Genomic DNA, 57671 nt, shown 5'->3' on the forward strand with positions numbered 1-57671 from the left:
AATTACGCAGAATAATTCGGTACTATTGAACATCAGGACGAGAGTTGTGAGTTTGGTGTGGTAACTCAACTGATGGCTCTAGTCCTCTTATTTTTCAAGTCAATTTCTTATCCGCGATTCGGGTTAATTATCAATATATTCTATTAAATGGTGGCATTAGACACTCGAACAGGTCTTGCATATCCACTCACTTATCAGTTTACTGGCTGGGACGATGATAAAGACAATATCATCAAAAAGCCTAGTTACACTTACTCATTGAAAGATTCAAAAGTATGTATCATGGGTTCACAGTACGATGGTGATGTTGGCACACATGAAACTTATAGCAATATACGTAATTGCTTCCATCTGATCAAAGAAGGCAAACACACCTCTTTCCAATCAACCTATATAAATAAAGTTCAGTATAAATATGATGTCAAAACAAAAACATGGCAGCCTGATCAACTCTGACCTCATCCGTAACTAAGCAAATAAAAAAAGAGGCCTAAGCCTCTTTCTGTCAAGCTGAATTTATACTTCCGCAGGATTGGTTAATTCCGTCATTGGCCAACGTGGTGTCGTCGTCACCGCCAAGCCATCCTGTTGCCCTGCTTTCAGACGCTGATAACCTGCAAATGCAATCATCGCGCCATTATCAGTACAGAGTGCCGGTTCTGCATAATAAACAGTCGCTTTAATTTTGGCTAAATCTGCTTCTAAACGCTCACGTAAGCGTTTGTTGGCACTGACACCACCGGCAATCACTAAACGCTTCAAGCCCGTCTGTTTCAATGCTTTAACTGACTTTTTCACCAAGGTATCGACAATGGCTTCCTGAAAACTTGCTGCAATATCTGCATCACGGTTTTCATCACCCAGTTTTTTCATTTGTACAGATACAGCAGTTTTTAAACCGCTAAATGAGAATTCCAGCCCTTGATGGAGCATTGGACGTGGGAAAGCAAAAGCAGCAGGATTGCCTTGTTCAGCCAGTTTGGAAATGTTTGGCCCACCTGGATAGGGCAGACCCATCATTTTCGCCACTTTATCGAATGCTTCTCCGGCTGCATCATCAATCGATTCACCCAGCAATTCATACTGGCCAATGCCATAGGCTGCCATCAGTTGTGAATGCCCACCAGAGACCAACAGCGCCACAAATGGAAATTCTGGCGCTGTTTCAGACAACAATGGTGCGAGCATATGCCCCTCCATATGATGAACACCAATTGCCGGTTTGTTCAATGCAAAGGCCAAAGTTCGACCAAACAACGCACCTGTCATTAATGCGCCCATCAGACCTGGGCCACGGGTATATGCCACTGCATCAATTTCTGATTTGTTCACGCCGCTCTGCTCAAGCAGCTCATTGATGAGTGGAATCAGTTTACGCACATGATCACGTGACGCCAGCTCTGGAACTACACCGCCATATTCTGCATGCAGTTTAATCTGGCTATAAAGCACCTGTCCGCGCAAACCCAACTCGCTGTCATACAGCGCAAGTCCTGTTTCATCACACGACGTTTCCAAGCCTAAAACGATCATTAAACTGCCTATAACCTGTATCAATTCTATTGCAGCAACTATTATAGACTTGTGGTATGAGATGTAAATGAGTAAAATACTGACCTTCACTTGTGATTGAGGGCAATTCAGCCCGAGATCTTACCCTAACTGATATGAGGATTCTTCATGCCACAAGTTAAATTGAAAGAAGGCGAACCAGTAGACGTAGCTATCCGTCGTTTCAAACGTTCATGCGAAAAAGCGGGTGTTCTTGCTGACGTACGTAAGCGTGAATTCTACGAGAAACCAACTCAAGAACGTAAGCGCAAAAAAGCTGCTGCTGTTAAACGCTACCAAAAGAAATTGGCGCGTGAATCAGTACGTACGACTCGCCTTTACTAAGATTAATTTGTGATTGATTGCCTGGAATAAATAATGACGACTTTAAAAGACCAAATCACGGATGTTTTGAAAGCAACAATGCGTGCCAAAGAAATGTCCAAGCTGACGGTCATTCGTAGTCTACAGGCAGCAATTAAGCAAATCGAAGTCGATGAGCGCAAAGAACTTGACGACGCTCAGGTTCTTGCGGTCATTGAAAAACAAATTAAACAACGTAAAGAATCGGTTAAAGCCTTTGCAGGCGCTGGCCGAGATGATTTAGCTAGTAAGGAACAAGCCGAAATTGAGATTTTGTCTCAGTTTCTACCAGAAGCTATGACTGAGGAAGAACTTGATTCCATGATTGCGCAAGCTATTGCAGCGCAACAAGCTACTAGCATGAAAGATATGGGTAAGGTGATGAATTCTCTGCGTCCGCTCATAGCCGGGCGCGCCGATCCTGCACAAGTTTCCGCCAAAATCAAAGCGCAACTTGCTTAATCCCTACTTTCTAGTATTTCCTCTTTAACGTTGAACTGCCTTTAATCAAAGACAGTTCCTGACGTATTCTTATTGCAAATTACAATCGACCTGATAACGCTTAAGTAATTGCATCTCTTTAGACGATTTCACTTCTACAATTACATCCTGTTTACTCATATTTTGAAACTTACGATCCAGATAAGCACGATTCTGGTCAGTGGCTTGATATAAACGATCAACATAGCGTCCTACTATTCCACAAAATTTTGCATTCTGCTCAGGACTAAATCCCTGTTGCTGCGGATTTAAACCACTTAAAAATTGACGCGATTCCTTTTTATAGTCAGTATTAATACGCTCTACCGCATCTACATACTCAACAGCACTCGCAGCAAATACCGCATAATTCCACCCCAATAGACAGATGCCCAATAATATTTTCTTCATAGCATGCTTCAGATTTAATCACACTGATCATTAAAAAAGATTGTAGCCCGATTCAGTATATCCTGACCATATCATCCTGATATAAAAAGCTTAAAACCTGACTAAGGCTTAAATTTTATATTGACGTGCCTGCTGCATCTGTTTCAGGCGTTGGTTAATGGTTGCCGATAAAGATTGATTATTTTTCGCTGTACGCTGTGCATGTAATAATGACTTGATGGCGGTTTCCTCATAACCGGACCAGTATTCTACTTCTGCACGATAACGCAGCACATTGGCGGCCTTGATTGCCGATGCTGGCTCTGCATTGGTCGCCAGTTGCATCAGTCGCCAGCCGCTCACATCGCGGGAATTGGCATTCAAAAACTTTTGTACAATTTGTTTAGCTTGATCAGGTTGCTGGGCACGAATCAAGACTTCTGCATATTTATAATTGAGCGCACGATTTTCCGGCATGATCCGCGCTGCCGAAGCCACACTTTTCAGCGCTGCATTCAGCTGGTTCCGACCTAAGTAAATATCAGTCTGAAACAAGACCAATAAAGGATGCATCTGGTTATGCTTTTTCGCCTGATCTAAAGCAGCCTGTGCGGCCTGAAAATCACTTTGCTGTATCTGGTAGGCAGCCAAAGCAAGCTGACCGGCAAAATTATTCTGCCGATTCATCAAACTGAGCTGCTCCTCACTGGTCTGGCGAGACAGCACCCTGCTATACCATTTGATAATCTCAAAGTCCTGATCATTCAGCTTAGGTTTGACCGCAGGCAGCTGATTGGCACGTAAACGTGCTTCACTCATACGCTCAGTCGTCAATGGATGGGTGAACCAGAAATCCGGCAGGAAGCTTAAGCGACTGGTCGAGCGATGCATGACTTCGAAGAAGTCTGCCATACTATGCGGGTTATAGCCGGAACGATACATGTATTGCATGCCAATTCGGTCTGCTTCACGCTCCTGATTACGACTATAAGTCAGCTGTTTATCCATCAACGCGGCTTGCGAACCCATCATCACCGCAGCACCCGCATCACCATCCGCCTGAGAGGCCACCAATGCCCCGACCAGAATTCCGGCCAATGCCAGCAAACCCTGCCCCTTAAAAGCATCTTGAGAGCGACTGTAATGACGTTGTGTGACATGTGCAATTTCATGCGCCATCACCCCCGCCACTTCATCCATATTTCGGGCTGAATTGATTAAACCAGCATTAAGAGCAAACAGCCCTCCCGGCACAGCAAAAGCATTAATTTGTGGATCATTAATCACCAGCAAACCAATGGGCTGTTGTAACTGAGTCTGACTGAGAATATGAGAAAATACCGACAGCAGCTGGTCTTCCAGCCATGGATTCTGCATGACTGGCATTTGCTTATGCACTTCGCGATAGACTTTTTCACCGATCATTCTTTCTTTTTGCTGATCGAGTAAACCCACGCCTGTACCAATATCAGGCACAGAAAAGTGTGCAGTCGCTTGATTAAAATCATGGCTAGAGCTATGCCCTGTCACCATGCACATCGTTAAGCCACACGCCAACGCCAATCGTTTCAATGAAAAATCTCTAAATCTATTGTTCTAAGCTGCCTTGAATATAGCATTGAAAAATGGGCATATACGCAAGAAAATGTTATTTAATATTATTGAAACTCAGGATTAACCACATAGCGTGGCACTCGCCCTTCTAAAGCATCCACCAGATTCTGATAGGCCAATTCCGCCATTTTTTTACGGGTGGCAGCCGTCGCAGAACCCACGTGTGGCAATGTAACCACATTGTCCAACTGAAATAATTCAGATTCTTTTAAAGGCTCTTTCTGATAGACATCGAGACCGGCAGCAAAAATTTGCTTGGCTTTTAAAGCGTCAATTAAAGCCTGCTCATCAATGACTGAGCCACGTGAAATATTCACCAATACCGCATGTGGTTGCATTTTTGCCAACTCAGCCGCTGTAATCAGCGCTTTGGAATCAGCATTTAAGTCAACCGCAATAACGACAAAGTCGGAACGCTGTAATAGTTCATCTAAGTCAGAATACTGTGCATTCAGGCCTTGGGCCAATTCTGTTTTTTCACGGCGGTTATGGTACAAAATATTCATATTGAAACCATAAAAACCACGACGTGCAACTGCAGCTCCAATATGACCCAGACCGATAATACCTAAAGTTTTTCCAAAAATATCCAGACCAAATTGTGCTTCACCAACAGTACGCTGCCATTGTCCTTGTTTGGTCCAGTGATCCAGATAGGCCACTTTACGTGCCGCAGACATCAGCAATGTAAAAGCCAGATCTGCCGTGGTTTCAGTCAGTACATGCGGGGTATGGCTGAGATAGATATTTTTTTCATTTAAATAATCAAGTTCATAGTTGTCATAACCGACACTGACACTGGAAATGACTTTAAGCCGGGTGGCAGTCGCCAGATTGTTACGATTCAGCAATCGACCTGCTCCAATCATGCCATCGGCATCCTGAACCTGCTGCAAAAGCTGCTGGTTCACATCGCCTAACTTGGGTTGTATATAGGCGACATCATAAGTTTGTTCAAGTTTATTTTGAATATCAGCATCGATCTGACTAAATACAACCACTTTTTGTTTCATATTTTTTATTCCAAACTCATATTATTTCAAGCTGGCAGACCTATTTTGCATAAACTGCCATAAACGTTTTTTCAAAATTGGCTGATCCAGCATTTCCTGTAAAGAAGCCAACTGGATTATTTTACTATTTGAAATATAAGGTACAGTTCCCAAGAAAATAATATTTTTCTCGGCACTCATCCCATCGAGAAAACCCTGAATATAAGAGTCCACACCGCGCCCATCCTGAACATTGGCCCAAGGAAATGGCCAGTTCAGCTCACAAAACTCGCTGACCACTGCACGCTGGATATTCGTCCATAAATTCTGGGTTTCTTCAGTCATTGCAGTCGCATCAATCACAATACTGCAATGGGCCAGACTTAAAATCTGCAAACTAAATGGCAGAATTTGTATGATTTCACGCTGTTCCTGAACCAGTACTGGCGTGGGCACTGATACCACGGGCATGACTTCAGCTTCGGGTTGAATAACCGGCTCAGGAATTGATAGATCTGTAAATACCTCGGGCTGCTTGGACTGAGGCAAGACAATGTCACTGTGAAATTCTGGTGCGGCCTGATCACGCCAGATCGAGACCTGATGTGGCTGACATGCGCTGTCCCTAGGAATCCAGAGATCAATTCCTAATGTTGCCAGTATGTCACGCTGATGCCCTATCATCTTTTCATCATCACCAATTTCAGGCTGAACATTTTAGCCGGATTGCCTCTACTTTGCCGAACTTTTTCCGCTTTTCTTTTTTATCCTGATGGATTCTAATACAAAGTCGATCTGCCTGCTAAAAACTGTACTTTTAATACGCAATTAAATCACTGCCTCTGTTATAACAGATGCAGTTTCAAACTGTGAATTGTTATCTTCTTTTTTACATAATGGTTAAACTGTTTTTCTTCAACATTTGTTGAATAATCTGCTCTGCCTCAAAACCCAAGCGCCAATAAAGCAGTTCCATCACATCCAGTTCGTCCTGAGTCACAATACGGTCGCTCCACAAACAGGCTTCTGCGATCCCCAAAATCCCGAGACGTTCACGCAGTAAAAGCCCCGAAATATCATTCAGAATTTCCGCCAGATCAATCGGCTCATCAGAAATTTCATTGTATAAGTCCAATTCTCGAGCCGACAAAATCCGGTTTAAAATGCGTTCGCGAACCTCAAGCTGGTTTCCGCTATTAATCTGCTGCACATGCAACAAGGCATCAATCAGACGCACAATCTGAGGCTTAACTTCATCCAAAGCTGTTGGAATATGTGCGGGCAATAGATTCAGCTCATATTTGACACATTCCAGCAATAAGGCATCAAGCAAGCCAATTTCACCATCTTCCTGAATAATTCGTGCCAGTTTCATCAAAAACTGACGTGCAACTGTGGTGGGCATCCCGCCAATATTCTTGCAGGCTTGCTGGAAAATCGAAATATGCACCCGCCCATCCAGATTCAGCAGTGAATCTACAATGGCGCGGCTCACTTCAGCCTCAGTCGGAATAAATTCACGATATTGACGAATCATCAAGATGGCAACCATGACTTCACGCGAGCCGGTCGCCGTCTGCAATGCACGTTCAAGCAACTCCGGACGCGGCATACTCAGCCGCAGCTCTGGATTCAGTGGCTTGATCGCATCTTTAATTGCAAAGCTGATTGGAGATAGACGCAACAACGGCAGAGGCTGTGGCGAACTCCAGCTCATCGCAGTCTCGGGCACCACTTCTTCCAGAGAACGAAATAAACTGAATAAAGGCTGATTCTTGAGTTTCTTCAAGTTCTCGAGCTGCAAATCCTGAATCAGGGCAGGATTTAATTCATAAATTCGTTGATTAATATTTGGGTGAATGTTCAACCAGTTTTGCGGACTCAAGGAATTGGCAAAACACATATGGGAAATGGATTCGGCATATTCACTATAGATTTGCGAACCGGAATGATGCACATGAATTCTGAGTAAAGTCTGGATATTGGCATCATTTTGAATCAGGCGGCGAGTCTTCTGATCATTTTTATAGGTTCGGCCACCCAGTGAAATATATTTAATAAAGCGAGAAATCAATACACCCAAACTACCAATCAGCCAGATCACCGCGCCAACTGCCACATAGAAGGTTTCGAACTTGTTTTCACGGGAACTACCCGCTCGATAAAAACCGGACTTGGCAATCTTACTGCCACACTGACTAAAAGTGGTTAAACTGCTATACAGGATTTTCAAACGGGTATTTTCCGCAGCTTCACCAGACAGGATTTTATTGAATTCATGGCTGAGCAAGCCATACAGCTCGACTTTATCCAGTGTTTGTATTGCACCCCAGGTCAAGATAATCGCGGTATCCCGCGGACTAAAACCTGCCGTCAGCGCATTAACACCGACTTCATCGGGCAGCACATATACTGCCGGAACGTCAATCAGAAAAGTCTCTGCCAGCTGCTGGTTAATGTGCAGTGCAGCACTTTCTTCGGGAATACTGTCCATCGGACTTAACCGACGCGCACCCATCTGCTTCGCCAATGAATAACCGCCATTCCGAAAAATATAAAACTCGTAGATGACCGAGATCATCATGGCACATAACAGCAAAGCAATCAGATAAGGACTCAGCGTATGCCAGAAGATTGACTGGGTAGAATCAACATAAAAAACAAAGAGACCAACAACGGTATTAATAATAAAAATAGTTAACAGCACAGCAATCAAGCAGAAGCTTACAGGCAATACGATATTCTTGTTTTTTATAAAATCATATCCTACGTTGCGCAATGTAGAACCCTAGTTAAGATTATTTTCAATGGGTTCATCATAAAACAAAAAAGCGGGAAATTCCCGCTTTTTCATGATGATTTTAAGTGCTTAGACTTCACGTACGCCAGTTAAATCCACAGAAGCTGCATCGATATTCACATCGATGTAATTCCCTTCTTTCATGGCACTGTCACTACGTTTTTGCTGTAGATCATCCAGATACTGCGCATCAATACCACCCGCGACATAAACGCCGTCAAATACCGAACAGTCAAAATCTTTCAGATCTGGCACTTTGGTGGTTCGAACTGCATCTTTTAAATCTTCCAGATCCTGGAACACCAAACGGTCTGCACCAATAATTTCACGAATTTCTTCAACGCTACGATCTGAGGCAATTAGCTCTGATTTTGCCGGCATATCGATACCGTACACGTTTGGATATTTCACCATCGGTGCTGCGGAAGCAAAGAAGACTTTTTTCGCACCAGAATCACGTGCCATCTGGATAATTTCATTACAGGTCGTACCACGCACAATCGAGTCATCGACCAATAGTACGTTTTTACCCTTAAATTCAAGCTCAACCGGGTTCAGTTTTTGACGTACCGATTTTTTACGTAGTTGCTGACCTGGCATAATAAAAGTACGACCGATATAACGGTTTTTCATGAAACCTTCACGGAATTTCACACCCAGCATATTGGCAAGTTCCAATGCAGAAGTACGTGAAGTATCCGGAATCGGAATCACCACATCGATATCATGCTCTTCACCCCACTCGCGCAGAATTTTTTGCGCCAGCTTCTCACCCATTTTCAGACGTGCTTTATACACCGAGATTCCATCAATAATGGCATCCGGACGGGCAAAATACACATATTCAAAAATACATGGACGATATTCAGGATTGCTCGCACATTGCTTGGTAAAGAAATTACCTTGTAAATCGATAAATACCGCTTCACCTGGCTGAATATCACGCTCAACTTTGAAGCCCAGCGCAGTAATCGCAACCGATTCAGAAGCTATGATATATTCCATGCCCTGTTCAGTTTCACGTGAACCGTAAATCAGTGGACGGATACCATTCGGATCACGGAAGCCCACCAGACCTTGTCCGGTAATCATTGCTACCACACCATAAGCGCCTTTACAACGCTCATGCACACGTGTTACCGCGTGGAAAATATCTTCCGAAGTCGGCACCAATTTGCCATGTTTTTGCAATTCATGCGCTAGCACGTTTAGCAGCACTTCTGAATCAGAATCCGTGTTCATATGACGCAAGTCAGTTTTGAACAGGTCATCGTGAATTTCTTCGGCATTGGTCAAATTACCGTTATGCGCCAAGGTAATTCCATACGGCGAGTTCACATAAAATGGCTGTGCTTCTGCACTGCTCGATGAACCGGCTGTTGGATAACGCACATGACCAATCCCGTAATTTCCTTTCAAGGCACGCATATGACGGGTATGAAATACATCACGCACCATCCCATTGTCTTTACGAAGGAACAGACGCCCTTCATCACATGTCACGATCCCAGCTGCATCTTGTCCACGATGTTGTAACATCGTTAATGCATCAAACAACATTTGGTTAACGGGTGATTTACCAGCTATACCAACTACTCCACACATAGCAACCTCGCAGACAAGCTAGGATTAATAAAAAGGATTATTTGTAGACTCATCTGCAGCTCCAGATTTGGACGATGTTTCAGATGATACAGCTGAAGGTTTCGATGTCCCTTCAGGCTTGATATGTTGTAGTGCGCCATTCGCGGCGTCTTTCGACATTTGAGTCGCCCAAGGCGCATAAGGCAATAAGGCTTGAATAAACTTGGACTGTTTCCAGTGCGGTGAGCTTTCTACCCATGGGCCAATGCCTTGCATAGTAATCAGTACAATCAGCAAGCCTTTCAGGCTACCAAAGACACCACCTGCCAGACGGTTAAGCGGACCCAGTTTAAGACTCTTTAAAATACGGTTTAAAAGCGCAGTGACGATCCAGGTCAGAACCACAATTAACAGGACGATAAAGGCGAAGGCTGCTATCTTTTGTACGACTGGATCTGTACTCAGAGCAACCATAGACGGCGCAAGTAGCGTTGAATATTTTGCCGCAACAATCAGGGCAAAGATCCATCCCACTAAGTTCGCAAAGGCTTTAATAAATCCTTGACGCAAACCGTTGAGCCCTCCAATGAGCAAGATAATCAGCAGAAAGATATCAATGGCATTCATAGGATTTAAAGTGCGTCTACACAATCTTTTACAAGTTCAGGTCCAGTATAGATGAGGCCACTATAAACTTGTACAAGGCTGGCACCTGCCTGTTTCTTGGCAACAGCATCTGCGCCTGAAAGAATACCACCCACACCAATCAAGGGAATTTGTCCTTTTAACACCTGAGCAAATGCAGCCAGACATGCGGTACTTTTCTCAAAGACTGGCGCGCCAGATAGACCACCTGCCTCCTCTGCATGCGCCAGACCTTCCACCCCTTCACGTGACAGTGTGGTATTGGTCACGATCAGACCATCAATCTTGAATTGCAGTAACTGCTTGGCAATAAAGGCAATATCGGTTTCGTCCAGATCAGGCGCTACTTTAAGGACCAAAGGTACATAATGCTGGTATTCCTGCGCCAATTCAAGCTGACGGTTTTTCAATGTTTCAAGCAGTTCGGTCAGTGCATCACCACTTTGTAAACTGCGCAGATTTTTGGTATTGGGAGAAGAAATATTGACGGTAATGTAAGACGCATAATTATAGACTTTTTCTAAACAGATAAGGTAATCATCTACTGCTTTTTCTACCGGAGTATCAGCGTTTTTACCGATATTGATGCCGAGAATGCCTTTAAATTTGGCAGCTTTGACATTTTCCACCAGCTGATCTACACCCTCATTATTAAAACCCATACGGTTAATAATGGCTTTGGCCTGTGGCAAACGGAATAACCGCGGATGGGGATTGCCGGCTTGCGGTCGCGGGGTAATGGTGCCAATTTCAATAAAACCAAAACCTTGACCAGCAAGGGCGTCAATATAAGCACCATTTTTGTCTAAACCTGCCGCAAGACCTACTGGATTGGGAAATTCGATTCCCATACAAGTCACAGGTTTCGCAGCAACATTTTGACGCATCAAGCCCATTTTATGGGATGATTTTAATAGTGATAGTGTCAGCTCATGTGCACGCTCTGGTGCTAAAGAAAACAACAAAGGGCGGGCTAGAGAATACAACATATCTAGAAAAGTCTACTGCTTTTTAAGTCGGCATATTATAGGCATAGGCTGACAAAAAAACCATGCTTTGCAAATCTTTATTTTTACCGTTTATTGCACGGTCGCGGTTAATTTAATCTGTCCTGCTTCATTATTTAGTTCCATTTTCTCAACACTTAGACCCATTTGTGCCAGTTGAGTCAGGAAGTTTGCCAATACTGCATAATTTTCATGCATGACCGCCAATTGAATTTTTCCATCTATTTGCTGGGATGCAACCGAAAGACCTTGTTGCTGTGCCACCCGCTGTACTTTCTCTGCGGCATCCAGCTGCATGTCTCCAGCAGGTTTCATGGTGACTGCATTACTTTGCATCCAGACAATGGTATCTTTCAGCTGATTTAAACGTTTCTGCTGGGTGTCTGCTGCCTGATGCATATACCAGAGTGCTGAACTGACCGCAGCCACAACTACAAAAATAGTGGTAAAAATCACCAATACCCGTTCACGTGCCGAGAGACTGTCCAGATAATCACTCATTTTTTCAAAAGACTGATCCATGCGATTTTGTAGCGCTTCGATGGCTTTCATTATTGCACCCTCACCAGCCCAATGGCACCTGTTCCGCTGGCCTGAATATTCCCCAGCTCCACTTTAAAGCCTTGCTGACTCAATTGCTTGGTCAATGCATTTAGCGTATCTGATGAATTGACCTTGAGCTCCATACTCAACACAGACGCATCATAATTGATCCGTTGTGCCACAATCTGGTTCTGCATCAAGACTGGTCCAATCCGACTAATCAGCTGTAATGCCTGTGTATCGGCGATCTGGCTTTGACGCAACTGCCCTTCAAACTGGCTTTTGATATTCTGCTCAGTGACCGGATAATTTTGCCCAAACCAGTACTTGAACTGATCAACGGCCTGTGCAGCGGTCTGATTTGCCACTTTTTTATATTGATACCAGCGCACCGCATCATAACTAAACTGTAAGACTAATATGCCCAGAAATACAGCTGCACATGCTTTCCAGTAACCGGAAATGGCACCTTCAGATTTAGCTTTGGGCAATACATTAAACGCATGTTGTTTGGGTTTTTTCAATACAGGAAGGACATACTGAAAAGATTCTAACTGCTCCTGTGTGACCAGTGCTTCTAGGCTACTTAACTGATCCTGATTCAGATTACTAACTTTATAATGCAAATCTTTGGGCTGATAATCCAGATACAGACTCAGATCATCCAGCGACTGGCCGATATATTCTGCCTCTCGTACCAACAAGCGCCCACCAATTTGGGTAATCACCCGCTGATTGGCTTCAGGAACTGGCAGTACCAAAAAGTCTGGCAGCAAAGCCGCCAGCTTGACGGGAATCAGGTTGAGAGAATACTGCAAGGTCTCGAGGGTCGAATTCGCAATCCCCATAATACTGACCTGATCAGGCTGCTGAAAATGATGCAGCACTTTCATGGCATCGACGGGCAGCACCACATATTCTTCAAGCAGATACTTGATGCCCTCATTGCCCATTTTTTTATATTGGCTCTTGGGCAAAGTCTGCTGCAAAATTTGCACATGACGGCTCGGGAAAAACACTACTGCTTCTTCGCCATGATGAGCCTGAATCTCCTGAATCAACTGCTCAAGTGTGGCCGCAGTGTTCCAGAATTCCCCAGTTGACCATTGCCAAACCCCATTGGCCTCAGGCATCCATAAATACAACATCGATTGTGTACTACCGTTTTAATTGGTTTTTATAATGTAGGAATAAAACTTTTAACTGTTGTCGACAAACCCGCGGCAATGACTGGCTGCGCATAGATACGTGCTTCTGCCAATGCATAGGGATGAAAAGACTCCGCCAGCAAAATAGAAGAAATGTGCGCCACCACATTCATATGACACACCACGGCAATCGATTCATAAGGCAGTTGCGACAACCATTCAACCGCGACCTTGGCATCATCATCGGGTTTAATCGCATTACAGATCACCACCGGCACATCTTGAAAATACTGCTGCAGATGGGCCAGGGTTTCCTGCGCACGCAATAAGGGACTGACCACAAATACTTCAGGTTTAATCATATTTTTTAAGAACTGTGCAGTTTGCTCAGCCTGCTGATGACCACGCTCCGTCAATGGACGCTTGCTATCATTGCCATTGACTGGTGGAGCAGCCTCACCATGTCGCACTAAAGTCAGTTGCATTGGGTTTCCTTATTTTCTTTTGCCTGCATGATAACTGGCCAATATGACAATTCACATACAGTCCCTTTGTGTTATAGATCAGACTTGATGATGTGGCAAGACAAATTCCACATCACTGCGATGACCGTTTTTCATCAATGACAATGCAATGCTGAGTGGTGGTGCACCTTCAAAAATCACATCATACAAGGCAGAAGTAATTGGCATATAGACATCCAGTTCTTCGGAACGCGCCTTGACCTGTACGATGGTATTGATCCCTTCTGCAGTTTGACCCAGTTCAGTAGTAGCCTGCTCCAAAGTCTTGCCTTTGCCCAAGGCAAAACCAACCTGATAATTACGACTCAGCGGACTGCTACAAGTCGCAAATAAATCACCCACACCGGAAAGCCCGAGGAAAGTCAGCGGATTCGCGCCCAATTTTACCGCAAAACGGCTCATTTCGGCCAGTGCACGGGTCAGGATCATACTCTTGGTATTTTCACCCACGTTATACGCGGCTGCCATCCCCATCGCGACGGCATAAATATTTTTTAAGGCACCACCGAGTTCTACACCATGTACATCATCACTGGCAAAAACACGGAACAAGGCACTATGTAAGGCTTGCTGTACGGCATAACGTACCAGCTCAGACTCGCTGGCAATCACGGTTCCTGCCGGCTGACCTGCCACAATTTCCTTGGCGAGATTCGGTCCGGACAACACTCCATAAGGCACTTCTGGCAACACTTCCCGAATAATATCACTCATGAAGCTAAAAGTTTTGGCTTCAATCCCTTTGGTGAGTGAAATCACGGCTTGTGAGGTGATAAAAGGCTTGATTTGTTGCAGGACATCCCGAAAAGAATGACTTGGAATCGCGACTAAAATAATATCACGATCACGCACAGCCAGTTCCAGATCCGACACAGCCAGTAAGTTTTCTTCCAGCTGAAAATCTGGCAAATAACGTTTATTGATATGCGTGGCATTGATATCTGCCGCAACGGCTTCGTCACGAATCCAGATCATGGTATTACAACCATTACGCACTGCAGTATTGGCCATTGCGGTACCAAAACTGCCCCCACCCAACACCGTGACTCTTAAAGCGGTCTTATGATCGACTGCAACCGGCTCGACCAGTGCTGAAAAATTTAATTCTGACATGTTATTTTTTAATACCCTGTTATACCGTGCAAATTAACCGTTCTGATTCCAATAACTTACAAAATTACTGGTCTGAATCTCTGCGCGTGCTGGAATTGCTTTTGCTGCAGTGCCAATATAAATAATACCCGAGACCAAATCATCTTTTGAAATTCCTAATGCCTGCTTAAACAGGCCAGACTCGACTACAGCACCACTGCGCCACATGGTCGAGAAACCCTGAATCTGGAGTGATAACAGAAAATTCTGTATGGCGGCGCCTGAACTGAGAATCTGTTCAAAATGTGGAACTTTAGGATGATCTTGCAAACGCGTTAAAGCCAGCACCAATAGTGGCGCACGGAATGGATGATTCTTGACCCGTTCAATCTGTGCCGTTTCAGTTTCACCCAGATCGACCAGTGCCTGAGACAACAGCTCCCCAAATGCTTCACGCTGTGCATCAGGTATCACCACAAAGGTGGTGGGTTTCAACCGATGATGATCTGGTGCTGTCAATGCCGCCTGAAAAGCCAGCTCCAGCTGTTCTGCATTCGGTGCCGGTGCCAGCAAATGTCCTATTGATTGACGTTGGTGAATATTTTGATGAACGATGTCGACCACGGATTCCGTCATTGCTTTGTAGATCTATACTTAAAAACTGTTTTCAAGATTAGCATATTCCAGCTGTAATACTCTATAAACTTCACCGCGACTTAGCCGCAAAAATTACTCAAGAACATTACAATATTTTTATTTTAATCAATGAAATACTCAGTTGAATTACTTTTTTAGCATAGAGTCACACTAAAAATTTCCAAACTTATACAACAGCTCCAAATTCTGTGCGCTTTACTATGCTCAAATAAGCTTAATTCTGTTTTCACCCGAGATTTTATCATGAAAAAAACAATTGCGATCAGCGGATTAGCAGCTTCAGTTCTACTTTTAACTGCCTGCGCTTCCAACCCAACCTCACTGGCAATTCAGAAAGAAAATAATCAGTTTGAGGTCACCGGATTAGGTAAAAATCAACTAACTGCTAAAAATAATGCCATTAATGCTGCCAGCAAAACCTGTGGCTCGAAAGCTACTGCGATTATTATCGATGAAAAGACGGGTTATAACGGGGCATTAAAAGGTGTCGTTGATGATCAGACTGGACAAATGATTCAGGCAGCAGCTACCGTTCTCGGGAATATCGCAGGCACCAATACTGGTTTAAACCAGAATGATGACTATCAAACCATTTTGACTTTCCGTTGTCAGGCCAAATAAGTCCAGATCACATGGTCATAAAAAAAACCGCTCTTGAAGAGCGGTTTTTTTAATCTGGATTAGCAATAACCTTCCAGACGAGTTAAAGGCAATTTCTGTCCAATCGCCTTCTCAATTTCGGGTAGATAGAACGCATCATCTTCGGCAAGGAAACTAATACTCACACCACGTGTTCCCGCACGGCCAGTACGTCCAATACGATGTACATAATCATCTGACTGTTCAGGTAAAGTGAAGTTCACCACATGTGAAACACCATCCACATGAATACCACGACCCGCAACATCTGTTGCAATCATAATGTTATGCTTACCATTTTTGAACTGGTCTAGCATTTTTAGACGCTTGTCTTGAGCAATCTCACCAGACAGCATGACCACCTTATAACCATCACGTTTTAAATGATCATAAAGCTTACGCACCTGATCACGACGGTTGGCGAAAATCATCACCTTTTCAATCGGCTCATCACGCAAGATTTCTTGCAACAGTTTATATTTATCGGCCTTAGCCACCATATACACCCGTTGCTCGACATCGGCATTGGTTTTCTTTTCCGGTTCAATTTCAACTGTGACCGGTTCAAATAACCATTGCTGGGCCAAATTTAGTACATCATAGCTGAATGTTGCAGAGAACATTAAAGTCTGACGTTGCTCCTTACGCGGCGAAAAACGCACAATGCGTTTCACTGAAGGAATAAAGCCCATATCGAGTAGACGATCCGCTTCATCAATGACCAGAAATTCAATCTGATCCAGCCAGACTTCTTTTTGCTCGACAAAATCGATCAAACGACCGGGTGTCGCGACCATAATATCGACAGGTGCTTTATTTAGTTGATTCTTTTGCTTGTCAAAATCTACACCACCCAGCAAAGTCACGACATTGAGACCGGCATATTTGGCCAGATCCTGTGCATCGCTTTCAATTTGCAGTGCCAGTTCACGGGTCGGTGCCAAAATCAGGGCACGCGGTTCACCACGATAACGCTGCTCCTGAATTGGGTTATTTAATAGATCATTCATGATACTAATTAAAAAAGCTGCAGTTTTACCTGTACCTGTCTGTGCGCGGCCAATGGCATCATGTCCTGCCAGCGTGAATTTTAAAACCTTCTGCTGGATAGGCGTCATGGTGGTAAAGCCTAAAGCATCAATCGCTTTTTTTAGATTGGGATGTAAATTTAAGGTTTCAAAACCAGATGACATAAAGCGGTGCTCTACTTGGGTAATCACTAAGATGGGGATAGTATAAACAAAAAACGCCCCAAGTTATATTGGAGCGTTTTCTTTTTAGCTTAATCCGAAGATTAGTCTAATGGTTGAACTTCTTCAGCTTGAAAGCCTTTTTGGCCTTTAACAACACTGAATTCAACGCGTTGACCATCACGAAGTGAACGGTGGCCGTCACCTTGGATAGCACGGAAATGAACAAATACGTCATCACCGCCGTTACGTTGAATAAAGCCGAAGCCTTTAGTATCGTTAAACCACTTAACTACGCCTTGTTCGCGAGCAGCTGTCATAAGTTAATCCTCATTGAAACTAAAAGAAGGACCACCCGGTGTTGCAAACAGCAGAGCAAACAAGTTTGAAAATATTATTTTTAAGCTTGTAATCATTCTGTAAAACTATCAACAAAATCCCGGTTACATCCATTTATGTAATAGGGTGAAAAACAATCACTTTGTTTATTCAAAGTCCCAAATACGCAACGAGCTTAACATGGGTTTATCACAATTAATAGATTTTTTTTAGCATGTTCTGTTTGATTTAGTTATTTTTTTCATGAAAATTGTCAAAAGACTTTATATCTTCTTTTAGATCCTGATTTTTATTAAAGCAGTTTGGTTCTATACGCTTCTTTGTTACTATTTATTGTCATTTTTTTGCTATATGAATGAAACCCTAATGTCGCAAAATCCAGAGCAGTATTGTCTTATCGATGCCATGGGAAAACCCTGCCCGATGCCGCTTTTAATGTTAAAACGGGCACTAAAGGCCGGTAATCAGAAAACTTTCTTGCTCAAATCCTCTGATCCACATAGTCAGACGGATGTCAGCCGTTATTGCCAGATTCATCAACTCAAGCTTGAATCAAAAAAAGTTTCTGATTCAGAATTTCACTACTTGATTGAATCTTAAAAATTTTCAATTAAACTGTTTATCTTAGTTTCGTATACTTTTTTACATTTCTCTACCCAAATATCCATTATTTGCGGAGAGATTGGATTAAGATAAAACCTATGTTTAGGGTTATCCCGCACTTCAAGGAGAACACATGAGTGACAGCCGCAATCAGTTGATGCCCCTGTCATTATCGGCGCCAGGGGTCAACCTCGGTGCTTATATCAGCACTGTCAATCAGATTCCGATTTTAACGGCCGAACAAGAAAAAGAGTTGGCTGAACGCTATTACTATGACCAGGATTTAGATGCAGCAAAAATGCTGGTCATGTCACATTTGCGTTTTGTGGTGCATATTGCACGCAGTTATGCAGGTTATGGTCTGCCACAAGGCGACCTGATTCAGGAAGGCAACCTGGGTCTGATGAAAGCTGTAAAACGTTTTGACCCGAATATGGGCGTACGTTTGGTGTCATTTGCTGTGCACTGGATTAAAGCGGAAATTCATGAATATGTGATCCGTAACTGGCGTATTGTTAAAATCGCCACCACCAAAGCGCAACGTAAACTGTTTTTTAATCTGCGTAGCCTGAAAAAATCATCGAAAAAGTTGACCCTCGCAGAAGCACAGTCGATTGCCAATGATTTAAATGTCACACCAGAACAAGTTCTGGAGATGGAAGGCCGTTTGACGGCATATGATGCTGCTTTTGATGCTTCCGGCGATGACGATGATGAAGGTTCAACTTATGTTGCACCGGCTTTATATCTTGAAGATAACCGTTATGATCCGGCCCGTCTGATTGAAAATGAGGATTATGAGGAACAAAGTACTTCTGCTCTGCACGAAGCCATGGATCAGCTCGATGATCGTTCACGTAATATCTTGCAGCGCCGCTGGCTAGATGACGAGAAATCAACCCTGCATGAGCTGGCCGCCGAATATAACGTTTCCGCGGAACGTATTCGTCAGCTGGAAAAAAATGCCATGGAAAAAATTAAAGTGGCGATGTCCTCCAATTAACACCAAATTCTGTTATTGATTTAATCTGAAAAAGCCTTCATCAAAGAAGGCTTTTTTATGCCCGAATTTTGAATTTATGCTAAGGTTGAGCGCAAACTTTATCAGGAAGATCAATTCAAATGTGGATTGCGATTTCAGCATTCAACTTGGTGCTTGCCGTGATGCTCGGTGCCTTTGGTGCACATGGTTTAAAAGCGCGCGCGACTGAAGCCCAGCTCGGCTGGTGGCAAACGGCAACGGATTATTTTTTCTATCATGCCTTAGGTTTGCTTAGTCTGGCCTTGCTCGCGAAAGTCATTCCGACACTCCCGATTCAATGGAGTTTTTGGCTGATTCAGGTCGGTATTTTATTATTTTCTGGTTCACTGTATATCATGGCCTTGGGTTTACCACGTGGATTAGGCGCAATTACGCCAATTGGTGGTGCTTTAATGATTGCAGGATGGTTAATTCTGGCCTGGAATGCTTTAAAATACGCCAGATAAGTCTGAAAATCACTTAATCATGGAGGGTAGCTAGAATGATGATTTATATCAATGGCGAACAACAGGAAACTCACTGCAAGAATCTGCTGGAACTGATTCAGAGTATGGCGCTTGAGGGTAAGCGTTTTGCAGTTGAAGTCAATGAAATGATTATTCCTAAAAGCAAATTAGGCGATACGCTGATTTGCGATACAGACAAAATAGAAATTATTCACGCGGTCGGTGGCGGCTAATACTCGGGACGATTATGCAAGATTTATTACAGATTGGTTCACGCCAATTCCAGTCTCGCCTTTTGGTAGGCACAGGCAAATATAAAGATTTAAATGAAACTCAGCAAGCCATTGAAACCAGTGGCGCAGAGATTGTTACTGTCGCGATTCGTCGGGTCAATATTGGACAGCATCCAGATCAGCCGAACCTGCTGTCAGTCATTCCTCCGGAAAAATATACCATCTTGCCAAATACCGCAGGTTGCTTCGATGCAAATAGTGCCGTTCGCACCTGTATGCTGGCGCGTGAACTCCTTGATGGCCATAATCTGGTCAAGCTTGAAGTTTTAGGCGATGAAAAGACCTTATATCCAAATGTGACCGAAACCCTGAAAGCTGCACGTACCTTGATTGACGATGGCTTTGAGATCATGGTCTATACTTCGGATGATCCAATCGTGGCGCAAGAACTGGAAAGCATGGGCTGTGTGGCAATTATGCCTTTGGGCAGTCTGATTGGTTCGGGCTTGGGAATTCTCAATCCACATACCCTGTCGATTATTAAAGAAAATGCTAAAGTGCCTGTACTGGTCGATGCCGGTGTTGGTACTGCAAGTGATGCCGCAATTGCGATGGAACTGGGCTGTGATGGTGTACTGATGAATACGGCGATTGCGGCTGCACAGAATCCGGTACTCATGGCCTCAGCCATGAAAAAAGCAGTCGAAGCTGGCCGTGAAGCTTTTCTGGCCGGCCGTATGCCACGCAAACGTATGGCCAATGCCAGCTCGCCGGAAACTGGTTATTTCTTTAAATAAATCTCATCGTAGTCAAAGGACTGTATGATTCTTTGACTATCATTTAGCTTTTACTCATCCTAAATTATCTATTTTTATAAATCAGCTCGACGGATTCAAGCTTTAATAAAGCATCAGGAAAAAGCAGCTCCCCCTGCAAGCCTGGCAATTCAATCTTGCTCCAGACCAGTTTATTACGTAAAGACAATGGAAGTTTCTCTGCAATAATCGTAGTGCAATAACGATGCGTCTCACCTCTTGATCCTAAAATAAATTGCTCTCCTACCTGCCTTGTCACGGCCCTAGCAATATCTTTTCTTTTATATGGCTCTAAACTGCTTTCTCTATAAACTGCCCACTTTTTTGCTCGTTTTGAGTCAATAAAATCACTGATATCTGATTGAATCACTTGATTTACATGTGAGGGATCATCATCTGTGGTCGCATGCACCACCAAAATATTTGGTTGAGTTTCTGCAATCACGCCAATATGTGAGTATTCACTCCCACTCAGTTTTTTGATTAAAAAACTTTCGTAACCCACCCCTTCCCGAACAATCCAATCACCCACTTGAAATGCGTGCTCGGGCATATAAATCTGTTTATCTTGCTTTATAGTATCTTGGGGGGGAAACCCAATAAAAAGGCAGATTAGAATAACTAATCTGCCCAAAATCAAACTAAACCGATTATAAATCAACTTTCCATTTATCTTCATTTTTGATAAGTTTTACTCGATCTGTTACAGAATTAGAGCCTTCATTTTTAAAGCTGACTCCGATAGTCACCCGTCCTTTTCCATTTGCTTCATCGATATTTTTGTCTACCACACTAATTTCTTTGACTCCGCCTTTACGTTCAGCTTGCTCTTTAGCCTTTGCCGCGCCAGCTTTTATTTTGCCTTGAATCATTTCTTCAGAACCTGCTTGGGCTTTAACATTTTCAGGTATATAAATATAAGAGAGCATTTTTTCTGAATCGCCTTTATAGGCTGCTGTAACATATTCTTGAGCTACATTTTCTGGATTTTTAACACTACTACATGCAACCAGCATTCCCGTTAAACCGAAACTTAATACTAAATTCAGTATTCTCTTCATCTTATTTATTCCAATAGCAATTATTAAATGAAAGTCAAAAAAAAAGCATAATAATTATGCTTTTTTTTAAATTTTATGGAATTAGACCTTCATCTCGCATTGCAATCTGTACAGACTGACGCTCTGCGACTTTATTGCGGATATGAATAATATTCTTATACGGACTTAAATCATGCTCAATATGATTCGACCAATTGGTCAACACAAACAGATAAGCATCGGCTGGGCCAAAGTTATCATCAACCAGATAGTCATTGTCTGATTCAGCAATCGCTTTGTCGATATAACTCAATAGACGATCGACTTCTGCATAGGCTTTTTTCTTTTCATCATCGGATAACTTGCCACCAAAGAACACCGCATAAGCATCATGCAATTCTGAGTTGAGATAACCCAGCCATTCCAGAACTTTGGCACGTCCCATACCAGATGGCGGAATCAGATCTTGTTTTGGATCGTGTTGAGCCAGAAAAGGTAAAATGGCTACGTTTTCTGTCAGGATCAGACCAGGATTAATTTCTAAGGCTGGTACATAGCCTTTAGGATTAATTTCGTAATAATCCGTACCTTTCTCTGTTTTATGTGTTTTTAAGTCAACACGTTCCAAATCAAAATCGACATTAATTTCATTTAAAATAATATGAGCTGCCAGTGAGCATGCACCCGGCGAATAGTAAAGCTTCATTTCTGATCCTTGTTATACACTTCTCTATGTTTTAAATCGCTTCTGTCAAACTTTCAAGTGATCAAACCTGTAAATTGCAAAAAAGCGTAACTGCCCCTCAGGACATTTACTCATTCAATATTCAGGAAATTAACGGCTTTTTCAAGCCCATCTCTGTAGATTTTTGACCGCATCTGTTTAAGATACCCAGGTTTTCCAAATTTAGATGATATTTCGTGATTAGCCTTAAAAAAGAAGAATGGTTTTCCAATGTTCGGACTGATGTACTCGCAGGTTTGGTGGTTGGACTGGCCTTGATTCCCGAGTCGATTGCCTTCTCTGCAATTGCTGGCGTCGATCCGCAGGTCGGTCTCTATGCTTCGTTTTGTATTGCTGTGACGATTGCTTTTTTTGGCGGCCGCCCTGCCATGATCTCAGCGGCTACGGGTGCGATGGCACTGCTGATGATTACGCTGGTAAAAGACCATGGACTGCAATATCTGCTGGTAGCGACTATTCTGACCGGAATTATTCAGGTCATTGCCGGTTATTTTAAAGTGGCCAAGTTGATGCGCTTTGTTTCGCAAGCTGTGGTGTATGGATTTTTGAATGCATTGGCAATTCTGATTTTTGTCGCACAGCTTCCCGAGATGCAAAAAATGGATGGGATGGGCTATCTGTTTATTGCCATGGGTCTGGCGATTATCTATCTATTTCCTTATCTGCCTAAAATTGGTAAAGCCATTCCTTCTCCGCTAATTTGCATCATCGTGCTGAGTGGACTGGCGCTGTTCTTGGGTACAGATATGCGAACCGTGAGTGATCTGGGGCAATTTCCGGACACCTTACCAATGTTCCTGCTGCCAGAGATTCCGCTCAATCTGGAAACCCTACAAATTGTACTGCCTTATTCATTGACGCTGGCGACTGTCGGTTTGCTGGAAAGCATGATGACTACGACTGTAATTGATGAAGTGACCGGAACTGAAGGTGACCGCCATCAGGAATGTCGTGGTCAGGGTATGGCCAATATTGTCAGTGGTTTTATGGGTGGCATGGCCGGTTGTGCCATGATCGGTCAATCGATTATTAATGTGTCTTCCGGTGCACGAACCCGTTTATCAACGCTGATTGCCGGTGTATTTTTGCTGTGCCTGGTGGTGTTTCTGAAAGACTGGCTGGCTTATATTCCGATGGCGGCTTTGGTGGCGATTATGGTGATGGTCGCCTTTACCACTTTCCAGTGGGGTTCAGTCAAACAATTCAATAAACATCCGCTGGAATTTAATGTGGTTATGATTGCGGTGGTGCTGGTGGTTTTAGCCACCCATAATCTGGCACTGGGTGTATTTGTTGGCGTGCTGCTTTCTGCCCTGTTCTTTATTAATAAACTGGAAAGAACCGTACATGTCTATACGCATTTGAATTCGGCTCATTCACGCAGCTACTTTATTTCTGGACAGATTTTCTTTAGCAGTTCAGAGAAGTTCTATCAGTTCTTTGATTTTAAAGAAAAGCTTGAACATGTTGAACTAGATCTGACCCATGCGCATATTTGGGATGTGACCTCAGTGAATATGCTGAATAACGTGATTCAGAAGTTCAAAGCCCAAGGTATAGATGTAACGGTGATTGGTTTAAATGAAGCCAGCAGCACCTTGATTGACCGTTTTAGTAGCTGAGGCATGATGATTAATAAAAGAGCCAAGCGAGGCTCTTTTATTGTATCTGGAAGATCTTGCCGATTTTTATGGAGAAATACCGAGAAAAGTTTGACTTGCTCGGCTCAGGACTTAAAATACCGCATTCTGAATTTTTAGATTTGCCAAAGTTATGTCGAACGATCAATTAGACCAGCAAGTCGTGGAGCTGGACAATTTAAGCGAGCACCGTGAAATCGTGACGTTTATGCGCCGCTCAATGCCGCTGAACACCTCTCAACGTACTGCGCTTGAACAATATGGTCACTTAATTTTGGAATATCCGGTGGGCGATTTACGTCAACACTTTGAACATCCGGAGCGTCCTTTAACGGTAGAAATCGGTTTTGGTATGGGTCGTTCTCTGGTGCTGATGGCCAAGGCCAATCCCGAGCGTAATTTTGTCGGGATTGAAGTTCATGTACCAGGCATTGCGCAGTGTGTCTATGAAGCAGGTATGGCCGGCGTAACCAACTTACGCGTACTGGATGCCGATGCGATTCAAGTGCTGCGTGAAATGCCGGACAATAGTATCAATACGGTTCAGCTTTACTTCCCTGATCCATGGCAGAAAAAACGTCATTTTAAACGCCGTTTTGTTTCACATGAACGTATGCCACTGGTTGAGCAAAAGCTGGAGCTGGGCGGCACCTTCCATGCTGCAACAGATTGGGAACCATATGCAGAATGGATGCTTGAAGTTTTGGAAGAACGTCCACGTCTGGAAAACCTCGCAGGTAAAGGCAACAGCTACCCTCGTCCGGAATGGCGTCCACAAACCAAGTTTGAACGTCGCGGCATTGAAGCCGGTCACAAGATTAATGATTTTATCTTCAAGAAAATTTCTTAATCCAAGATTCAAAAAAGCGCTGATTAATCAGCGCTTTTTTATGGGAAAAATTTGGCTTTGAACCCTGCTCCGCAGATAAATCATCAGATTCTTCATTCCTAATGACGCCTGAGTATCTGCTGGCTCAACAGCTGATAGATATTTTGCAAATCTTCTCGTTGCATATTGGCCAACATCTGCTGATGCATATTCAAGATATTCTGATCACCACGCATCGCTGGACCAGTCTGCATTTGTTTAGGATCATTCTGAGTGGCTTTACTGGCGGTTTCCAGCATCAAGGGATACAGCAAACTGAAATCGACCTGCTCAGCATCTACAATCTGCTTCGCCATATCATAACAATAATTACTGAAATTACAGGCAAATACTGCGGCCAGATGCAAACTTAAGCGTTGTTCAGAGCTATAGTGATAGACTCTATTGCTTAGGCTATTTGCTAGATCATGCAGTTTTTCTTGATCTTCAGCATTATCCGCTTCAATAAATAAAGGCGTATTTGACCAGTCGATGTCACGCTCCAGACTAAAAGTCTGTAAAGGATAAAATACGCCTGAACGTGGGTGAACATCCTGCAAAACGTTTAAGTGGGTACTGCCAGAAGTATGTACGATCAACACATCAGGAAGATAGGCATGTACCTGCTCGATGACAGATCGAATGGATTGGTCACTGACAGCAATGATTAAAAGATCAATTTCGGAATGCAGTAATTCAGGAGCGTTGATTGCCTGAGCCTTAAATTTAGATGCCAGCTGTTCTGCCTTGGCAAAACTACGGCTATAGATTTGTACAAGCTCATGCTGTCCATTTAAGCCTTGGGCAAGATGAAAGGCAACTCGACCTGCCCCAATAATACTAATCCGCATTTACTGATCTTCCAGAATAATTGCGCACAGCATGCCAATAAAAAAAGGACGAAGCAATTCGTCCTTTTTATGTGAATCAGATTTTAAAATTTACGTAGCGTTAAAATCTGCTCACTGCGGCCAAATGGCCCATGAAGATCATGTAAAATTCCACTGGTTAAACCAATGCCATCTTCACCATATTGCTGTAGCACTTCTAGTCCTAGCCATGTGCCTTTAGGTAAACGATGCAAATGAATCTGCAAATCCAGATTTGGGAAACCCCATCCCGCATTTGGATCCTGACGCGGCACCACACCGTTGGCTGTATCCACCATTCCCATCAAGCGGCTAAAGTCGCTGGTCGTCTGACCTTCTACCATTTCCAGGGCATTGGATAACCAGACAATACCTTTGCCCGCACGATGATCGACATGGGCACGGGTATTAATACTTTGAATATAACCACCTGGCCAGCAACGCATCCCTTCCCACATCGGCAGGTCTTCAGGGTGCTGAACCGGAAAATCTTCCAGACCAGCGATCGCACGGGTATCCGAAGTCATCATTTTCCAGGCACGTGCCACAATACAGGTTTTCCCGTTGGCACACATTTCTGCTTCAATAAGCTCGATGGTTTTACCCGGACGAATCATGCGCGTAGTAATGGAAAATTCACCAAAAGCAATCAGTCCAAAGATATCCAGACTCACCCGGCCAATGCGCATCTCTGCACGTGGCTGAAACTGTTCCAGTTCTGCACAAATAATGCCAGTCGCGGGCGCCATATGCTGCTCATGCGGATTCCATGCACCTTGCGCATGAATATTAGATTCATAATAAGCAGTGCTGCTGCCATCGGCATGCTGTTCGCGGTTGATGAAACGATAGTAGGCTGACATTGTTTTTACACTTCCTTGAATCTTATATTTAAATTTCTAGTTAACTGTTTCAGTTAGCTATGCTTATTTCTGTATAAAAAAACCATAATAATTCATGATTTGACAGTAAATTTTGCTATGTTTAAATCCGACTTTGGTTAAAAGCGCTGCTAAATCTTGGGCAGAGATTAAATGAAAATCCTGCTGTAACCGTTCAAGCATTTTTTCGCTTTGTTGAATACTGAGTCCTGTCTGCTGTGCCATTTTTTGCAAGATTTTTAATTCAGTTTTATTTTCAGGTTGCATCAAGTCATAGGTTAACAGGATTCCATCGGTCTTAAGACTATCGGATATATCCTGAAAAAATTCAGTTTTATTTTCTGATGGAATAAAATGTGCCACCAAAATTGCTAGAGCCGCATCGAACTGATTATCTTGATTTAAGCTTTGTGTATCTGTCTGAATAAAACGAATCCGCTGCGATCCCAGGTCTAACCCAATATTTTTCTGCGCCTGTTCCAGCATAGTCGCCGATGGATCAATTGCAGTAAATGTCCAGTTTGGGTGGCGTTGCAACAGATAAGATAGCTCATAGCCTGTCCCGCAACCAACCACCAATATATGGGCAATTTCGGGTAAATGAGTGGTTAGGATGGCATCAATTTGCTGATGTACCAGTTCATAGCCGGGAATCAATTTACGGATGTGCTCATCATAATTAGCGACGACGAGTTCACTATGGAAGTTTTTTGCCATATTTTCACTTTACCTCACACCATTCAACAGACTAAAGAGCATTAGGTTTATCAGTTATTACAATATTGATAAAGATTCCATCTAAAGGTTTTAAATTTTCGACCATTATCCTAAATCTAATCACATGACAGGCGACATGAATGTCGCCATTTTGCTGAAGGGACATGGATGTCCCTTCAGCAAAATAAAGGGCTTTTGTTTACTTTTAGCCCATCGAAAGTCAAAGCATGGCCTACACGTTAAAATTAAAATCTTTCTTTCTAAGTGAGGCTGTGCAGATCTTTCGCTTTTTCTTAATAGTTTCTCTTCAACTTTTTTTAATGATAAAAAAAGTTGAAGAATTCACCAATCTCAAAAACTAAACAATACTTAAGCTATTTCCTTTAAGTTCAACTCTTCACGCATAAATTCACGTAATTTAAACTTCTGCGCCTTACCGGAAGCTGTCATCGGGAACTCATGGAAGAAACGCACATAGCGCGGCACTTTATTGTGTGAGATATGCTCGGCACAATACTGGCGAATAGTTTCTTCAGTACACGGATCGTTTTCATGCAAAATGATGCAGGCACAGAGTTCTTCACCATACTTATGATCTGGCACACCAATCACCTGAACATCTGAAACCGCAGGATGGGTATAAAGGAAGTCTTCAATTTCTTTGGGGAACAGGTTTTCACCGCCACGAATGACGACATCCTTGATTCGCCCCTTGATTTTGACAAAGCCTTCATCATCCATTTCAGCAATATCACCCGTATGCATCCAGCGCGCATTATCAATTACTTCTGCAGTTTTATCCTGATCTTCCCAATAACCGAGCATCACCGAATAACCACGCACACAGAGTTCACCGAGTTGTCCGCGCGGCACCACCTTGCCATCTTCATCGACAATTTTCACTTCCAGATGCGGATGTACCCGGCCGACTGTCGTAACACGCTGTTCAATGGAGTCTGCGGTAGAGCTTTGCGCACTGACCGGTGCGGTTTCAGTCATGCCATAGCAAATGGTGATATCTGACATATGCATCCGCTCAATCACACGCTGCATGATTTCCTGTGGACATGGACTGCCGGCCATAATGCCGGTACGTAAACTGCTCAGATCAAATTCATCAAACTGTTCATGCTCAAGAATGGCAATAAACATGGTCGGCACCCCATAAGCCGCCGTACATTTTTCTTGTTGAATGGCTTTGAGGGTTTCCAGAGGATTGAAAACGGCAGATGGATAAATCATGGCTGAACCATGGGTAATACAGGCCAGATTTCCCATCACCATACCAAAGCAGTGGAACAGTGGTACCGAAATACAAACCCGATCTTCTGGACTTAAATGAATGGCTTCACCGACAAAATAGCCATTATTTAAAATATTGTTATGGGTCAACATAGTACCTTTCGGATTCCCCGTTGTACCCGAGGTGAACTGAATATTGATGGTTTCATCAAACTGCAATTCACTCGAAATTTGCTGCAATTTTTCTAAGGCGTTTGCGCTTGGTTCCACCAATAAGTCCTGAAAACGATGTAGACCCGGATGTTCCTGTTCATCAATTTTAATCACATGCTTCAAATGCGGCAGACGCTCTGCATTGAGTAATTTACTTTCAGTCTGTGTTAGCTCAGGAGCAATTTTAGTCAGAATTTCCTGATAGTCAGTGGTTTTAAACTGCGCTGCAATCACCAGTCCCTTACAGGAGACCTTGTTTAAGACATATTCCAGTTCATTACTTTTATAAGCTGGATTCAAGTTCACCAGAATAATTCCCGCCTTAAATGCAGCAAACTGGGTAATGGTCCATTCCACACAGTTCGGCGACCAGATGGCCAGACGGTCACCTTTTTTCAGGCCCAGTTTTTGCAAACTACAGGCAAAAGCATTCACTTGCTGCTGCAACTGCTGATAGCTCAGACGCACATTCTGGTGCAAGCTGACGATTGCATCAGAATGTGCATACTGTTCGCATGCCTGATCAAATTTTTCGCCAATCGTCATGCCCAATAAGGGTTGGCTGCTTGTTCCGTAGGCATAGCTTAACCGTACTTGTGTCATTGAATCGATCTCCTTGATTCTTTGTAATTCTGATTTTCAACTCTATTAATTGTTTTTTGACCACGACAACCCTGTCTTCCTGCCTGTTTTTTTGTGTTTTATGCTCCTGCTACTCCCTCCTGTCGACGTACTGCGTTGACACAAAAATCGGCAATCTGTTTGACAAAGTGATCCTTATAATTTTGATCAAACCTGATATTCCGAGATGGATTCAAAGGTTCAATTACCACAAAGGTCATGGAACCAACCACACCCAGCGCTGCGGTATTTAAATCTTCAAATTCAAACTCGCCATTGACTTTTCCTTCAGCCAAAATTTCCTTAATGCTTTGCTTGATTAGCTGTTTACTGTGAAAACGCTCATGTTCCATTTCCGGATCGACCGGTTCGAACATCAGCGAATACGCCAACTGTGGGCTGTTCATGGCTCGCTTCACAAAAGTTGTAACAGATTTTTGCAATTTCTGTTTTGGCGATAAATCCGAGGCAGCAATGTGATTTAAAATCTCAATCTCAAGCCGAATTGCTTCTGACAAAACCTGAATCAAAATCTGATTCTTGTTTTCGAAATATCGATATACCAAGCCTGTAGAAACGCCTGCACGTTCTGCAATCGCCTGAATCGACGCCTCTTTAAAGCCCCCTTGAGTAATCAGCTCACGAGCAGATTGCAAGATCGCCAAGCGATTTTGCTCCATTCGTTCCTGCATCAATGATGATCTTTTATAACTCATAAAATTAATCTCAACAAGATAAAATGAATTGTAAATCATTTTGTGAATATTGATTCACTTTTTTAAATTTTCGATGTATGTTGAATAACAAGCACAACAAAAATGCTTTTTTGGATACAACAAATAGAACCACAGGATGGATGAACAATGAATTTACAAAGCTTGGATTTCGGTTTGGACGAAACACTTATTGCACTTCGTGATTCAGTGGCTGCATTTTGCGCCAAGGAAATTGCTCCAATTGCTCAACAAGTGGACCGTGACAATGAATTCCCTGCTCACCTTTGGAAAAAATTTGGCGAGATGGGCCTGCTTGGTCTGACGGTCAGTGAGGAATATGGCGGTTCAAATTTCGGTTATCTGGCGCACATCATTGCCATGCAGGAAATTTCCCGTGCTTCAGCATCGATTGGTTTGTCCTATGGCGCACATTCTAACCTATGTGTAAACCAGATTAAGCGTAATGGCAGCGAAGAACAAAAGCAGCGCTATCTGCCCAAACTGGTATCTGGTGATTATGTCGGTGCCTTGGCCATGTCCGAACCCAATGCCGGATCCGATGTGGTCAGCATGAAACTCAAAGCTGAAGACAAAGGTGATCATTACCTGCTGAATGGTTCGAAAATGTGGATCACCAATGGCGGCGATGCCGATGTACTGGTGGTCTACGCAAAAACCGATTTACAAGCCGGGGCCAAAGGCATGACCGCTTTTCTGGTTGAAAAAAATATGCCGGGGTTTAGTCACGGTACGCACCTAGACAAACTCGGCATGCGTGGCTCAAACACTTATCCACTATTTTTTGACAATGTCGCAGTGCCAAAAGAAAACGTGCTCGGCGGTGTCGGCAATGGCACCAAAGTGCTGATGAGCGGTCTGGACTATGAACGTGCTGTTTTAAGTGCAGGCCCACTGGGTATTATGGATGCCTGTATGGATACCGTGATTCCGTATATTCATGACCGTAAACAGTTTGGTCAGGCGCTGGGTGAATTCCAGTTGATGCAGGGCAAAATTGCTGACATGTATTCCACCTGGCTGGCCTGTAAAGCCCTGGTCTATGCAGTTGGCGCAGAATGTGACAAGGCAGAGCATAGCCGTAGCCTGCGTAAAGATGCCGCCAGTGCGATTTTATATGCAGCTGAAAAAGCCACCTGGATGGCGGGCGAAACCATTCAAACCTTGGGTGGCAACGGTTATATCAACGAGTTTGCTGCGGGACGTCTATGGCGCGATGCCAAACTGTATGAAATTGGCGCAGGCACCTCAGAAATTCGCCGCATGCTGATTGGCCGCGAACTGTTTAATGAAACTGCCTAAAAAATAAATCACAAGAATAGACAAGGATGTTCGGCATGAATCAATTAAAGAGCAAAATTAATATTCGCAGCGACGAATTTAAAAACAACCAGACGGCGATGCAAAATCTGGTCGAAGACCTGAAACAGAAAGTCCAAAAAATTGCCTTGGGTGGGGGTGAAACTGCCCGTCAAAAACATTTGGATCGCGGTAAATTATTGGCCAGAGAACGTATTGATCATCTGATTGATCCTGGCACGGCATTTATTGAAATTGGACAACTGGCTGCCTATCAGGTCTATCAGGACGATGTGCCTGCTGCGGGCGTGGTCGCTGGCGTTGGTCAGGTCAATGGCGTAACCTGCATGATCATTGCCAATGATGCGACTGTTAAAGGTGGCACTTATTATCCATTGACCGTGAAAAAACATTTACGTGCTCAGGAAATTGCCGAGCAGAATCATTTGACCTGTATTTATCTGGTCGATTCTGGCGGTGCCTATTTGCCGCTACAAGATGAAGTCTTCCCGGATCGTGATCACTTCGGACGTATTTTCTATAATCAGGCGCGTATGTCGAGCCAAGGCATTGCCCAGATTGCCGTGGTAATGGGCAGTTGTACGGCGGGTGGTGCCTATGTGCCTGCCATGTCGGATGAAACTATTATTGTGCGCAATCAGGGAACCATTTTCCTCGGTGGCCCGCCACTGGTCAAAGCAGCAACCGGTGAAGTGGTTTCCAGTGAAGACCTTGGTGGTGGTGATGTGCATACCCGCCTCTCCGGTGTAGCCGATCATCTGGCTGAAAATGACCAGCATGCCCTGGAAATTGCCCGTAATATTGTGGCCAATTTAAATAAAAAACCAAATCCGTTGCCTGAGCAGGTGGAAGCACCTTTGTTTGATGCTTCAGAGTTGTACGGTATCGTGCCAACAGATTCGCGTAAACCTTTTGATGTCCGTGAAGTGATTGCCCGGATTGTCGATGGTTCGCGTTTTGATGAATTTAAGGCTCGATTTGGTACCACTCTGATTACCGGATTTGCCAGCCTATACGGTATGCCAGTCGGGATTATTGCCAATAACGGCATTCTGTTTTCCGAATCTGCACAAAAAGGTGCGCATTTTATTGAACTTTGCTGTCAGCGCAATATTCCGCTGCTGTTTATTCAGAATATCACTGGCTTTATGGTCGGTCGCCAGTATGAAAATGAAGGCATTGCCAAAAATGGCGCCAAACTGGTGATGGCTGTGGCCAATGCCAATGTGCCTAAACTGACCATGGTGATTGGCGGCTCATTTGGTGCCGGCAACTATGGTATGTGTGGCCGCGCGTATTCACCACGCTTTATGTGGACTTGGCCAAACTCACGTATTTCAGTGATGGGCGGTGAACAGGCCTCCAGCGTATTGTCGACCTTAAAACGTGATCAGATTGAAGCCAAAGGCGCTAACTGGTCTGCGGAAGAAGAAGACCAGTTTAAACAGCCAATTCGTGATCAGTACGAACGCCAAGGTCATCCTTATTATGCCTCTGCACGTTTATGGGATGACGGTGTCATTGACCCTGCCCAGTCTCGTGAAGTGTTAGGTCTTAGTTTAGCTGCGGCACTGAATGCGCCAATCCAGCCGACCAAGTTTGGCGTGTTCCGCATGTAAGAGGTGAAAAAAATGACATATCAATTTTTACAGCTCGAACAGCAAAATCAAGTGGCAACGGTTTGGATTAATCGCGCTGAACTGCACAATGCCTTTAATACTCAGGTCATTGAAGAATTGTATCGCTGCTTCCAGTCTTTAAATAGCCGTGATGATGTGCGTGTGGTGATTCTGGCAGGGCGCGGCAAGAGCTTTTCGGCTGGTGCCGATTTGAACTGGATGAAACAGGCCGGTCAGGCTTCTCAAGCAGACAACGAAGCAGATGCATTAAAACTGGCGAAAATGCTGCAAAGCCTAGCGACTTTAAAGCAGCCAACCATCGCCCGGGTGCATGGCATTGCTTTTGGCGGTGGTATGGGTCTGGCATCAGCTTGTGATATTTGCGTGGCCAGCACCGATGCCAAGTTTGCCACCTCTGAAGTACGCCTAGGTCTGGCACCTTCGACCATCAGCCCGTATGTGATTCGTGCGATTGGTGCGCGTCAGGCTTCACGTTATTTCCTGACCGCCGAGCGAATTTCTGCGGAACAGGCCAAAACCATTGGACTGGCGCATGAAGTCACTCCACCGGAACAGCTCGACAGCAAAATTGATGAAATTGTGGAAGCCCTGTTACTCGGTGGCCCTGCTGCACAAAATTCCTCAAAACAACTGATTCAACTGGTCGACCAACAGGTTTTGACCGAAGATTTACTTCTTAAAACAGCACAGCATATTGCCCATATTCGCCAGGGAGATGAGGCGAAAAATGGACTGAATGCATTTTTAAACAAACAAAGCCCGGCCTGGATCAAGACCACGGCATAACAACAAGAAGGATGCTACGATGTTTGAAAAGATTTTAATTGCCAACCGTGGTGAAATTGCCTGCCGTGTGATTCGTACAGCAAAAAAACTCGGTATTGCCACCGTTGCCGTATACTCCGATGCCGATGCACAGGCACAGCATGTCAAACTGGCGGATGAAGCGATCTATATTGGTGAATCGCCAGCAGCACAAAGCTATTTACAGATCGAACGTATTATTCAGGCGGCCAAAAACACCGGTGCACAAGCAATTCACCCAGGTTATGGCTTTTTGTCGGAAAATGACCAGTTTGCCCTGGCCTGTCAGGACAATAATATTGTCTTTATTGGCCCGCCTGTCGATGCCATTTTGGCGATGGGTCTCAAAGCCACCTCTAAAGCGTTGATGGAAAAAGCTGGTGTGCCTTTAACCCCGGGCTATCACGGTAGCAATCAGGATGCCGACTTCCTGAAACAGCAGGCTGACAGCATCGGCTATCCGGTGCTAATCAAAGCCAGTGCTGGCGGTGGCGGTAAAGGCATGCGTCTGGTCGAGCGCAGTGAAGATTTTCTGAGTTCGCTGGCTTCATGTAAAAGCGAAGCGCGTTCCAGTTTTGGCAATGAAGATGTGCTAATTGAACGCTATGTGATTCAGCCACGTCATATTGAAGTACAGGTTTTTGGCGATACCCACGGCAATTATGTGCATTTATTTGAACGTGATTGCTCGGTACAACGTCGTCATCAAAAAGTCCTTGAAGAAGCGCCTGCACCAAAAATGCCAGAAGACAAACTTGAAGCGATGCGCCAGGCCGCGATTGATGCCGCACGTGCGGTCGATTATGTCGGTGCCGGTACGGTAGAGTTTATCGTCGAGCAAGATGGTACTGCCTATTTCATGGAAATGAATACCCGTTTGCAGGTTGAGCACCCGGTCACTGAAATGATTACAGGTCAGGATCTGGTGGAATGGCAACTGCGCGTAGCTTTTGGTGAGCCTTTACCCAAACAGCAGCATGAATTACAGATCCACGGGCATGCACTGGAAGCACGTGTCTATGCCGAAGAACCAGAGAAAGGCTTTATTCCTGCGATTGGCCAGATCAGCTATTTACACTATCCAGAGCAAAATGACTGTGTACGTGTGGATAGTGGCATTGTCGAAGGTGATGAAATCAGCACCTATTATGATCCGATGATTGCCAAACTGATTGTCTGGGGCAAAAACCGCGAAGCTGCTTTAACGCAAATGCATCATGCCCTGGGCCATTTCCATGTGGATGGTTTGGGCAATAATATTGCATTCCTCGACCGTTTGGTGCTGTGTGATTCGTTTAAAAATGCCCATCTGGATACCGGCCTGATTCAACGTGAAGAAGAGTTCTTATTAAAACCTTCGACTGAGATCAATGCTGAACTGATCGTTAGTGCTGCATTCATCGAATTATTATCACGCCAAGCTCAAAACCCGGTTGCGAATAACTCAGTCTGGCAACAACACGCTTTCTGGCGCCTGAATCAGCAAAATGCATATACAGTGCAATTACAACGCAATGGCATTATGCTTAAAGTTCAGTTCAGTACGCAAGAGCAAGGTTTTATCGCCACTTATAATGGTCAGCAGATTCAGCTACAAGGTCAGTTGATTGATGCACATACTTTAGCTTTGCAACTGGCAGGCAAACAGCAAAAACTGGCCTTTAGCCAGACTGAACATGGCATTACCCTGTTCCAGAATGGTCAGACACATAAATTCGAGTCTATCCAGCCGGATTATGATCAGCATGATGATCAAGGGACAGAAAACAACCTCACTGCACCAATGCCAGGTGTGATCACGCAAGTACTGGTCGCTGCCAATGACAAGGTCAAAAAAGACGATGTCTTGATGACGCTGGAAGCGATGAAAATTGAATACTCGATTCGTGCACCACATGACGGCATCATCGCCAGTTCATATTTCCAGAAAGGTGATCAGGTCAAAGCCGGTGATGAACTGCTTGAGTTCCAGCCACTGACGGAGGATGTTGCATGACCGAATTTGTCAAAATTGTAGAAGTCGGGCCACGCGATGGCCTGCAAAATGAAAAAACGCCATTAACGCTGGATGATCGGAAAAATCTGATTCTGGATCTGATGAAAACCGGTTTACAGGCGATTGAAGTCGGTTCCTGTGTTTCAGCCAAATGGGTGCCACAAATGGCAGACAGCGATCAGCTGTTTGCCGGCTTGCCCAAAGACCCAAATATTCAGTTCAGTTTACTCACGCCAAACCTGAAGGGCTTTGAAGCAGCACTGGCGGTGGGTTGCAAGGAAGTTGCGGTCTTTACCGCAGCGTCCGAAAGCTTTACCCGCAAAAATATCAATTGCTCGATTGATGAAAGCTTGGAGAAGTTTGCCGATGTGATGGCGGCCGCCAAAGCCAATGATATTCGGGTACGCGGTTATGTGTCCTGTATGGTGGACTGCCCTTATGAAGGTGCGATTGATCCGAAACAGGTGGTCAAAGTCACCCAACGTTTGCTGGATATGGGCTGCTATGAAGTGTCGTTGGGTGAAACCATTGGTACAGCCACACCGGATCGGGTGCAAAAAGTCTGGGATGCTTGCCTGGCTCAGATCGATACCAAGGTTTTGGCAGGTCATTTCCATAATACCTATGGCATGGCCATCGCCAATATTTACCAGTCGCTGTTACAAGGCATCCGGGTATTTGATTCATCCATTGCCGGTCTGGGTGGCTGTCCTTATGCCAAGGGTGCTTCAGGCAATGTTTCAACTGAAGACCTGTATTACCTGCTCTCGAATATGGGCTTTGAAACCGGTATTCAACTGGATGCCCTGATGCAGGCCAGCCGTAATATCAGTGAGGTGTTGCAGCGCAATAATCCCTCCAATTATGCCAATGCCTATTGGCAAAAAGCCTGTGCCTAACAATAGCAATACCCGGACACGATACAAGTCCTCAAGGATATACATCAGTAGTTTCCTGACCAAAAAGGAATCTGCAAGACAAGAATAAATCGAGGTAAAAAATGTCAAATAAAGTTTATGACAGTGCAGAGGCCGCTTTAGACGGCGTGGTTCAGAATGGACATACACTGGCAGTCGGAGGTTTTGGTTTATGCGGTATTCCGGAAGCATTGATTGCCGCATTGAAACAGACTGGTGCCAAAAATCTGACCTGTATTTCCAACAATGCCGGAGTCGATGGTTTTGGTTTGGGCGTTTTACTGGAAACCAAACAGATTCAAAAAATGATTTCATCTTATGTTGGTGAGAATAAAGAATTCGAACGTCAATACCTGAGTGGCGAACTGGAAGTCGAACTGACCCCACAAGGCACCTTGGCGGAGAAATTACGTGCTGGCGGTGCCGGTATTCCGGCTTTTTATACCGCCACCGGTGTCGGAACCGTGATTGCTGAAGGCAAGGATGTACGTGAGTTTAATGGCAAGTCTTATATTCTGGAAGAATCCTTGACTGCCGATATCGCCTTGGTCAAAGCCTATAAGGCCGATAAAGCAGGTAATCTGATTTTCCGTAAAACTGCACAAAACTTTAATCCGGTCTGCGCTATGGCTGGCAAAATCACCGTGGCTGAAGTAGAAGAAATTGTCGAAATTGGTGCGCTGGATCCCGATGACATTCATCTGCCCGGTATTTATGTGAATCGAATTGTCTTAAATACCCAACCGGAAAAACGTATTGAACAGATGACCTTAAAGGCGGAGGCTTGATCATGGCTTGGACACGTAATCAAATGGCGCAGCGCGCTGCACAAGAGCTGGAAGATGGTTTCTACGTTAACCTGGGGATTGGTTTACCAACGCTGGTTGCTAACTACATTCCAGAAAATATCAACGTCTGGCTGCAATCGGAAAATGGCTTGCTCGGTATTGGCGAATTTCCAACGGCTGAAACCGTCGATGCCGACCTGATTAATGCTGGTAAACAGACCGTGACTGCCCGTAAGGGCGCTTCTTTCTTTTCCAGTGCCGATTCCTTTGCCATGATCCGTGGCGGTCATGTCAATATCGCCATTTTAGGTGCCATGGAAGTGTCCGAAACTGGCGATCTGGCCAACTGGATGATTCCGGGCAAAAAAGTCAAAGGTATGGGCGGTGCCATGGATCTGGTCGCAGGGGTACAAAAAGTCGTGGTGTTGATGGAACACTGCGCCAAAGATGGCACGCCTAAAGTTGTTGCGCAATGTAGTCTGCCCCTTACCGGACAGGCTGTGGTCAACCGGATCATTACCGATTTAGGTGTGCTGGATGTCACTCCAGATGGTATTCAACTTGTTGAGCTGGCACCAGAGGTCAGTTTTGAGGAGATTCAGAAAGTCACGGGTGTGGCTTTACAAAAAATAGCAGCTTGATTTTCCCGACCCTTAAAATGAAAAATTTTAAGGGTTTCTTTTCGACCAAAGAAAACTCTAATTTTAAAAATGAATGCAGAATAAATGGATTTTAATCATGCAAACAGAACAAAATATCTTACAACGCTTCGCCCTGCGCGTCAGTGACTGGTCAGAAAAATGGTTTCCTGATTCTTATATTTTTGCCCTGCTCGGTGTCATCATTGTCGCAATTGCCGCTATCGGAATTGGCGCGCCGGCACAGGACGTTGCCATTTCCTTTGGTGACGGGTTCTGGAGCCTGATTCCCTTTACCTTGCAGATGTGCATGCTGATCGTGGTCGGTTATGTGGTTTCGGTTTCAAAACCAATGCAGCTTCTGATCCGAAAAATGGCACGTCTGCCCCATTCAGGGCGCGGTGCGATTGTATTGGTCGCGACAGTCAGCCTGCTCATTTCCCTGATTAACTGGGCCATGAGCACAGTTCTAACTGCATTACTCGTGATTGCACTGGCACAACGTAAAGAACTTAATATGGATTACCGCGCTGCAGCCGCAGCAGCGATTATCGGGATGGGAGCCACCTGGGCACTCGGCATCAGTTCCTCTGCTGCACAATTACAGGCCAATAAAAGCAGCCTGCCTGAACCGATTTACAATCTGACCGGTGTCATTCCATTTACCGAAACGATTTTCCTGCCGCAATCCATGATCATGACGGCGGTTCTAATCATTGCCTCGATTGCCATTGCCTACTGGTCAGCGCCGAAAGGCAGTCATATTAAAACCATTGAACATTTTCCGGTTCAGATTGAAGAAGGAAAACCGGAAGAATCTTCATCAAAACGTCCGGGCGACTGGCTGGAAAACTCACCTATTTTAAGTATTCTGATTGTAGTGCTAGGTGCTGTATGGATGTTTAACGAATTTTCCGAAAGCAATCCTATTCTGGCCATCTCCAGTTTAAATACCTATAACTTTATCTTCCTGATTTTGGGTGTCGCACTACATGGTACGCCACGGAATTTCCTCAATGCCGTTTCCAAGGCTGTGCCAGCAATTTCAGGTGTGCTGATCCAGTTTCCTTTATATGGCAGCATTGCCTTTATGATGACCAATGCGCTGAATTCTGCGGATCTGTCCCTATCACACTATATTGCCGAATTTTTCGTTTCGATTGCTTCACAGGAAACCTTTGCTATCGTGATGGGTCTCTATTCGGCAATCCTGGGTTTCTTCATTCCTTCCGGTGGAGGTAAATGGATTATTGAAGCCCCTTATGTAATGCAGGCTGCGCATGATCTGAAAGTGCATCTGGGCTGGTCAGTGCAGATTTATAATGCTGCCGAAGCCTTGCCTAATCTGATCAATCCTTTCTTTATGTTGCCGATGCTGGGCATCCTGAAGTTAAAGGCCAAAGATGTGATCGGTTTTACCGTGACCCAACTGGTTTTTCATATCCCGCTGGTGCTGTTTTTACTCTGGTTCCTCGGCCGAACTTTGACCTATAGTCCACCGGTCTTTTCTTAATTTAAGCCATATAAAAAGGACGAATCATTCGTCCTTTTTCATCTGGAAAATTATTTCAGCTGGCTTTCTTTTCTACAACACCCTCGCTATCCACTGCACGTATAGTACCTGTTTCAGTATTAACCACTTCAAAAGCTACGCGGCGGTTCTGAAACTGTCCGGCAGGTGTCGCATTCGGTTCAACAGGCTGGCCCTCTCCCACGCCTACAGCTTGCAATTGCGCAGGATCAACCCCCTTTTCAATCAGATAACCCACAATTGCTTGCGCGCGTTGCACAGACAGCACTTTATTCTCGGCCTCACTTCCTTGCGCATCGGTATGTCCTTTGACCTTGAGAATAACATGCGGTGCGCGCTGCAATAATGCGGCAGCCTGATCCAGTACCGATTTATTCACTTCCGGTACGGCAGTCGATGCAGTATCAAAATTAATAATCTGCAAATTCAGTGCAGTCGCAACATCTAAGGCCTGAACATGATCAGTTTCGATACTCGCCAATGCTTGTTCTGCATCGCTATTGGCAGCCTGAATCGCCTCACTCCTATTGACCGGCTGTTGAGTCACAACAGTGACATTTTTGGCCAGATTACGAATTTGTGTTGCCAGACGTTCTGCTTCTGCATTACTCGCTGCACGTATAGCAACCTGATTACCAATCCAGTCTAGTGAGACATTTGGCATGCCTTGAATCAGTTTCAAAACGGAAGGAATGCTATCCTGATCAATAAATTCCGAATGATAAACCTCACTGCTGAGCGCGCCACAACCAATATTATAATTAAAGATCTGTTTAATCTCGGTTTGCAAAATTTGCATATACTGGGGATTATTCAGCTGTAACTGACAACTGATAATTTCACCATTAGTGCCGGTACTCAACTGTAAAGAAGCGGGTTGGACTGCGGCAATTTCACGGGTCGTTTGGGGGTTTGCCGAATCCTCAGCATCATCCTGCATACAGCTACGAACAAAAAACAGGATTAAAGCTGCCAGAATCAGAAAAATAATAAACGGCCATAAAAAACCGGTTTTTTTCTGCTGCTGTACCACAACAGCATGTTCTGGTTCTAGTTCAGGCGCCTGATTCAAATGCTGCCCCGCCAATGGAGAAACACCTAATGCCGCTAAAATCGATCCGGCCCAAACAGGTAATGCACGCTGGATCGAGTCGGCGTGGGTTTCCAGCAAATGACTAATCGCTTCTGGACTTGAAGCACCGGCTTCGGTCTGTAAAAAATTGAGGGTCGGTACAATGGCCCGATTCAGGGTCTGCTCTATTTGATCTTGTGGCGCGCTCTGATCAAGTTGATCCAGAAACTGCTGCTTGAGTGCCGAATTTCCATTAAACAGTTCATGGATTTTTGGATTGAGTTGCTGGCTTAAACTTTCAATCCATGCAGGACGTGCACGCAATATACTTAAGAATATGGGATAGAACTGACTCAGTGCCTGATCTTTGGCAAATAGATGTTCGGTTTCACCTTGTAGCACAATCGCTGTAACATCGCTTTTTAAGCGTTCCATCAGATCTACATTCATATTGTCACCATTCTTTTGATTTTTCTAATGTTTAATATTCAATCAGTGTAACGATGCCAGTTTTTTGAAAATGTAAATAATTGTATGAATATCATAAAGTTTCACTGTTTTTGTTGAGTACTCATTTTACTGACACAGAATTCAAAAACAAAAAAAGCCAGCCGAAGCTGACTTTTATAAAAGCTGGATCTATTAAGCGAGGAACGTTTTTAAAACTTTAGCTCGCACTTTTTGATTGATCAGCGGTGTATTTTTACCTTGCGACACGATGCTTTCTTTGCTCAGCGTCCATTCCAGCTCTGGATCTACAAGTACCCAGCCCGCCTCGTCTGCCCAGCGATCTGCCATTTGTGCAACACGTGCCGGAGCCAAAGTCACTTTTTCTACCCATTCCAGTGGTGTAAACAAACCTTCATTGACCAGTTGAATTCCAAAAGGTACATAAGTATCAAAAGCGCTAAAGCCAGGCTGGGTTTCAGCAAATGGCGCCATTTTCGCAGAGCTGCTCAGCGGTTCATGATGGGTACAAATCGCATCAATCACCCCAGATTTTACTCCTTGGCGTAGCAATTCTTTGTCTTGTTCAGCACGCAATGGCGGACGTACATGTGCCAGCGAATTAAAACCGTCAATTAAGGCATCGGTCAGATGTAATTGGTGCATGGCCACATCACAGGTGACAGGCAAGCCTTTTTCTTTGGCAATCCGGATTAGCTCTACTGACGCACCACAAGATAATAAACCGAAATGCGCACGAACTTTGGTCACTTCAATCATTAACAGGTATTTGGCAATTGCCACGGTTTCAGCAAGTGCTGGAATCATCGGCAAGCCCTGACGTGAGGCAATAAAGCCTTCATGCACACAGCCATCTTTGGCAATTTGCGGCTCTTCTGCATAGAACACCACAGTCAGATCTAAACCTGCAGCATATTCCAGGGTACGTAATACCACGTCATCATTGGCAAAAGGCGCACTGGCATTGGACACCGCAGTACATCCGCCTTTTTTCAAGCCGGCCATATTGGCAGGTTGCTGGCCTTGCAAGCCTTGGGTTTGAGCACCAATCACTTCAAGATAGATACCACCGTCCAGCATGGCTTTTTCAACCAGACCATGAATCAGTGCGCCATTGTCCTGCACGATCGGCTTTGAATCTGGTGGCGTAAACACGTGCAAAATCCCATTTTCACGTGCTGCTTTACCTTCAGATTTTAAGGTGCCATGTTGCTGCTGACCCGGTTCACGTAAACGTGCACACAGATCGACCATGGTGGGCATCAACCATTTGCCCTGACCATCAATGGTTTCAGAGACAGCAGCCGTTTCCGCAACGAACTTACCATTTTCCAGATACACGGTCTGAACAGAATCAGTGTTTTGGATTGGATCGAGCACACGAACATTTTCAATTTTTACAATAGTCATGACTTATTCCTTAACCCGCAATCGCTGCAATCAAACCCTGTTCCTGAAGCTGGCCCTGCATTGACAAAGCCAATACCGCCATACGTACCGCAATACCATTGGTCACCTGATTCAGAATCACCGACTGCGGTCCATCGGCAATACTGGAGTCAATCTCCACCCCACGGTTCATTGGACCCGGATGCATCACGATACAATCCGGTTTGGCCATCGCTAAACGTTCTTTGTTCAGGCCATACATCTTGTAGAATTCAGCTTGCGATGCCAGTGCCGGAGAATCAATCCGCTCATTTTGAATACGCAAGGTAATGATCACGTCGCAATCTTTGATACCATCTTCCATGTTGTTAAATAGACGAATACCATCACCATATTCTTCAAAACCGTATGGCAGCAAGGTATTTGGTGCAATCACCCGAATATCTTCACAGCCTAAGGTTTGCAAAGCCGCCACATCTGAACGCGCGACACGTGAATGTTTGATATCGCCAATAATGGCAATCGACATCTCTTCAAATTTTTTATGGGTTTCCCGGCGAATGGTGAGCATGTCCAGCATCGCCTGGGTTGGATGCGCATGACGGCCATCACCGGCATTAATAATCGCCACTGTTGGGCAGACATCCTTGGCAATAAAATGCGCCGCACCTGAAGATGAATGACGCACCACGAAAATATCAGCGGCCATCGCTTCAAGGTTCCATAAGGTGTCACGCAGGGTTTCACCTTTAGAGGTACTCGAACGGGCAATATCGATATTCAGAACGTTGGCAGAAAGGCGCTTGGCAGCGGCTTCAAAAGTAGTGCGAGTACGGGTAGAGTTCTCGAAAAACAGGTTCATCACCGTTTTGCCTTCCAGCAAATTATTGGTGATGAGCTGATTTTGGTCATTAAAAAAGGACTGCGCAGTGTCCAATATTTTTGTCAGGGTTTCTTTGGAAAGACCTTCGATGGTCAAGAAGTGTTTTAGATTACCTTCTTTATTGAGTTGAATCTGGCTCGGTGTATGCAATGCCGCCAAGTGCATGAGAGATTCCTTATGCGTTAAGTCAACATATTATACAGAGATTGGCCAGTCTGAGTAGTTGGCAATGTGACTACTTGTACAAAAACCACCTCGATAATAAAAATAGAAATTGAAATTCCTATGTATTTTTTCAATAAGATAATTTAACCATTTTCCATCCTGCTGACTTTCAGTACAAAATTATGGGTGCTTCAGTCTGGCACATTCACACCCATCGTTTTATCGCAGCGCACCGATATAATGATGTGCTACCTGTGCACGGTAGATATCGTCCTGATCGGGTTCAACCGAGACCAATACCTCCTGCTGTGGCAGATGTGCAGATTTTTCAAACTGTTGCTGCCGAACCACAGGCAGATCCCAAACCTGTTTTAAACGCTCGATTAAACGCTGCAACTCTGGATCTTGGGTCTGTTCTACCAGCTCAATCACATGCCGCGCATAGTCCAGATTTTCTGCCAGATAAAGCGCATCCACGACCCGGCCTGACACGCGTCTCAAACGTGTATAAATTAAAGTGGCCACTGAAAAAACGTCATGGTTGCGTAACTGATTCTCTAACATTTTAACCCCCATTATAAAATTGAAAAATCAGGCAGCCATCGCTCTCCTCCGACTGACTGCCTGATTTGCTGTGTATAGAGCAAAATGCGTACCAGTTCATCAAATTATCATGTGAATATTATTTTTCACTCGTACACGGCAAGGCCTTTCAGAGAATTTAAAAAGCTTTCAATATAAAAATACGGTAAACTTGGCGCAGTTTTTTATTTATCTTTTTTGGTCTCTCTATTATATGAATACCTCTCCACGTTTAAGCAATTATTGGGTCACCTGTGCCGATGGTCTGGAAACCTTATTAGAAGAAGAACTACAAGGCTTAGGTGTTCAGAATATTGAGCGTTTTCCAGGCCGTTTAATCTTTAAAGGCAGTCTGGAAAATGCTTATCGGATTTGCATGTGGTCACGTCTGGCTTCACGTGTGCTCATGCCGATCCATACCCATGAAATTGAATTTTCTCACGATGCCCGTGATGTGGCAGAAGAGCTATATGAAGGTGCAATCAGCTTTGACTGGTCGCTCATTTTTGCACCACAAAGTACCTTTGCCATTCGCTTGCATGTCGAGCGTGACATCAAGGTCAATACCCAGTTCGCAACTTTGCGTGCCAAAGATGGTGTCGTAGATTCCTTCATGGAAGCTGTGGGTAAACGCCCAAGTATCGATACCAAACAGCCAGAAATTACCATGTATATTCTGGCTGGGAAGAAAGAACATACCTATTGTCTGGACTTGTCCGGCGACTCATTACATAAACGTGGTTATCGCCACTTTATGACCGATGCACCAATCAAGGAAAATCTGGCTGCTGCAATTTTGCAAAAAGGTCAGCTTAAACAGATTAATCCGGACATCATTGTCGATCCAATGTGTGGTTCAGGTACCTTTATCATTGAATCACTGATGATCCTGACCGACCGTGCGCCTGGTCTGGTCCGTCGTTTCGGTTTTAATGGCTGGAATGGCCATGACCATGAACTCTGGATGGGCATTAAAGCTGAAGCAGCTGAACGCCACCAAGCGGCAATGGAAAATCCATTACCGCAATTCTATGCCTTCGATGCAGACTGGGAAGCTGTAAAAGCGACACGTCAAAATATCATCGCGGCAGGTTTTGAAGCTGCTCTCGACAATATCATGATCGAAGAGCGTACTTTAAATGACTGGCCGGATTTTCAGGCTGAAGGCAAGAAAGTCTTCTTCGTAACCAACCCGCCTTATGGTGAGCGTCTCGGTGATAAAGCGCAGAACCGTTCTTTATATCTTGGTTTATCGGCTTTACTGCAAAAGAATTTCCCGAATCAAAAAGCGGCGGTGATTGCCTCTCAAGTCGAACAGGCTGACGTGCTGGCCTTTAATGATCCGCAAATCCTGCGTTTGATGAATGGTAAATTGCCGATCTATATCCGCTTTGGTACGGTTAAACCTGCGGCTGTGGTGCGTCCGTTTCTGGAAGGTTGGCAGCCGCAACAATTCGAACCAATCGAAGGTGCGATGGAGTTTGCCAACCGTCTGACCAAAAATATGCAAGCCCTGAAAAAATGGGCAGTCAAAGAAGGCGTACACTGTTTACGTCTGTATGATGCCGATTTACCAGACTTTAATGTCGCGGTGGATCTGTATGGTGAGCGCCTGCATGTGCAAGAATATGCTCCACCTAAAACGATTGACCCTGAAAAAGCCAAGAAACGCTTTAACCTGGCACTGCAAGCCATTCGCGCTGTGACCGGTCTGGGCCGTGATGCGATCTTTATCAAGACCCGCGCACGTCAGGAAGGTAAAAACCAGTACACCAAACAAAGTACCGCATCGAAGCGTTTTATCGTACAGGAAGGTAAGGCCAAGATTCTGGTTAACCTGACCGATTATCTGGATACCGGTCTGTTCCTGGATCATCGTCAAATGCGTTTGCGTATTGCCCGTGAGGCCAAAGGCAAACACTTCCTGAACCTCTACAGCTATACCTCTACGGCGAGCCTACATGCTGCCTTGGGTGGTGCTGCAAGTACCACCAGTGTCGATCTTTCCAATACCTATTTGAACTGGTCGAAGGAAAACTTCGTGCTGAACGGTTTAACCGTAGATCACGCCGATGAACAACATCAGTTCTTTGCATCTGACTGTTTTGAATGGCTCAAAGAAGGTCATGAGCAATATGAGCTGATCTTTATTGATCCACCCACTTTCTCAAACTCGAAAAAATTCTACGGGACGTTTGACGTACAGCGCGACCATCTATCCTTGCTTAAACGCGCCATGAACCGTTTAACCAGCGATGGTACCCTGTACTTCTCGAACAACTATCGTGGTTTCGAGATGGATGAAGAAATTCTGGCGTTCTATGATGTCGAAGAAATTACTCAAGAAACCATTGGGCCTGATTTCAAGCGTAACCAGAAGATTCACCGTGCCTGGAAAATCGGCCATCCTAAAGTGTAATCACTGGTATTAGATTGTGATAAAACAAAAGCCTGTTCAGTTGAACAGGCTTTTTCTTCTTAGATTCGCTGTTAAAAAGCGACTTACAACTTATTGTGCAGTTAAGAACTTCTTTTCACCATACAGATAATGCATGGATAGTTTAAACACATCACCATCTCGCTGAATTTGCTGATTAGCTTGCATCGCACTCAGCATTTGCTCCAGCTCTTGATCGGACATATTTTTACCTGCGGCACGCATATAATGATGAGTGAAGGTTTTTACTACCTGTTTATTGAAACTGATATTGGTTTGCACTTCTAACAGATTTGGGAACATTTTTGCCAAGCTTTCCAAGGTGGTTTGATGGCCTGGCATTACTTTTCCGACTAAATCTGCCTGAATACTGCCTGTGCCTAACTTTAACTGATTCTGCTTCGATTCAAACTTGAAGCCATCATTAATCACCGCCAGCATGGCTTGTATCGCATCTTTTTCAAAATTTCCTGCTTCCAGACAAGAGTTATTTTGCTTTTGCAGAATATCAAATAATATCTGCATTTTTTGACGCTGTAAGTCTTTGAGCTCCCAATTGAGTTCTAAGTCTTGCATCGCAGGGACATTATTTAAGCCCATTTCGGCAATTTTAAATTTTGATTGAACATCTACTGTACGCTCATGCAGTTGGGTATCCATACGCCAGCTCAGGTCTTTCAGTTGTCCTGAGCCTTCTGCCTTAGCATCCTGGCGCTGCATTTTGACAATATTGAACTCGAAATAACCCGGTTCTAAATACTGCGCATTCAGAGCCTGATTGGTTTTAAAATGCACACCCTTGAGTTGTGTATTTCCAGACTGATCACGAATAGACAATTCTGGCACATCAAAACTCATATTTAAAATTTTATGTTGTCCCTGACTCTGTTTTGCCTGAAACTTGATCTGTATAGGGTCAATTCTGGTATATAAACCTGCTTCTTTTTTTTCGATGGCAGGGGTTTGTAATTGTGTGGTCGATACACCCAACCAGTTGACTTGCGTCGTCACTTTTAAAGGTTGCTGAAAAAATTCAGCATATGCGCCCTGTCCTTGTGCTAAATCGAGTTGAGAATGAATGGTATAGCCTTTCCAGGTACGCTGAATTTGGTCTTGACCATTAAATACTAATTTTTCTTTGGCATTACACGCGTCTGGCACAATGCTCATGCTCCACTTGGCCGTGCCTTGTAGAGCCCCCATAGCGTAGTCAGTATATTGCACACTAATGTTCGGCGCTGGTTTTAAATTTTGTTGATAATGCGCTTTCAAGCTCTTATCTGCATATAAATTACCCGTGCTCACAGCCCCCGCCAACACCACGACACCAATTCCACCCCATACTATTTTCGACATAGTTTTTGCTCAGAATTTATCTATTTTTATTGAACATAAATTATAGTTAATCTTAAAAAATAAAGATAATTGTTTTGCAAATAAATCACTTAAACATAATATTCATCACAAAATATTAAAAATAGCTGTCACTTTTAAGCAATTTTTTTACTGATATGACCTGAATTGTCAGCCATCAAAAAACCTAGCCGAAGCTAGGTTTTCTGAAAATTAAAAGGACAGGCAATATTAGCTAACTTTCATTTTCTCGAAGATTAAATCACCCGCTTCGGCCTGGACCAGAATCGTATCACCCGGCTGGAATTCCCCTGCAAGGATTTTTTGAGCCAGGCCATTTTCAATACGTTGCTGGATCGCACGTTTTAACGGACGCGCACCATACAGCGGATCGAAACCGGCATCAATTAACTGATCGAAAGCACTGTCATCTACCGACAGACGCATATCACGCTCTGCCAGGCGCTGACGCAAGCGATTCAACTGGATATCGGCAATACCGCGAATCTGGTCTTTTTCCAGCGCATGGAAGACCACCAGTTCATCAATACGGTTAATAAACTCCGGACGGAAATGTTCCGAGACCGCATTCATCACTACTGTACGAACTTCATCACGTGTTGCATTAACGCCCAGTTCACGCACATCCTGCGAACCCAGGTTCGACGTCATAACGATCACGCTGTTTTTAAAGTCCACTACCCGGCCTTGCGAGTCAGTTAAACGACCATCATCCAGCACCTGTAGTAAAATATTAAACACATCCGGATGCGCTTTTTCGACTTCATCGAACAAGATCACGCTATAAGGTTTACGACGTACCGCTTCCGTCAGCACCCCGCCTTCTTCATAACCCACATAGCCCGGAGGCGCACCGACCAAACGACTGACCGAATGTTTTTCCATGAATTCAGACATATCAATACGAATCATGGCATCGTCACTATCAAACAAGAAGTTTGCTAATGCTTTGGTCAATTCTGTTTTACCTACACCCGTTGGACCCAGGAACAGGAATGAGCCACTTGGACGGTTCGGGTCTGACAGACCTGCACGTGAACGGCGTACCGCATTCGACACCGCAACCACAGCTTCATCTTGCCCCACCACACGGTTATGCAGAAAGTCTTCCATATGCAGCAGTTTGTCACGCTCACCTTGCAACATTTTCGCCACAGGAATACCGGTGGCCGCACTGACCACCTCGGCAATTTCATTGTCGGTGACTTTGTCACGCAGCAGTTTCGGTGCCTCACTTTCTTCAGCTGCTTCAATACGTTCCAGCTGTTTTTGCAACTCTGGAATCACGCCATATTGATACCGTGCAGCTTCAGCCAGATCACCTTCACGTTGCGCTTTGTCCAGTGCAATACGGGCCTGATCCAGTTTGATCTGTACATCCTTATTGCCTTCGACCAGCGCCTTGTCGGCACGCCAGATTTCTTCTAGGTCCTGATATTCTTTTTCAACCGTGGCGATCTGGTCAGACAGATATTGAATCTCAGCTTTGGCACCCGAGTCTTCATCTTTTTTCACCGCTTCCAGCTGCATTTTTAACTGAATAAGACGGCGTTCCAGTTTATCCAGAGCTTCTGGTTTGGAGTCGAGTTCCATTTTGATGCGCGATGCTGCTTCATCAATCAGGTCGATGGCTTTATCCGGCAACTGGCGATCGGTGATATAACGATGTGACATTTTCGCTGCAGCAATAATCGCAGAGTCCAGAATCTGTACCCCGTGATGCGTTGCATAGCGGTCTTTCAGACCACGCAGAATCGCAATCGTGTCTTCCACACTCGGTTCATCGACCAAGACTTTCTGGAAACGACGCTCGAGCGCTGCATCTTTTTCAATATACTGACGATATTCATCCAGCGTAGTCGCACCGACACAGCGCAGCTCGCCACGTGCCAGCGCCGGTTTCAGCATGTTACCGGCGTCCATCGCACCATCACCCTTACCGGCACCCACCAAGGTATGCAGCTCATCGATGAATAAGATGATTTCGCCTTCGTGTTTGGCAATATCTTTCAGAACGGCTTTTAAGCGTTCTTCAAACTCACCACGGTATTTGGCACCGGCCAGTAAAGATCCCAGGTCCAGCGATAAAACACGTTTACCTTTCAGTCCTTCAGGTACTTCACCATTAATAATCCGCTGTGCCAGACCTTCGACGATTGCCGTTTTACCCACACCCGGCTCACCAATCAGTACCGGGTTATTTTTGGTGCGGCGTGACAGAACCTGAATGGTACGGCGGATTTCATCATCACGGCCAATCACAGGATCAAGCTTGCCTGCCAAAGCACGTTCAGTTAAATCAATGGTGTACTTATTCAGTGAATCACGCTGATCTTCATGATTATTGCTCATGACTTTTTCATCGCCTCGAAATTGATTAATGATCTGGCCTAAGGTTTCTGCCTTTAGGCCAACACTGTTTAATAAGGTTTTTGTGTTACCTGTTTCTGCCAGCGCCAACAGTACCCAATCTGTAGATAGAAACTCATCTCCGGCTTTTTGCGCGAAGCTGTCTGCCAAATGTAATACTTTTGCCGCTTCAGGGCTGAGATTGATATCCGCGGAGGGATTGCTCAGGGTTGCTGCATTACTTAGGGCCGTTTGCAGCTTGGTTTGCAATTCACGCAGATTGGCGCCGGCCTGCTGCAGCAAGCTGACATTGGATGCTTCATCCATCAAGGTGGCCAGAATATGAATCCCATCAATCGAGCTATGGTCTTTAGTCATGGCCAATGATTGTGCATCGGAAAGGGTTTGCTGCAGGCGATTGGTAAATTTCTCAAAACGCATTTTTGTTATTCCTCACAACAAATTTTCTACTTGATGGATATATGGGTGCGATTAATCAGATTTCAAATTATTTTTGTATATTTTTCAAAAACTTATTATCAAAAAAATATACAGATTTCAATTATAATATTGGTGTAGTCAAATCATATTTCAAGTAAGCGAAAGAGAATTTTTAATGAGACCCCAAGACTAGCGCTAACTCATCATCTTGATTAAGCTATTTAGTTGTATCGGGATAATTTAAAACAAAATTGGCTTACATATGCTGTCCTAACCCTTCTACCAAATGAAGAACTTCAGAGAGTTTCTGTTCAGTTTGAATCAATACTCGAGGTGATTAATGGCCTTATCACTGATAAAGAAAAATTAGTTCAGCAACTTCCGTATGGCTTTCGCTCATACTTTTGTTTGGGACAAAGTAGTTTCATGATTCATTTTTATAAGAGCATCTTTTATGGATGATGTTTTAATTATGCGGATTTGACGATCCTTTCCCATACTCTTTTTCATTAAAATAAGCGTGTAATCAACAATAAAAAAACACCCTCAATCAAGGGTGCGTCTAAATAACGATAAAAATTATGGAGCCGGATTTGGCTGCTGACAGTGAATCGCTTCAATACCTTTCAGTACGTCTTCAGATAAATCGATTTCAAAGGCCTGAATATTTTCTTTTAACTGATCCAGATTGGTGGCCCCAATAATAGTACTGGTTACAAAGAACTGCTGTTTGATAAAGGCCAAAGCCAATTGCGTCAAAGTCAGACCATGCTGCTCGGCCAGTTGTGCATATTGTTCGGTCGCCCATTCACTTTCCGGATTGCTATAGCGGCTAAAGCGCGAATATAAAGTAACCCGAGCATTGGCAGGACGCGCACCATGACGGAATTTACCGGTCAGATAACCGAATGCCAAAGGTGAATAAGCCAACAGGCCTACACCTTCGTATTTGGCAATTTCTGACATGCCCATTTCATAAGTACGATTCAATAAGCTATAGGGATTTTGCACACTGACAAACTTAGATAAACCAAGTTTTTCAGCCAGATGTAAAAATTTCATGGTGCCCCATGGGGTTTCATTGGACAGGCCGATATAACGAATGCGGCCTTTTTGAATCTCTTGATGTAAAGCGGTTAAGGTTTCTTCCAGATCTGTTACTGCACGATCTTCTGCCGCTTCTACATTACCATAGCCCAGCTTGCCAAAGAAATTAGTTGGACGTTGCGGCCAGTGCAGCTGATATAAATCGATATAATCGGTTTGCAGACGTGCCAAGGACTGGTCAATCGCTGATGCAATTTCATCTGCAACGAAACGGGTTCTGCCATCCCGGATATGACTGCCGCCTTGTGAAGGACCGGCAATTTTTGAGGCCAGAAAAAGTTGGTCACGGCCACCGCGAGAGGCAATCCAGTTACCAATCATACGCTCGGTTGCACCTTGCGTTTCAGGTTTTGGCGGTACCGGGTACATTTCAGCAGTATCCCAGAAATACAGTCCCTGATCCAAAGCATAATCCAGTTGCTGAAAAGCCTCTTCCTGTGTGTTTTGCTCACCAAATGTCATGGTGCCCAAACAAATTTCCGGCAAAAGAATGCCTGTATCTGCCAATGGTCTGAACTGCATAAAAAAATATCCTTAAAATTTATCGGTCGTTTATTGCGATCACATGCGCTCTAGCCTATCGGAATGATAAGGGGACTTAAATTATCTTTTCTAAAAAGCTTGTGCCAAATTGTTATGTTCGAATGAATTTGTGCTTTTAAAGTAGGGATAAAAAAAGCAAATCAGAAGATTTGCTTTTTTTTATTTTTGACTTATTCGTCTTCGAGCTCACCGGCACTGACCGTTTCTGGCTCCTCCAGAGAAACATCGAAAATCAGAATGGCTTTACCATCAGTTTCAATCATACCCTGTTCTTCAAGTGTCTTCAGTACACGGCCGACCATTTCGCGGGAACAACCGACAATACGGCCAATTTCCTGACGGGTAATACGAATCTGACGGCCATTTGGTAAAATCATCGCCTCAGGCTGAGAAGACAAGTCGATCAGGCAACGTGCAATACGGCCTGAAACATCAATGAATGCCAGATCAGTCACTTTACGTGTGGTATTTTTCAGACGGCGTACCAGCTGAGCAAATACCGCATAGCTCAGATCAGGATATTGCTTGCTGATTTCATGAAAATTTTCATAGGTGATTTCAGCAATTTCACACACATCACGTGTACGAACTTCTGCAGTACGTTGTGGATTTACCTCAAATAAACCCATTTCCCCAAAAAAGTCACCTGGATTTAAATATGCCACGACAATCTCACGATCATCATCTTCACGAAGAATGATGGATACAGACCCCTTCAAAATCAAATACAAAGATTTAGATTCTGATCCTGCATCAATGATCGTAGTACGTTTTGGATAACGATTAATATATGCACGTTTTAACAGTGCTTTCACGGATTCTGGTAATTGCCCCGGAGAAAGCGCATCTGTGCTTAATTGTGAAAAGTTTGAAGTCATGCTTACGGTTCCGAATATGGATAATGTATAGATCGCACAAGACCTAATGTGAACTTGTCACACAGTGGGATTGAAATTCCGTATCAACCCAATTTATGTTAGTGTACAGTTACTTGACAAATTTATAGCTTTTTTTAGGTAGTTGCAATGCAAACAAGCGTTCATTGGTTAGAGAATGTTGCTTTTGAAGCAAAAACTCAAAGTGGTCATACCATCATTATGGATGGTTCAGCGGAATATGGCGGTGAAAACCGTGGTCCCCGTCCAATGGAACTCCTTTTAACCGGTCTGGGTGGCTGTGCATCTTTTGATATTGTGACCATTTTGAAGAAAGCCCGTCAGGATATTAGCGATGTACGTTGTGAGTTAAAGGCTGAACGTGCGGATACAATTCCGGCAGTTTTCACGAAAATTCACTTACATTTTGTCGTGACAGGCAAAGCCATTAAAGAGAAACAGGTGGCAAAAGCCGTAGAACTTTCTGCAGAAAAGTATTGCTCTGCCAGCAAAATGCTTTCGGATGGCGGCGTTGAAATTACCCATGATTATGAAATTATCGAAGCAGAATAAACTTGCAATCTTCTAAAAATAGCAGCCTGAATGGCTGCTTTTTTATCCCAACAAATTGCCGGGAAAAATTTCTGAAGACTCTATCTGATTAAGTCCCTTGAACCAGGTAATGGGTGCCATCTTCAAAGATCAGAATATTGTCTGGAAATCTTAAAGCACCCAGCCGATGTCTGAACGCAATGCCCTGTTGACAATCGAGATATCGTTTACCCACTGAATAGTCTACACAAAATACGTTTTGCTGTTGTCCATACCATTGCAGTGCATCGATCGATTTGAGTAAACCGGTTTTTTCTTCAGTGGGTTTAAAATTCCGCCAATAATGTCCGGTAATCACTGGAATTTGATCGGTATAACTGTCCCACCATGGCAACCGATCGATCATACGCCATCGGCCACCGGCGTAAATGGGTTGCACCGCGATCTGTTCTGCACCTGAAGTGATGACCCGAATTGGATTATGCATCTGCTCACGCAGCTCTTTTTCTGCGAGGTGTTGCAATAAAGGTAAAGTTGCAGCTGGGTCTTTGAACTGGTGTTGGTATTGTTGCTGTTCATTCTGTATTAATTCATTAATACCTAAGGCTTGCAAATCCAGCGCTGTATGCTCAACGAATTTAGCATAGGCTTCTCTGAGCGAATTGAAATGAGAATCACGTAATCGATCAATGGATTGCTGATGCCAGCAGGCATGTACCACACGCAGCTGCTCAGACTCGAGCGCCACCGGCAAGCGATTTAAAAAATCCAGAATCCACTTACGGTCTGTGGCTGAAGCCTGTATGGAATCAAAAGGTTTCAGATCATCCTGATGCGGTGAACCAAAAAACCAGCCATTGCCTTCCCGAAAAGTATCGGTCAACAGGTTCAATTCATGATTGCCAATGACACATTGTGCATAGCCTTCATCTACTAGCTGTTTGACCCGCTTGATCACCGCGACACTATCCTGCCCCCGATCACACAGATCACCAACAAAAATCAGTTTACGCTGTTCAGGATGACGACCGTGCCGGTCATAACCCAATACATGAATCAGTTGTTCCAGTGCTGCAATCTCGCCATGAATATCCCCAACGATATCCACGGGGCCAGTGAAAGCCTGTTGTATAAATGAATATTTCACTTATGCATCCTGAGTTAAAATGAAGCCAGATGAACATCCTTGGAGTATGCTTTAAATTTTTTTAGATCGGAATACAGAACACTAGATACTTTAAATAGTTCAGTTAAAATATGTCAGGTTTAAATAAAGGTTTTTTATAAAATATATTTTATCTTGATTTTAAAATGACCTAAAAAATACCAGACATAATCCTTATATGCTTTAAGAGTTTAGTCCTGCTATTTTTTTGTATTTTTGAGTGCAGGCTGGACTTTATGAAACAATTAAATTTATTACATTAAAATTAAGTCATAAAAAAGCCCATTCTTTGAATGGGCTTTTTTGAATCTTGGTAGGTATATCCAGACTCGAACTGGAGACCTCTACGATGTCAACGTAGCGCTCTAACCAACTGAGCTATACACCTAGAATGTATGGCATATTATAAATTTTTCTGACTGAAGACAAGTCTTTTCATTTGATTTTCAAACTGTCAGCACAAGTTTTAAGCAAATCCTTGAATTTTTTCAATTCTTGATCAGTAAGTTCTGCTCCTGAATAAAGATACTTTTCAAAAATCCGGATTGCCTCTATAAATGCAGACTGATTTTCGACCTTAACCTGTTGGGATAAACGCTGCATCCAGTGATGAAAAGTTTCAGCAGGCTGTTTTTTGAGATCGTCAGCTAAAGATTGATTCAACTGTTGGATAGCACGATCAAATGGGGATTGAGCCTGTCGGGCTTTTAGATAAATTCTTAATATATAAGCTAGAATCAGTAATGCAATACTGCCGAGCAAAACCACAATACTCGAATAAACCGAACTCAGACCTAATTTTGATAGCCAGTTCTGTTGCGATTCTGCATTATAACCCACCACCTTGCTTTGCCACTGGTAGCTGGCATAATCGCTCCAGACCCGCATCTTGGTCATCCACTGATTATTCTGCGATGTCCAGGTCGAATTATTTGACCAGACTCTTTCATCTTGAGACAGCAGGTTTTGCATTCCGCCATCTATACGTTGCGGCGCAATCATGGCGGTCGGATCAAAGCGCTGCCATTTCTGATCTAACCAGACTTCTGTCCAGGCATGAGCATCCAGTTGCCGGACTTCCCAACTCTTACGATCCGGTGCCAGTTCCCCACCCTGATAACCAGTCACCACACGTGCAGGAATCCCGACATAACGCATCAGCATGACGAAACTCGATGCATAATGCTCACAAAACCCTTGCCGGGAGTTAAATAGAAATTCATCAATCCGGTTTTGTCCCAACTGGCCCGGTTTCAGGGTATAAACAAAGTTATTCTGCTGATACCAGTTGAGAACGTTCTGCACATAACGGCGTGGATCTTCAGCACTTTGCATATATAGGCGTTGTGCCAGCTGCTGCGCTTGAGGATCCAATCTGCGCTGTACCTGGGTATTGATTCGCGCAAGATATTGACCTACAGCCTGAGGATCATATTGTGTCCCCATCCACTGCAGCGGAATCGGTTCAACGCGTTGCGTGAGTCGTCGCGGTACAATACTCCAGTCCTGACGGTTATAATAACGGCGCTCTACAGGTATCGATTTTTCCAGCCCCATGATCCAGAACACCGAAGGATCCGCAGCCAGATATTGATAGTTCCATCCAACCGGCACTGGCGAGCTATCCATGGGCTGTCGCATTAAAGGTTGCTGATTGACGAAGCTGCTGGTCCAGCGTTGACCATCATATTCATCCAGTACCAAGGCGCGCCAATACAGCTCTGAACGCGGTGGGAGTTTGCTGACATCACCGATAATCCGGAAAGCCAATGCACTAGACTGCGATAATTCAGCAATATCACCAGGCGACATGCTGTCGCTAATACCGGTCACGCCTTTATTTTCTGGGATGGGAATATGCCAAAGTGGTGGCAAACGCGGGAAGAAAATAAACAGCAGCAGGAAAAATGGAATGGCGTACAGGATAAACTTCGCTACATGCTTGGCATCCTGTTGTAATGCTGCACGCTGGGTGGTCTGCTCCTGCTCAAACTCGCTGGTCTGAATCCGGTACAGGCCAATCAGACAGCTGATTAAACACAGCACAATCACGATCGCCATGCCAAATGACTGACTGTATAAAAATGAACTGGCAGCGACAAACAGGGCAAAATTAAACAAAATAATTAAGTCACGCCTGTTTTTACTTTCCAGTGATTTGGCAAATAAAAATGTCGATAAAACTGCCACTCCAGCTTCAACACCAATAAAGCTCTGATAACTTAAATAAATACTGCCCAGTGCCAAAACTGTGAGCAAGAAGGTGCCAATTTTAGGAAATGGCTGCTGACGTTTCAGATAAATCCAGATACACAGAATACTGATGGCGAAAATAATGCTGAGTAAGACCGGAATAAATGCCATTTGG

General features: G+C 44.2%; 54 protein-coding genes and 1 tRNA gene (1 of these 55 running past the window's edge). 20 read left to right on the plus strand and 35 right to left on the minus strand.

The annotated features are described in order from the left end of the window. Nucleotides 1–516 precede the first annotated feature (516 nt). The gene (tsaD, locus tag FTU82_RS07715; RefSeq protein ID WP_180101210.1) at nt 517–1533 is read right to left on the minus strand and encodes a tRNA (adenosine(37)-N6)-threonylcarbamoyltransferase complex transferase subunit TsaD; all 1017 of its coding nucleotides are present in this window, start codon (nt 1531–1533) and stop codon (nt 517–519) included. Between the two features lie 147 nt (nt 1534–1680). Here tsaD and rpsU point away from each other — a divergent pair, with 147 nt between their 5' ends. Both rpsU and FTU82_RS07725 read left to right on the plus strand, forming a co-directional pair. After that, nucleotides 1681–1896, plus strand: a complete 216-nt coding sequence (gene rpsU, locus FTU82_RS07720; protein ID WP_001136722.1) for a 30S ribosomal protein S21 — start codon at nt 1681–1683, stop codon at nt 1894–1896. Between the two features lie 33 nt (nt 1897–1929). Beyond that, nucleotides 1930–2376, plus strand: coding sequence for a GatB/YqeY domain-containing protein (locus tag FTU82_RS07725; RefSeq protein ID WP_004280076.1), 447 nt, complete (start codon nt 1930–1932; stop codon nt 2374–2376). A 69-nt stretch (nt 2377–2445) separates the two neighbouring features. Here the strand turns inward: FTU82_RS07725 and FTU82_RS07730 are convergent, their stop codons facing one another. The 13 genes from FTU82_RS07730 to FTU82_RS07790 form a co-directional block, all read right to left on the minus strand. Next, complete coding sequence (locus tag FTU82_RS07730; protein WP_180101211.1) at nt 2446–2805, minus strand: hypothetical protein; 360 nt, start codon at nt 2803–2805, stop codon at nt 2446–2448. 108 nt (nt 2806–2913) lie between these two features. After that, nucleotides 2914–4356 carry a M48 family metalloprotease gene (locus FTU82_RS07735; RefSeq protein ID WP_218944814.1) on the minus strand — a complete coding sequence of 481 codons (1443 nt, stop codon included), beginning with the start codon at nt 4354–4356 and terminating at the stop codon, nt 2914–2916. A gap of 86 nt (nt 4357–4442) precedes the next feature. Next, the gene (locus FTU82_RS07740; protein WP_180101212.1) at nt 4443–5411 is read right to left on the minus strand and encodes a D-glycerate dehydrogenase; all 969 of its coding nucleotides are present in this window, start codon (nt 5409–5411) and stop codon (nt 4443–4445) included. Between the two features lie 21 nt (nt 5412–5432). Beyond that, entirely contained in the window at nt 5433–6074 is a 642-nt protein-coding gene (locus FTU82_RS07745; protein ID WP_100329781.1) for a hypothetical protein, read from the minus strand. A gap of 205 nt (nt 6075–6279) precedes the next feature. Next, a complete protein-coding gene (locus FTU82_RS07750; RefSeq protein ID WP_180101213.1) occupies nt 6280–8169 on the minus strand; it encodes a M48 family metalloprotease in 1890 nt (629 codons plus the stop codon). A gap of 90 nt (nt 8170–8259) precedes the next feature. Further along, nucleotides 8260–9795 carry an amidophosphoribosyltransferase gene (purF, locus tag FTU82_RS07755; protein ID WP_005096582.1) on the minus strand — a complete coding sequence of 512 codons (1536 nt, stop codon included), beginning with the start codon at nt 9793–9795 and terminating at the stop codon, nt 8260–8262. 24 nt (nt 9796–9819) lie between these two features. Then, a complete protein-coding gene (locus FTU82_RS07760) occupies nt 9820–10401 on the minus strand; it encodes a CvpA family protein (RefSeq protein ID WP_005096581.1) in 582 nt (193 codons plus the stop codon). 5 nt (nt 10402–10406) lie between these two features. Continuing rightward, nucleotides 10407–11408 (minus strand): quinone-dependent dihydroorotate dehydrogenase, encoded by a 1002-nt coding sequence (locus FTU82_RS07765; RefSeq protein ID WP_005096580.1) that lies wholly within the window; start codon nt 11406–11408, stop codon nt 10407–10409. Between the two features lie 90 nt (nt 11409–11498). Then, nucleotides 11499–11978, minus strand: coding sequence for a type II secretion system protein GspM (gene gspM / locus FTU82_RS07770; protein ID WP_180083124.1), 480 nt, complete (start codon nt 11976–11978; stop codon nt 11499–11501). Continuing rightward, complete coding sequence (gspL, locus tag FTU82_RS07775; RefSeq protein ID WP_180101214.1) at nt 11978–13117, minus strand: type II secretion system protein GspL; 1140 nt, start codon at nt 13115–13117, stop codon at nt 11978–11980. The genes gspM and gspL overlap by 1 nt, the downstream gene beginning before the upstream one ends. A gap of 29 nt (nt 13118–13146) precedes the next feature. Next, complete coding sequence (gene sixA, locus FTU82_RS07780) at nt 13147–13602, minus strand: phosphohistidine phosphatase SixA (RefSeq protein ID WP_005096577.1); 456 nt, start codon at nt 13600–13602, stop codon at nt 13147–13149. Between the two features lie 78 nt (nt 13603–13680). Further along, on the minus strand, nt 13681–14754 hold the full coding sequence (locus FTU82_RS07785) for an NAD(P)H-dependent glycerol-3-phosphate dehydrogenase (protein WP_074382969.1): 1074 nt from the start codon (nt 14752–14754) through the stop codon (nt 13681–13683). A 33-nt stretch (nt 14755–14787) separates the two neighbouring features. Continuing rightward, nucleotides 14788–15369: a nitroreductase family protein gene (locus FTU82_RS07790; RefSeq protein ID WP_005096574.1), complete on the minus strand. Its 582-nt coding sequence runs from the start codon at nt 15367–15369 to the stop codon at nt 14788–14790. Between the two features lie 264 nt (nt 15370–15633). Between FTU82_RS07790 and FTU82_RS07795 the strand changes: the two genes are divergently transcribed. After that, entirely contained in the window at nt 15634–16011 is a 378-nt protein-coding gene (locus FTU82_RS07795; protein ID WP_005096572.1) for a hypothetical protein, read from the plus strand. Nucleotides 16012–16070: 59 nt separating this feature from the next. On the opposite strand, the gene rhlB is transcribed toward FTU82_RS07795, so the two are convergent. Beyond that, nucleotides 16071–17222, minus strand: a complete 1152-nt coding sequence (gene rhlB / locus FTU82_RS07800) for an ATP-dependent RNA helicase RhlB (protein ID WP_005096570.1) — start codon at nt 17220–17222, stop codon at nt 16071–16073. Nucleotides 17223–17323: 101 nt separating this feature from the next. Next, nucleotides 17324–17539, minus strand: coding sequence for a cold-shock protein (locus tag FTU82_RS07805; protein WP_004280099.1), 216 nt, complete (start codon nt 17537–17539; stop codon nt 17324–17326). A gap of 385 nt (nt 17540–17924) precedes the next feature. Between FTU82_RS07805 and FTU82_RS07810 the strand changes: the two genes are divergently transcribed. The 5 genes from FTU82_RS07810 (at nt 17925) to FTU82_RS07830 (ending at nt 20679) form a co-directional block, all read left to right on the plus strand. Then, entirely contained in the window at nt 17925–18158 is a 234-nt protein-coding gene (locus tag FTU82_RS07810) for a sulfurtransferase TusA family protein (protein ID WP_257221941.1), read from the plus strand. Between the two features lie 136 nt (nt 18159–18294). Continuing rightward, complete coding sequence (gene rpoH / locus FTU82_RS07815; protein WP_005096567.1) at nt 18295–19164, plus strand: RNA polymerase sigma factor RpoH; 870 nt, start codon at nt 18295–18297, stop codon at nt 19162–19164. A 119-nt stretch (nt 19165–19283) separates the two neighbouring features. Next, nucleotides 19284–19649, plus strand: coding sequence for a DUF423 domain-containing protein (locus FTU82_RS07820; RefSeq protein ID WP_180101215.1), 366 nt, complete (start codon nt 19284–19286; stop codon nt 19647–19649). 35 nt (nt 19650–19684) lie between these two features. Beyond that, nucleotides 19685–19882 (plus strand): sulfur carrier protein ThiS, encoded by a 198-nt coding sequence (gene thiS / locus FTU82_RS07825; protein ID WP_180101216.1) that lies wholly within the window; start codon nt 19685–19687, stop codon nt 19880–19882. Nucleotides 19883–19896: 14 nt separating this feature from the next. Further along, a complete protein-coding gene (locus FTU82_RS07830) occupies nt 19897–20679 on the plus strand; it encodes a thiazole synthase (RefSeq protein WP_005096562.1) in 783 nt (260 codons plus the stop codon). Between the two features lie 64 nt (nt 20680–20743). On the opposite strand, the gene FTU82_RS07835 is transcribed toward FTU82_RS07830, so the two are convergent. The 3 genes from FTU82_RS07835 to FTU82_RS07845 all read right to left on the minus strand — a co-directional run bounded on the left by FTU82_RS07835 (nt 20744) and on the right by FTU82_RS07845 (nt 22443). Continuing rightward, on the minus strand, nt 20744–21376 hold the full coding sequence (locus FTU82_RS07835; protein WP_100329790.1) for a YiiX/YebB-like N1pC/P60 family cysteine hydrolase: 633 nt from the start codon (nt 21374–21376) through the stop codon (nt 20744–20746). Then, nucleotides 21348–21758, minus strand: coding sequence for a DUF4878 domain-containing protein (locus tag FTU82_RS07840; RefSeq protein ID WP_100329791.1), 411 nt, complete (start codon nt 21756–21758; stop codon nt 21348–21350). The genes FTU82_RS07835 and FTU82_RS07840 overlap by 29 nt, the downstream gene beginning before the upstream one ends. A 73-nt stretch (nt 21759–21831) precedes the next feature. Next, on the minus strand, nt 21832–22443 hold the full coding sequence (locus tag FTU82_RS07845; protein ID WP_005171574.1) for a glutathione binding-like protein: 612 nt from the start codon (nt 22441–22443) through the stop codon (nt 21832–21834). Nucleotides 22444–22658: 215 nt separating this feature from the next. On the opposite strand from FTU82_RS07845, the gene FTU82_RS07850 reads away from it, so the two are divergent. Beyond that, the gene (locus tag FTU82_RS07850; RefSeq protein ID WP_180101217.1) at nt 22659–24104 is read left to right on the plus strand and encodes a SulP family inorganic anion transporter; all 1446 of its coding nucleotides are present in this window, start codon (nt 22659–22661) and stop codon (nt 24102–24104) included. A gap of 151 nt (nt 24105–24255) precedes the next feature. Next, complete coding sequence (gene trmB / locus FTU82_RS07855) at nt 24256–24972, plus strand: tRNA (guanosine(46)-N7)-methyltransferase TrmB (RefSeq protein ID WP_180101218.1); 717 nt, start codon at nt 24256–24258, stop codon at nt 24970–24972. 98 nt (nt 24973–25070) lie between these two features. Here trmB and FTU82_RS07860 read toward each other — a convergent pair whose 3' ends face one another. The 5 genes from FTU82_RS07860 to FTU82_RS07880 all read right to left on the minus strand — a co-directional run bounded on the left by FTU82_RS07860 (nt 25071) and on the right by FTU82_RS07880 (nt 30249). Next, complete coding sequence (locus FTU82_RS07860) at nt 25071–25841, minus strand: Rossmann-like and DUF2520 domain-containing protein (protein WP_180101219.1); 771 nt, start codon at nt 25839–25841, stop codon at nt 25071–25073. Between the two features lie 83 nt (nt 25842–25924). After that, the gene (locus FTU82_RS07865; protein ID WP_180101220.1) at nt 25925–26722 is read right to left on the minus strand and encodes a thioesterase family protein; all 798 of its coding nucleotides are present in this window, start codon (nt 26720–26722) and stop codon (nt 25925–25927) included. A 63-nt stretch (nt 26723–26785) separates the two neighbouring features. Beyond that, a complete protein-coding gene (locus FTU82_RS07870) occupies nt 26786–27457 on the minus strand; it encodes a class I SAM-dependent methyltransferase (protein ID WP_100329794.1) in 672 nt (223 codons plus the stop codon). Nucleotides 27458–27826: 369 nt separating this feature from the next. Beyond that, nucleotides 27827–29515 carry an AMP-binding protein gene (locus FTU82_RS07875; RefSeq protein WP_005171582.1) on the minus strand — a complete coding sequence of 563 codons (1689 nt, stop codon included), beginning with the start codon at nt 29513–29515 and terminating at the stop codon, nt 27827–27829. Nucleotides 29516–29613: 98 nt separating this feature from the next. Then, the gene (locus tag FTU82_RS07880) at nt 29614–30249 is read right to left on the minus strand and encodes a TetR/AcrR family transcriptional regulator (RefSeq protein WP_035337915.1); all 636 of its coding nucleotides are present in this window, start codon (nt 30247–30249) and stop codon (nt 29614–29616) included. Between the two features lie 147 nt (nt 30250–30396). Between FTU82_RS07880 and FTU82_RS07885 the strand changes: the two genes are divergently transcribed. The 8 genes from FTU82_RS07885 (at nt 30397) to FTU82_RS07920 (ending at nt 39883) form a co-directional block, all read left to right on the plus strand. Next, nucleotides 30397–31569 carry an isovaleryl-CoA dehydrogenase gene (locus FTU82_RS07885; RefSeq protein ID WP_005096545.1) on the plus strand — a complete coding sequence of 391 codons (1173 nt, stop codon included), beginning with the start codon at nt 30397–30399 and terminating at the stop codon, nt 31567–31569. 35 nt (nt 31570–31604) lie between these two features. Further along, complete coding sequence (locus tag FTU82_RS07890) at nt 31605–33206, plus strand: carboxyl transferase domain-containing protein (RefSeq protein WP_100355089.1); 1602 nt, start codon at nt 31605–31607, stop codon at nt 33204–33206. A gap of 12 nt (nt 33207–33218) precedes the next feature. Continuing rightward, complete coding sequence (locus FTU82_RS07895; RefSeq protein ID WP_074382975.1) at nt 33219–34013, plus strand: enoyl-CoA hydratase/isomerase family protein; 795 nt, start codon at nt 33219–33221, stop codon at nt 34011–34013. A 19-nt stretch (nt 34014–34032) separates the two neighbouring features. Then, a complete protein-coding gene (locus tag FTU82_RS07900) occupies nt 34033–36027 on the plus strand; it encodes an acetyl/propionyl/methylcrotonyl-CoA carboxylase subunit alpha (protein WP_005096540.1) in 1995 nt (664 codons plus the stop codon). After that, nucleotides 36024–36926: a hydroxymethylglutaryl-CoA lyase gene (locus tag FTU82_RS07905; RefSeq protein WP_005171595.1), complete on the plus strand. Its 903-nt coding sequence runs from the start codon at nt 36024–36026 to the stop codon at nt 36924–36926. Before FTU82_RS07900 ends, FTU82_RS07905 begins: the two co-directional genes overlap by 4 nt. 101 nt (nt 36927–37027) lie before the next feature. Next, the gene (locus FTU82_RS07910; protein WP_074382978.1) at nt 37028–37732 is read left to right on the plus strand and encodes a CoA transferase subunit A; all 705 of its coding nucleotides are present in this window, start codon (nt 37028–37030) and stop codon (nt 37730–37732) included. 2 nt (nt 37733–37734) lie between these two features. Then, the gene (locus tag FTU82_RS07915) at nt 37735–38373 is read left to right on the plus strand and encodes a CoA transferase subunit B (RefSeq protein WP_100358076.1); all 639 of its coding nucleotides are present in this window, start codon (nt 37735–37737) and stop codon (nt 38371–38373) included. Between the two features lie 97 nt (nt 38374–38470). Beyond that, nucleotides 38471–39883, plus strand: a complete 1413-nt coding sequence (locus tag FTU82_RS07920; protein ID WP_005171604.1) for a short-chain fatty acid transporter — start codon at nt 38471–38473, stop codon at nt 39881–39883. A gap of 55 nt (nt 39884–39938) precedes the next feature. Here FTU82_RS07920 and FTU82_RS07925 read toward each other — a convergent pair whose 3' ends face one another. From FTU82_RS07925 to FTU82_RS07940, 4 genes are all read right to left on the minus strand, one after another. After that, nucleotides 39939–41423, minus strand: coding sequence for an OmpA family protein (locus tag FTU82_RS07925; protein ID WP_180000805.1), 1485 nt, complete (start codon nt 41421–41423; stop codon nt 39939–39941). Between the two features lie 192 nt (nt 41424–41615). Then, a complete protein-coding gene (locus FTU82_RS07930) occupies nt 41616–42851 on the minus strand; it encodes a dihydroorotase (RefSeq protein WP_180000806.1) in 1236 nt (411 codons plus the stop codon). Between the two features lie 10 nt (nt 42852–42861). After that, nucleotides 42862–43878 carry an aspartate carbamoyltransferase catalytic subunit gene (locus tag FTU82_RS07935; RefSeq protein WP_005171612.1) on the minus strand — a complete coding sequence of 339 codons (1017 nt, stop codon included), beginning with the start codon at nt 43876–43878 and terminating at the stop codon, nt 42862–42864. A 219-nt stretch (nt 43879–44097) separates the two neighbouring features. After that, nucleotides 44098–44442, minus strand: coding sequence for a hypothetical protein (locus FTU82_RS07940; protein ID WP_180000807.1), 345 nt, complete (start codon nt 44440–44442; stop codon nt 44098–44100). 232 nt (nt 44443–44674) lie between these two features. Here FTU82_RS07940 and rlmKL point away from each other — a divergent pair, with 232 nt between their 5' ends. Then, entirely contained in the window at nt 44675–46879 is a 2205-nt protein-coding gene (gene rlmKL / locus FTU82_RS07945) for a bifunctional 23S rRNA (guanine(2069)-N(7))-methyltransferase RlmK/23S rRNA (guanine(2445)-N(2))-methyltransferase RlmL (protein ID WP_005096529.1), read from the plus strand. A 90-nt stretch (nt 46880–46969) separates the two neighbouring features. Here the strand turns inward: rlmKL and FTU82_RS07950 are convergent, their stop codons facing one another. From FTU82_RS07950 to crp, 4 genes are all read right to left on the minus strand, one after another. Further along, nucleotides 46970–48253 (minus strand): DUF945 family protein, encoded by a 1284-nt coding sequence (locus FTU82_RS07950; RefSeq protein WP_180085803.1) that lies wholly within the window; start codon nt 48251–48253, stop codon nt 46970–46972. Nucleotides 48254–48481: 228 nt separating this feature from the next. After that, complete coding sequence (gene clpB / locus FTU82_RS07955; protein ID WP_180085801.1) at nt 48482–51061, minus strand: ATP-dependent chaperone ClpB; 2580 nt, start codon at nt 51059–51061, stop codon at nt 48482–48484. Between the two features lie 579 nt (nt 51062–51640). After that, on the minus strand, nt 51641–52690 hold the full coding sequence (locus FTU82_RS07960; protein ID WP_180085799.1) for an NADP(H)-dependent aldo-keto reductase: 1050 nt from the start codon (nt 52688–52690) through the stop codon (nt 51641–51643). 191 nt (nt 52691–52881) lie between these two features. Continuing rightward, nucleotides 52882–53589, minus strand: coding sequence for a cAMP-activated global transcriptional regulator CRP (gene crp / locus FTU82_RS07965; protein ID WP_005171629.1), 708 nt, complete (start codon nt 53587–53589; stop codon nt 52882–52884). Between the two features lie 147 nt (nt 53590–53736). On the opposite strand from crp, the gene FTU82_RS07970 reads away from it, so the two are divergent. Next, nucleotides 53737–54159, plus strand: a complete 423-nt coding sequence (locus FTU82_RS07970; protein WP_005171632.1) for an OsmC family protein — start codon at nt 53737–53739, stop codon at nt 54157–54159. An 88-nt stretch (nt 54160–54247) separates the two neighbouring features. Here the strand turns inward: FTU82_RS07970 and FTU82_RS07975 are convergent, their stop codons facing one another. From FTU82_RS07975 to FTU82_RS07985, 3 genes are all read right to left on the minus strand, one after another. Continuing rightward, a complete protein-coding gene (locus FTU82_RS07975; RefSeq protein ID WP_180085797.1) occupies nt 54248–55285 on the minus strand; it encodes a metallophosphoesterase in 1038 nt (345 codons plus the stop codon). 329 nt (nt 55286–55614) lie between these two features. After that, a tRNA-Val gene (locus FTU82_RS07980) sits at nt 55615–55691 on the minus strand. A gap of 47 nt (nt 55692–55738) precedes the next feature. Continuing rightward, nucleotides 55739–57671: the 3' portion of a DUF3488 and transglutaminase-like domain-containing protein gene (locus tag FTU82_RS07985; protein WP_180085795.1), read on the minus strand. It continues 59 nt past the right edge of the window; only the last 1933 of its 1992 coding nucleotides appear in the window; its start codon lies beyond the right edge, outside the window; it ends in the stop codon at nt 55739–55741.

This window comes from Acinetobacter sp. YH12151 (assembly GCF_013418355.1).
Taxonomy (GTDB): Bacteria; Pseudomonadota; Gammaproteobacteria; order Pseudomonadales; family Moraxellaceae; genus Acinetobacter; species Acinetobacter pseudolwoffii.

Bases quoted from the DNA above. Each gene is read 5' to 3' on its own strand.
- tsaD (WP_180101210.1), bottom strand. From the start codon at position 1,533: ATGATCGTTTTAGGCTTGGAAACGTCGTGTGATGAAACAGGACTTGCG.
- rpsU (WP_001136722.1), top strand. From the start codon at position 1,681: ATGCCACAAGTTAAATTGAAAGAAGGCGAACCAGTAGACGTAGCTATC.
- FTU82_RS07725 (WP_004280076.1), top strand. From the start codon at position 1,930: ATGACGACTTTAAAAGACCAAATCACGGATGTTTTGAAAGCAACAATG.
- FTU82_RS07730 (WP_180101211.1), bottom strand. From the start codon at position 2,805: ATGAAGAAAATATTATTGGGCATCTGTCTATTGGGGTGGAATTATGCG.
- FTU82_RS07740 (WP_180101212.1), bottom strand. From the start codon at position 5,411: ATGAAACAAAAAGTGGTTGTATTTAGTCAGATCGATGCTGATATTCAA.
- FTU82_RS07745 (WP_100329781.1), bottom strand. From the start codon at position 6,074: ATGATAGGGCATCAGCGTGACATACTGGCAACATTAGGAATTGATCTC.
- purF (WP_005096582.1), bottom strand. From the start codon at position 9,795: ATGTGTGGAGTAGTTGGTATAGCTGGTAAATCACCCGTTAACCAAATG.
- FTU82_RS07760 (WP_005096581.1), bottom strand. From the start codon at position 10,401: ATGAATGCCATTGATATCTTTCTGCTGATTATCTTGCTCATTGGAGGG.
- FTU82_RS07765 (WP_005096580.1), bottom strand. From the start codon at position 11,408: ATGTTGTATTCTCTAGCCCGCCCTTTGTTGTTTTCTTTAGCACCAGAG.
- gspM (WP_180083124.1), bottom strand. From the start codon at position 11,978: ATGAAAGCCATCGAAGCGCTACAAAATCGCATGGATCAGTCTTTTGAA.
- gspL (WP_180101214.1), bottom strand. From the start codon at position 13,117: ATGTTGTATTTATGGATGCCTGAGGCCAATGGGGTTTGGCAATGGTCA.
- sixA (WP_005096577.1), bottom strand. From the start codon at position 13,602: ATGCAACTGACTTTAGTGCGACATGGTGAGGCTGCTCCACCAGTCAAT.
- FTU82_RS07785 (WP_074382969.1), bottom strand. From the start codon at position 14,754: ATGTCAGAATTAAATTTTTCAGCACTGGTCGAGCCGGTTGCAGTCGAT.
- FTU82_RS07790 (WP_005096574.1), bottom strand. From the start codon at position 15,369: ATGACGGAATCCGTGGTCGACATCGTTCATCAAAATATTCACCAACGT.
- FTU82_RS07795 (WP_005096572.1), top strand. From the start codon at position 15,634: ATGAAAAAAACAATTGCGATCAGCGGATTAGCAGCTTCAGTTCTACTT.
- rhlB (WP_005096570.1), bottom strand. From the start codon at position 17,222: ATGTCATCTGGTTTTGAAACCTTAAATTTACATCCCAATCTAAAAAAA.
- FTU82_RS07805 (WP_004280099.1), bottom strand. From the start codon at position 17,539: ATGACAGCTGCTCGCGAACAAGGCGTAGTTAAGTGGTTTAACGATACT.
- FTU82_RS07810 (WP_257221941.1), top strand. From the start codon at position 17,925: ATGTCGCAAAATCCAGAGCAGTATTGTCTTATCGATGCCATGGGAAAA.
- rpoH (WP_005096567.1), top strand. From the start codon at position 18,295: ATGAGTGACAGCCGCAATCAGTTGATGCCCCTGTCATTATCGGCGCCA.
- FTU82_RS07820 (WP_180101215.1), top strand. From the start codon at position 19,284: ATGTGGATTGCGATTTCAGCATTCAACTTGGTGCTTGCCGTGATGCTC.
- thiS (WP_180101216.1), top strand. From the start codon at position 19,685: ATGATGATTTATATCAATGGCGAACAACAGGAAACTCACTGCAAGAAT.
- FTU82_RS07830 (WP_005096562.1), top strand. From the start codon at position 19,897: ATGCAAGATTTATTACAGATTGGTTCACGCCAATTCCAGTCTCGCCTT.
- FTU82_RS07835 (WP_100329790.1), bottom strand. From the start codon at position 21,376: ATGAAGATAAATGGAAAGTTGATTTATAATCGGTTTAGTTTGATTTTG.
- FTU82_RS07840 (WP_100329791.1), bottom strand. From the start codon at position 21,758: ATGAAGAGAATACTGAATTTAGTATTAAGTTTCGGTTTAACGGGAATG.
- FTU82_RS07845 (WP_005171574.1), bottom strand. From the start codon at position 22,443: ATGAAGCTTTACTATTCGCCGGGTGCATGCTCACTGGCAGCTCATATT.
- trmB (WP_180101218.1), top strand. From the start codon at position 24,256: ATGTCGAACGATCAATTAGACCAGCAAGTCGTGGAGCTGGACAATTTA.
- FTU82_RS07860 (WP_180101219.1), bottom strand. From the start codon at position 25,841: ATGCGGATTAGTATTATTGGGGCAGGTCGAGTTGCCTTTCATCTTGCC.
- FTU82_RS07865 (WP_180101220.1), bottom strand. From the start codon at position 26,722: ATGTCAGCCTACTATCGTTTCATCAACCGCGAACAGCATGCCGATGGC.
- FTU82_RS07870 (WP_100329794.1), bottom strand. From the start codon at position 27,457: ATGGCAAAAAACTTCCATAGTGAACTCGTCGTCGCTAATTATGATGAG.
- FTU82_RS07875 (WP_005171582.1), bottom strand. From the start codon at position 29,515: ATGACACAAGTACGGTTAAGCTATGCCTACGGAACAAGCAGCCAACCC.
- FTU82_RS07880 (WP_035337915.1), bottom strand. From the start codon at position 30,249: ATGAGTTATAAAAGATCATCATTGATGCAGGAACGAATGGAGCAAAAT.
- FTU82_RS07885 (WP_005096545.1), top strand. From the start codon at position 30,397: ATGAATTTACAAAGCTTGGATTTCGGTTTGGACGAAACACTTATTGCA.
- FTU82_RS07890 (WP_100355089.1), top strand. From the start codon at position 31,605: ATGAATCAATTAAAGAGCAAAATTAATATTCGCAGCGACGAATTTAAA.
- FTU82_RS07895 (WP_074382975.1), top strand. From the start codon at position 33,219: ATGACATATCAATTTTTACAGCTCGAACAGCAAAATCAAGTGGCAACG.
- FTU82_RS07900 (WP_005096540.1), top strand. From the start codon at position 34,033: ATGTTTGAAAAGATTTTAATTGCCAACCGTGGTGAAATTGCCTGCCGT.
- FTU82_RS07905 (WP_005171595.1), top strand. From the start codon at position 36,024: ATGACCGAATTTGTCAAAATTGTAGAAGTCGGGCCACGCGATGGCCTG.
- FTU82_RS07910 (WP_074382978.1), top strand. From the start codon at position 37,028: ATGTCAAATAAAGTTTATGACAGTGCAGAGGCCGCTTTAGACGGCGTG.
- FTU82_RS07915 (WP_100358076.1), top strand. From the start codon at position 37,735: ATGGCTTGGACACGTAATCAAATGGCGCAGCGCGCTGCACAAGAGCTG.
- FTU82_RS07920 (WP_005171604.1), top strand. From the start codon at position 38,471: ATGCAAACAGAACAAAATATCTTACAACGCTTCGCCCTGCGCGTCAGT.
- FTU82_RS07925 (WP_180000805.1), bottom strand. From the start codon at position 41,423: ATGAATGTAGATCTGATGGAACGCTTAAAAAGCGATGTTACAGCGATT.
- FTU82_RS07930 (WP_180000806.1), bottom strand. From the start codon at position 42,851: ATGACTATTGTAAAAATTGAAAATGTTCGTGTGCTCGATCCAATCCAA.
- FTU82_RS07935 (WP_005171612.1), bottom strand. From the start codon at position 43,878: ATGCACTTGGCGGCATTGCATACACCGAGCCAGATTCAACTCAATAAA.
- FTU82_RS07940 (WP_180000807.1), bottom strand. From the start codon at position 44,442: ATGTTAGAGAATCAGTTACGCAACCATGACGTTTTTTCAGTGGCCACT.
- rlmKL (WP_005096529.1), top strand. From the start codon at position 44,675: ATGAATACCTCTCCACGTTTAAGCAATTATTGGGTCACCTGTGCCGAT.
- FTU82_RS07950 (WP_180085803.1), bottom strand. From the start codon at position 48,253: ATGTCGAAAATAGTATGGGGTGGAATTGGTGTCGTGGTGTTGGCGGGG.
- clpB (WP_180085801.1), bottom strand. From the start codon at position 51,061: ATGCGTTTTGAGAAATTTACCAATCGCCTGCAGCAAACCCTTTCCGAT.
- FTU82_RS07960 (WP_180085799.1), bottom strand. From the start codon at position 52,690: ATGCAGTTCAGACCATTGGCAGATACAGGCATTCTTTTGCCGGAAATT.
- crp (WP_005171629.1), bottom strand. From the start codon at position 53,589: ATGACTTCAAACTTTTCACAATTAAGCACAGATGCGCTTTCTCCGGGG.
- FTU82_RS07970 (WP_005171632.1), top strand. From the start codon at position 53,737: ATGCAAACAAGCGTTCATTGGTTAGAGAATGTTGCTTTTGAAGCAAAA.